Source organism: Pseudomonas sp. YQ_6 (assembly GCF_043103245.1).
Lineage (GTDB): Bacteria > Pseudomonadota > Gammaproteobacteria > Pseudomonadales > Pseudomonadaceae > Aquipseudomonas > Aquipseudomonas alloputida.
In genome coordinates, this window is record NZ_JBICJR010000061.1 from 1 (window position 1) to 57,011 (window position 57,011).

Annotated in this window: 51 protein-coding genes, 2 pseudogenes and 2 riboswitches (1 of these 55 running past the window's edge); of the genes and pseudogenes, 12 read left to right on the plus strand and 41 right to left on the minus strand. The window is 54.5% G+C overall.

Annotated elements, in window-relative coordinates:
- Positions 1-150 precede the first annotated feature (150 nt).
- The 5 genes from ACF8FG_RS20600 to ACF8FG_RS20620 all read right to left on the minus strand — a co-directional run bounded on the left by ACF8FG_RS20600 (position 151) and on the right by ACF8FG_RS20620 (position 7,342).
- The gene (locus tag ACF8FG_RS20600; RefSeq protein WP_392519167.1) at positions 151-1,176 is read right to left on the minus strand and encodes a putative 2-aminoethylphosphonate ABC transporter substrate-binding protein; all 1,026 of its coding nucleotides are present in this window, start codon (positions 1,174-1,176) and stop codon (positions 151-153) included.
- An 18-nt stretch (positions 1,177-1,194) separates the two neighbouring features.
- A complete protein-coding gene (locus ACF8FG_RS20605) occupies positions 1,195-2,919 on the minus strand; it encodes a putative 2-aminoethylphosphonate ABC transporter permease subunit (RefSeq protein ID WP_014592748.1) in 1,725 nt (574 codons plus the stop codon).
- A 1-nt stretch (position 2,920) separates the two neighbouring features.
- Positions 2,921-3,979: a putative 2-aminoethylphosphonate ABC transporter ATP-binding protein gene (locus ACF8FG_RS20610; protein WP_014592749.1), complete on the minus strand. Its 1,059-nt coding sequence runs from the start codon at positions 3,977-3,979 to the stop codon at positions 2,921-2,923.
- Positions 3,980-4,210: 231 nt separating this feature from the next.
- Complete coding sequence (locus ACF8FG_RS20615) at positions 4,211-5,080, minus strand: LysR family transcriptional regulator (RefSeq protein ID WP_019439124.1); 870 nt, start codon at positions 5,078-5,080, stop codon at positions 4,211-4,213.
- A 9-nt stretch (positions 5,081-5,089) separates the two neighbouring features.
- Positions 5,090-7,342, minus strand: coding sequence for a heavy metal translocating P-type ATPase (locus tag ACF8FG_RS20620; RefSeq protein WP_119713198.1), 2,253 nt, complete (start codon positions 7,340-7,342; stop codon positions 5,090-5,092).
- A gap of 83 nt (positions 7,343-7,425) precedes the next feature.
- Here ACF8FG_RS20620 and cadR point away from each other — a divergent pair, with 83 nt between their 5' ends.
- The gene (gene cadR / locus ACF8FG_RS20625) at positions 7,426-7,869 is read left to right on the plus strand and encodes a cadmium resistance transcriptional regulator CadR (protein WP_019439122.1); all 444 of its coding nucleotides are present in this window, start codon (positions 7,426-7,428) and stop codon (positions 7,867-7,869) included.
- Positions 7,870-7,987: 118 nt separating this feature from the next.
- Here the strand turns inward: cadR and ACF8FG_RS20630 are convergent.
- Both ACF8FG_RS20630 and ACF8FG_RS20635 read right to left on the minus strand, forming a co-directional pair.
- Positions 7,988-8,308: pseudogene (locus ACF8FG_RS20630) on the minus strand (thymidylate synthase); the annotation flags it as partial.
- A 415-nt stretch (positions 8,309-8,723) separates the two neighbouring features.
- Positions 8,724-9,365: an HD domain-containing protein gene (locus tag ACF8FG_RS20635; protein WP_286954286.1), complete on the minus strand. Its 642-nt coding sequence runs from the start codon at positions 9,363-9,365 to the stop codon at positions 8,724-8,726.
- A 189-nt stretch (positions 9,366-9,554) separates the two neighbouring features.
- On the opposite strand from ACF8FG_RS20635, the gene ACF8FG_RS20640 reads away from it, so the two are divergent.
- Positions 9,555-10,529, plus strand: coding sequence for a GlxA family transcriptional regulator (locus ACF8FG_RS20640; protein ID WP_286954288.1), 975 nt, complete (start codon positions 9,555-9,557; stop codon positions 10,527-10,529).
- 377 nt (positions 10,530-10,906) lie between these two features.
- Here ACF8FG_RS20640 and ACF8FG_RS20645 read toward each other — a convergent pair whose 3' ends face one another.
- The 6 genes from ACF8FG_RS20645 to ACF8FG_RS20670 form a co-directional block, all read right to left on the minus strand.
- On the minus strand, positions 10,907-12,424 hold the full coding sequence (locus ACF8FG_RS20645) for an amino acid ABC transporter permease/ATP-binding protein (RefSeq protein ID WP_286954289.1): 1,518 nt from the start codon (positions 12,422-12,424) through the stop codon (positions 10,907-10,909).
- Positions 12,425-12,481: 57 nt separating this feature from the next.
- Positions 12,482-13,312 (minus strand): ABC transporter substrate-binding protein, encoded by an 831-nt coding sequence (locus ACF8FG_RS20650; RefSeq protein WP_286954290.1) that lies wholly within the window; start codon positions 13,310-13,312, stop codon positions 12,482-12,484.
- Between the two features lie 646 nt (positions 13,313-13,958).
- The gene (locus tag ACF8FG_RS20655; RefSeq protein WP_312352423.1) at positions 13,959-15,287 is read right to left on the minus strand and encodes an MFS transporter; all 1,329 of its coding nucleotides are present in this window, start codon (positions 15,285-15,287) and stop codon (positions 13,959-13,961) included.
- Between the two features lie 217 nt (positions 15,288-15,504).
- On the minus strand, positions 15,505-16,665 hold the full coding sequence (locus tag ACF8FG_RS20660) for a Xaa-Pro peptidase family protein (RefSeq protein WP_312352422.1): 1,161 nt from the start codon (positions 16,663-16,665) through the stop codon (positions 15,505-15,507).
- 38 nt (positions 16,666-16,703) lie between these two features.
- Entirely contained in the window at positions 16,704-17,933 is a 1,230-nt protein-coding gene (locus ACF8FG_RS20665) for a Zn-dependent hydrolase (protein ID WP_312352421.1), read from the minus strand.
- Entirely contained in the window at positions 17,930-19,114 is a 1,185-nt protein-coding gene (locus ACF8FG_RS20670) for a diaminopropionate ammonia-lyase (RefSeq protein ID WP_312352420.1), read from the minus strand. The genes ACF8FG_RS20665 and ACF8FG_RS20670 overlap by 4 nt, the downstream gene beginning before the upstream one ends.
- A 114-nt stretch (positions 19,115-19,228) precedes the next feature.
- Here ACF8FG_RS20670 and ACF8FG_RS20675 point away from each other — a divergent pair, with 114 nt between their 5' ends.
- The gene (locus tag ACF8FG_RS20675) at positions 19,229-19,702 is read left to right on the plus strand and encodes an Lrp/AsnC family transcriptional regulator (RefSeq protein WP_312352418.1); all 474 of its coding nucleotides are present in this window, start codon (positions 19,229-19,231) and stop codon (positions 19,700-19,702) included.
- A 259-nt stretch (positions 19,703-19,961) separates the two neighbouring features.
- Positions 19,962-21,416, plus strand: a complete 1,455-nt coding sequence (locus tag ACF8FG_RS20680) for a hypothetical protein (protein ID WP_392519169.1) — start codon at positions 19,962-19,964, stop codon at positions 21,414-21,416.
- 155 nt (positions 21,417-21,571) lie between these two features.
- Here the strand turns inward: ACF8FG_RS20680 and ACF8FG_RS20685 are convergent, their stop codons facing one another.
- The 5 genes from ACF8FG_RS20685 to ACF8FG_RS20705 form a co-directional block, all read right to left on the minus strand.
- Entirely contained in the window at positions 21,572-23,080 is a 1,509-nt protein-coding gene (locus tag ACF8FG_RS20685; RefSeq protein ID WP_312352428.1) for an acetyl-CoA hydrolase/transferase family protein, read from the minus strand.
- A gap of 856 nt (positions 23,081-23,936) precedes the next feature.
- The gene (locus ACF8FG_RS20690) at positions 23,937-24,296 is read right to left on the minus strand and encodes a histone-like nucleoid-structuring protein, MvaT/MvaU family (RefSeq protein ID WP_312352427.1); all 360 of its coding nucleotides are present in this window, start codon (positions 24,294-24,296) and stop codon (positions 23,937-23,939) included.
- Between the two features lie 705 nt (positions 24,297-25,001).
- Positions 25,002-26,285 (minus strand): MFS transporter, encoded by a 1,284-nt coding sequence (locus ACF8FG_RS20695; protein WP_181074412.1) that lies wholly within the window; start codon positions 26,283-26,285, stop codon positions 25,002-25,004.
- A gap of 66 nt (positions 26,286-26,351) precedes the next feature.
- A complete protein-coding gene (locus ACF8FG_RS20700; RefSeq protein ID WP_181074413.1) occupies positions 26,352-27,155 on the minus strand; it encodes an endonuclease/exonuclease/phosphatase family protein in 804 nt (267 codons plus the stop codon).
- Between the two features lie 15 nt (positions 27,156-27,170).
- Positions 27,171-27,713 carry a Chromate resistance protein ChrB gene (locus tag ACF8FG_RS20705; RefSeq protein ID WP_312352293.1) on the minus strand — a complete coding sequence of 181 codons (543 nt, stop codon included), beginning with the start codon at positions 27,711-27,713 and terminating at the stop codon, positions 27,171-27,173.
- Between the two features lie 216 nt (positions 27,714-27,929).
- Here ACF8FG_RS20705 and ACF8FG_RS20710 point away from each other — a divergent pair, with 216 nt between their 5' ends.
- Positions 27,930-28,724: a phosphatase PAP2 family protein gene (locus ACF8FG_RS20710; protein WP_181074414.1), complete on the plus strand. Its 795-nt coding sequence runs from the start codon at positions 27,930-27,932 to the stop codon at positions 28,722-28,724.
- A gap of 268 nt (positions 28,725-28,992) precedes the next feature.
- Here ACF8FG_RS20710 and ppa read toward each other — a convergent pair whose 3' ends face one another.
- The 9 genes from ppa to crcB form a co-directional block, all read right to left on the minus strand.
- On the minus strand, positions 28,993-29,523 hold the full coding sequence (gene ppa, locus ACF8FG_RS20715; RefSeq protein WP_181074415.1) for an inorganic diphosphatase: 531 nt from the start codon (positions 29,521-29,523) through the stop codon (positions 28,993-28,995).
- Between the two features lie 353 nt (positions 29,524-29,876).
- On the minus strand, positions 29,877-31,160 hold the full coding sequence (eno, locus tag ACF8FG_RS20720; protein WP_181074416.1) for a phosphopyruvate hydratase: 1,284 nt from the start codon (positions 31,158-31,160) through the stop codon (positions 29,877-29,879).
- Positions 31,161-31,232: 72 nt separating this feature from the next.
- Entirely contained in the window at positions 31,233-31,574 is a 342-nt protein-coding gene (locus ACF8FG_RS20725) for a hypothetical protein (protein WP_181074431.1), read from the minus strand.
- Positions 31,575-31,678: 104 nt separating this feature from the next.
- Positions 31,679-31,945, minus strand: coding sequence for a hypothetical protein (locus ACF8FG_RS20730; RefSeq protein ID WP_181074417.1), 267 nt, complete (start codon positions 31,943-31,945; stop codon positions 31,679-31,681).
- 38 nt (positions 31,946-31,983) lie between these two features.
- Positions 31,984-32,307 carry a DUF190 domain-containing protein gene (locus tag ACF8FG_RS20735; RefSeq protein ID WP_181074418.1) on the minus strand — a complete coding sequence of 108 codons (324 nt, stop codon included), beginning with the start codon at positions 32,305-32,307 and terminating at the stop codon, positions 31,984-31,986.
- Positions 32,308-32,392: 85 nt separating this feature from the next.
- Entirely contained in the window at positions 32,393-32,758 is a 366-nt protein-coding gene (locus tag ACF8FG_RS20740) for a hypothetical protein (protein ID WP_181074419.1), read from the minus strand.
- Complete coding sequence (locus ACF8FG_RS20745; protein ID WP_181074420.1) at positions 32,755-34,101, minus strand: voltage-gated chloride channel family protein; 1,347 nt, start codon at positions 34,099-34,101, stop codon at positions 32,755-32,757. Before ACF8FG_RS20745 ends, ACF8FG_RS20740 begins: the two co-directional genes overlap by 4 nt.
- An 81-nt stretch (positions 34,102-34,182) precedes the next feature.
- Positions 34,183-34,255: riboswitch (Fluoride riboswitch) on the minus strand.
- A 97-nt stretch (positions 34,256-34,352) separates the two neighbouring features.
- The gene (locus tag ACF8FG_RS20750) at positions 34,353-34,706 is read right to left on the minus strand and encodes a DUF190 domain-containing protein (protein WP_181074421.1); all 354 of its coding nucleotides are present in this window, start codon (positions 34,704-34,706) and stop codon (positions 34,353-34,355) included.
- Positions 34,707-34,716: 10 nt separating this feature from the next.
- Positions 34,717-35,100 (minus strand): fluoride efflux transporter CrcB, encoded by a 384-nt coding sequence (gene crcB / locus ACF8FG_RS20755; protein WP_181074422.1) that lies wholly within the window; start codon positions 35,098-35,100, stop codon positions 34,717-34,719.
- Positions 35,101-35,235: 135 nt separating this feature from the next.
- A riboswitch (Fluoride riboswitch) is annotated at positions 35,236-35,296 on the minus strand.
- A 113-nt stretch (positions 35,297-35,409) separates the two neighbouring features.
- Here crcB and ACF8FG_RS20760 point away from each other — a divergent pair.
- Positions 35,410-35,619, plus strand: a complete 210-nt coding sequence (locus ACF8FG_RS20760) for a hypothetical protein (protein WP_181074423.1) — start codon at positions 35,410-35,412, stop codon at positions 35,617-35,619.
- A gap of 166 nt (positions 35,620-35,785) precedes the next feature.
- On the opposite strand, the gene istB is transcribed toward ACF8FG_RS20760, so the two are convergent.
- Both istB and istA read right to left on the minus strand, forming a co-directional pair.
- Positions 35,786-36,535: an IS21-like element helper ATPase IstB gene (gene istB / locus ACF8FG_RS20765; RefSeq protein ID WP_181074424.1), complete on the minus strand. Its 750-nt coding sequence runs from the start codon at positions 36,533-36,535 to the stop codon at positions 35,786-35,788.
- Positions 36,532-38,082, minus strand: coding sequence for an IS21 family transposase (gene istA, locus ACF8FG_RS20770; RefSeq protein WP_286952941.1), 1,551 nt, complete (start codon positions 38,080-38,082; stop codon positions 36,532-36,534). Before istA ends, istB begins: the two co-directional genes overlap by 4 nt.
- Positions 38,083-38,697: 615 nt before the next feature.
- Here istA and ACF8FG_RS20775 point away from each other — a divergent pair.
- On the plus strand, positions 38,698-39,738 hold the full coding sequence (locus tag ACF8FG_RS20775; RefSeq protein ID WP_181074426.1) for a hypothetical protein: 1,041 nt from the start codon (positions 38,698-38,700) through the stop codon (positions 39,736-39,738).
- 49 nt (positions 39,739-39,787) lie between these two features.
- Here ACF8FG_RS20775 and ACF8FG_RS20780 read toward each other — a convergent pair whose 3' ends face one another.
- The gene (locus tag ACF8FG_RS20780; protein ID WP_286952938.1) at positions 39,788-41,530 is read right to left on the minus strand and encodes a hypothetical protein; all 1,743 of its coding nucleotides are present in this window, start codon (positions 41,528-41,530) and stop codon (positions 39,788-39,790) included.
- A 484-nt stretch (positions 41,531-42,014) separates the two neighbouring features.
- Between ACF8FG_RS20780 and ACF8FG_RS20785 the strand changes: the two genes are divergently transcribed.
- The 4 genes from ACF8FG_RS20785 to ACF8FG_RS20800 all read left to right on the plus strand — a co-directional run bounded on the left by ACF8FG_RS20785 (position 42,015) and on the right by ACF8FG_RS20800 (position 45,647).
- A complete protein-coding gene (locus ACF8FG_RS20785; RefSeq protein WP_286952937.1) occupies positions 42,015-42,920 on the plus strand; it encodes a hypothetical protein in 906 nt (301 codons plus the stop codon).
- A 384-nt stretch (positions 42,921-43,304) separates the two neighbouring features.
- Positions 43,305-44,030, plus strand: a complete 726-nt coding sequence (locus ACF8FG_RS20790) for a hypothetical protein (RefSeq protein ID WP_286952936.1) — start codon at positions 43,305-43,307, stop codon at positions 44,028-44,030.
- A gap of 64 nt (positions 44,031-44,094) precedes the next feature.
- The gene (locus ACF8FG_RS20795; RefSeq protein ID WP_286952934.1) at positions 44,095-44,814 is read left to right on the plus strand and encodes a DNA adenine methylase; all 720 of its coding nucleotides are present in this window, start codon (positions 44,095-44,097) and stop codon (positions 44,812-44,814) included.
- Positions 44,814-45,647 carry an 8-oxoguanine DNA glycosylase gene (locus ACF8FG_RS20800; protein WP_312352298.1) on the plus strand — a complete coding sequence of 278 codons (834 nt, stop codon included), beginning with the start codon at positions 44,814-44,816 and terminating at the stop codon, positions 45,645-45,647. The genes ACF8FG_RS20795 and ACF8FG_RS20800 overlap by 1 nt, the downstream gene beginning before the upstream one ends.
- On the opposite strand, the gene ACF8FG_RS20805 is transcribed toward ACF8FG_RS20800, so the two are convergent.
- The 5 genes from ACF8FG_RS20805 to ACF8FG_RS20825 all read right to left on the minus strand — a co-directional run bounded on the left by ACF8FG_RS20805 (position 45,582) and on the right by ACF8FG_RS20825 (position 49,149).
- A complete protein-coding gene (locus ACF8FG_RS20805; protein ID WP_286952930.1) occupies positions 45,582-46,265 on the minus strand; it encodes a nitroreductase family protein in 684 nt (227 codons plus the stop codon). The two genes, ACF8FG_RS20800 and ACF8FG_RS20805, sit on opposite strands and share 66 nt — an antisense overlap.
- Entirely contained in the window at positions 46,243-46,848 is a 606-nt protein-coding gene (locus ACF8FG_RS20810) for a 7-cyano-7-deazaguanine synthase (protein WP_286952929.1), read from the minus strand. Before ACF8FG_RS20810 ends, ACF8FG_RS20805 begins: the two co-directional genes overlap by 23 nt.
- Positions 46,845-48,056 (minus strand): PfkB family carbohydrate kinase, encoded by a 1,212-nt coding sequence (locus ACF8FG_RS20815; RefSeq protein WP_286952927.1) that lies wholly within the window; start codon positions 48,054-48,056, stop codon positions 46,845-46,847. Before ACF8FG_RS20815 ends, ACF8FG_RS20810 begins: the two co-directional genes overlap by 4 nt.
- A 20-nt stretch (positions 48,057-48,076) precedes the next feature.
- Positions 48,077-48,397 carry a hypothetical protein gene (locus ACF8FG_RS20820; protein ID WP_286952925.1) on the minus strand — a complete coding sequence of 107 codons (321 nt, stop codon included), beginning with the start codon at positions 48,395-48,397 and terminating at the stop codon, positions 48,077-48,079.
- Positions 48,398-48,846: 449 nt separating this feature from the next.
- Positions 48,847-49,149, minus strand: a complete 303-nt coding sequence (locus tag ACF8FG_RS20825) for a helix-turn-helix domain-containing protein (RefSeq protein WP_286952923.1) — start codon at positions 49,147-49,149, stop codon at positions 48,847-48,849.
- A gap of 84 nt (positions 49,150-49,233) precedes the next feature.
- Here ACF8FG_RS20825 and ACF8FG_RS20830 point away from each other — a divergent pair, with 84 nt between their 5' ends.
- A complete protein-coding gene (locus ACF8FG_RS20830) occupies positions 49,234-49,662 on the plus strand; it encodes a hypothetical protein (protein WP_286952922.1) in 429 nt (142 codons plus the stop codon).
- 173 nt (positions 49,663-49,835) lie between these two features.
- Here the strand turns inward: ACF8FG_RS20830 and ACF8FG_RS20835 are convergent, their stop codons facing one another.
- The 6 genes and pseudogenes from ACF8FG_RS20835 to ACF8FG_RS20860 all read right to left on the minus strand — a co-directional run.
- Positions 49,836-50,669 (minus strand): thymidylate synthase, encoded by an 834-nt coding sequence (locus tag ACF8FG_RS20835; protein ID WP_286952921.1) that lies wholly within the window; start codon positions 50,667-50,669, stop codon positions 49,836-49,838.
- Positions 50,666-51,172, minus strand: a complete 507-nt coding sequence (locus ACF8FG_RS20840) for a hypothetical protein (RefSeq protein WP_286952920.1) — start codon at positions 51,170-51,172, stop codon at positions 50,666-50,668. The genes ACF8FG_RS20835 and ACF8FG_RS20840 overlap by 4 nt, the downstream gene beginning before the upstream one ends.
- A complete protein-coding gene (locus ACF8FG_RS20845) occupies positions 51,169-53,253 on the minus strand; it encodes a tyrosine-type recombinase/integrase (protein WP_392519173.1) in 2,085 nt (694 codons plus the stop codon). Before ACF8FG_RS20845 ends, ACF8FG_RS20840 begins: the two co-directional genes overlap by 4 nt.
- Positions 53,250-55,601, minus strand: a complete 2,352-nt coding sequence (locus ACF8FG_RS20850) for a site-specific integrase (protein ID WP_286952915.1) — start codon at positions 55,599-55,601, stop codon at positions 53,250-53,252. Before ACF8FG_RS20850 ends, ACF8FG_RS20845 begins: the two co-directional genes overlap by 4 nt.
- Positions 55,598-56,842: a tyrosine-type recombinase/integrase gene (locus ACF8FG_RS20855; protein ID WP_286952913.1), complete on the minus strand. Its 1,245-nt coding sequence runs from the start codon at positions 56,840-56,842 to the stop codon at positions 55,598-55,600. The genes ACF8FG_RS20850 and ACF8FG_RS20855 overlap by 4 nt, the downstream gene beginning before the upstream one ends.
- Positions 56,843-56,941: 99 nt before the next feature.
- Positions 56,942-57,011 (minus strand): annotated as a pseudogene (locus ACF8FG_RS20860) (thymidylate synthase); its annotated part runs 626 nt beyond the window's last position; the annotation flags it as partial.

The window sequence follows — 57,011 nt, forward strand, 5'->3', positions numbered from 1 at the left end:
GGCGGCGGCAACGGTGAACGGCGGGTGGAGATTGGCCAGCAGGACCGGCCCTTTCGCGGGTGAACCCGCTCCTACGACGGGCTGTATTCCACTGTCCCCGTGTAGGAGCGGGTTTACCCGCGAAGAGGCCAGCCCTGCAACAGTGAAGCGTTACTGCTGGGCCACCTTCTCCGACTTGCCGTCATAGCGCTTGCGCCATTCGGCCAGAATCTGGTCGCGGTTTTTCGAGGCCCAGGCAAAGTCGTTCTTGATCAACCGCTGCTCATAATCCGCCGGTAGCTCGGTCTGCGGCTTGGCGATGCCCGGCGCGGCCAGTACGGCGAAGTTTTCCTTGTACAGTTCCATGGCCGCCGGGCTGGCGGAGAAATCGGCCAGGCGCTTGGCTGCATCCGCCTTGGGCGAGCCTTTGATCACTGCGGTTGCCTCGATCTCCCAGCCCAAGCCCTCCTTTGGCAGCAAGATGTCCAGCGGCGCGCCTTGGCGCTTGAGCTGAACGGCCGGGTATTCGAACGAAATACCGATCGGAAACTCGCCCGCCGCCGCCAGCTTGCACGGTTTGGAGCCGGAATGAACGTACTGGCCGATGTTCTGGTGCAGCGCATCCATGTAGGCCCAGCCCTGCGGCTCGCCAAAGGTCTGCAACCAGGCACTGACATCCAGGAAGCCGGTGCCGGACGAGGCCGGGTTGGGCATGACGATCTTGCCTTTGTACTCAGGCTTGGTCAGGTCCTGCCAGCTCACCGGTTTGCTCAGGCCCTGTTTCTCGGCCTCGATGGTGTTGAAGCAAATGGTGGCGGCCCACACGTCCATGCCGACCCAGGCTGGCGGGTTGGCGGCGTCGCGATAATTGCCGGAGATCTTGCCCAGGTCCTTTGGCGCATAGGCTTCGAGCATGCCGTTCTGGTCGAGGATGGCCAGGCTCGATGCCGCCAGCACCCACACAGCGTCGGCTTGCGGGCGCTCTTTCTCCGCCAGCAGCTTGGCGGTGATGATACCGGTGGAATCACGCACCCACTTGATCTCGATATCCGGGTTGGCTTTCTCGAAGGCCTGCTTGTAGGTTTTCAGTTGCTCGGCTTCCAGGGCGGTGTAGACCGTCAGTTGGGTATCGGCGGCCGAAGCCTGCAGGCTGAACACAGCGGAAACGGCAACGGCAAGTGCAAGGTGCTTGTGCATGGGTAGGTTCCTTACAGGTCAGACGGTCGCGGCGCGTTGGCGCCAGGCTTGGGAGCGGCGCAGCAGGCCGCGCGAGGCTGCAGCCAGCAACAGTGAAGCGCCGGCACTGGTCAGCAGGATCAAGGTGGACATGGCGGCGGCACCGCCAACGTTGCCGGCGTCGTCCATGTTCAGCACGGCAACGGCAGCCAGGATGGTGTCGGGGCTGTACAGAAAGATCGCTGCCGACACGGTGGTCATCGCCGATACGAACAGGTAGCGGATGATGTCCAGCAGTGCCGGCAGGCAGATCGGCACGGTCACCCGCACGAAGTGCCTGTACAACGGCGCCTTCAGCGACAGCGCGGCGGCCTCGAACTCGCCGTCGAGTTGGCGCAGGGCAGTGGTCGCGGTCATCTGCGCGGTGGTCAGGTAATGGGCAATGGTGCACACCACCAGCAACCCCATGCCGCCGTACAGCACATGCAGCGGGTTGCCGTTCAGGTTGAAGAAGAATACGTAGCCCAGGCCCAGTACCAGGCCCGGCACGGCCATGGGGATGAAGCTGAGCAGGCGCAGCGCATGGTTGAGCAGACGTTGGCCTTGGGTCTTCTCCATAAGGTAAGCACCGGTGAAGATCACGATGCTGCCGATCAGCGCGGTGCCAATGGCCATGGTCACGCTATTGCGGTAGGCCAGCCAGCCGCCACCGGCAGTGTCTTCGAACATGTAGTGGCGCAGCGACAACGACAGGTTGTAGGGCCAGAAAGTGACCAGCGAGGAGTACACCGCCATACCGATCACCACCAGCAACGCCGCGCACACCAGCAGCACAATGGTCAGGAAGCAGGCATCGCGGCCGCGTGACGGCTTGGGTTCGAACACCTGGGCACGGCCGCCCATGGCCTCGCCCTGGCGTCTACGCAGCCAGGCGTCGACGGTAAAGCTGAACAGGGCCGGCAACAGCAGCACCATGCCGATCAGCGCGCCACGGCCGAACTGTTGCTGGCCCACCACCGCCTTGTAGGCTTCCAGCGCCAGCACTTGATAGTCGCCCCCCACCACGACCGGTACACCGAAGTCTGTGATAGTCAGCGTAAATACCAGGCAAAAAGCCGCGAACACCGCCTGGCGCGAGGCCGGCCAGGTGATGCTGGTGAACGCACGCCACGAGCCTGCCCCCATACTGTGGGCCGCATCGAAGAGGCGAGCATCGGCCAGTGACAGTGCCGACAGCAGAATCATCAGCGCATGCGGGAAGGTATAGATGGCCTCGCCCAGCACGATGCCCCAGAAACCGTAGATATTGTCGCTGAGCAACCCGCGCAGCAGGCCCTGGTTGCCAAACAGGTAGACCAGGGCGATGGCCGGCAGCATCGACGGCGCCAGTAACGGCAGCAGCGAAATCCCCCGCCACAGGCCCTTGACCGGGATCAGCGTGCGTTGCAGGGCATAAGCGAACAGATAGGCCAGTGGTACCACAATGGCCGCGACGGTGAAGGCCACCGACAGACTGTTGCCCAGCAACCAGTGGAAGTTGTCGCTGGCGAACAGCTCACGGGCCGCCAGCAGGCCACCACCCTGGCCCGCTTCACCGCTGAAACCACGCCAGAAGATCGCCAGCAACGGCATCAGCACGGCCAGCACCAACAGGATCAGCAGCAGGCTCTTGCCACCGACGACGAACAGCCGGTCACCCAGGGCGAAGCCAGCACGCGGCGCGGCCTTGGCCTGGCTCAATGGCAGGGACATTGGCGCGGCCATCTCAGGCAAACACCTGCAGGCTCTGCGGCGGCAACGCCACCCAGATGTCCTGCGAACCCAGGCGCGGCATGGCCTCGGGGGCCAGCTCGGCCAGCAGGGCATGGCCTGGCAGGGCCTTGAGTTCAAAGCTCATGCGGCAGCGGTTACCGAGGAAGGTGATTTCGCGGACCATGGCCGGGAACAGGTTTTCTTCGTGCACCACCGGGTTGACCGTGATCGCTTCCGGGCGGCAGAACAGCCGGCCACTGCTGGCCTGGGCTGAACCCGGCGCCAGGCGCATGTTCATGTCGCCGACCTGGGCATGGCTGTCGCTGCTGCGCTGGAACGGCAGCCAGTTGCCCTGGCCGACGAACTCGGCCACGAACGGCGTGGCCGGGTGGTCGTATATTTCCTGCGGGGTGGCGTACTGCTCGACTTGGCCGTTGTTCATCACCGCGATGCGGTCGGCCATCAACATGGCCTCGTCCTGGTTGTGGGTAACCATCAACGTGGTGATGCCCAGTTGGCGCTGCAGCTGACGCAGTTCGGTGCACAAGTGCTCGCGCACCCGGGCGTCCAGCGCCGACATCGGTTCATCGAGCAGCAGCAGCGATGGCGACGGTGCCAGCGCGCGGGCCAGGGCCACACGTTGCTGCTGGCCACCGGAGAGCTGGCCTGGGTACTTCTTCTCGCTACCCGACAGGCCTACCAGTTCGAGCATTTCGGCCACCCGCTGGCGGGCCTGCTCCCGACCACTGCCCGACAGGCCATAGGCGATATTGGCTTCGACGGTAAGGTTGGGAAACAGCGCGTAGGACTGGAACAGGATGCCGTAGTCCCGCGCCTGGGGGGATAGATCGGAGATATCGCGTTCGCCGATGTACAGCGTACCGCGATCCTGGCGCTCCAGGCCGGCAATGCAACGCAGCAGCGTGGTCTTGCCACAGCCGGATGGGCCGAGCAGGCACACCAGTTCGCCCGCAGCGATGTCCAGCGAGACATCGTTGAGCGCCGTAAAGGCACCGAAGCACTTGTGGATGTTGCGCACTTTAATCTGTGCGCCGGGGGTGGTGTGGTTCATGGCATGGCCTCATCGAAGAGATGGGGCCATGCTAGGCAGGCTGTGCGAAGGTTCTGTGGCTTAAAGGCAAAAGCCGATGATAGTGGTATAGGTAGATTTAGTAGTGGCCTGTACCGGCCTCTTCGCGGGTAAACCCGTTCCTACAACGGCATGCATGTTCGCGGAAAATGCAGGCACGCGGGTACGCTGAAATGTAGGAGCGGGTTTACCCGCGAAGAAGCCAGCAGAAATCTAGAACTGCGAACCGGCCACTTCCTGCGCCACCCCCAGGAATGCCGCCGGCAACCTGGCCTGGCGCCGTTCCTTCAGGCAATACAGGTACTCGTGCATCACCGGCGCATTTTCCAGCGCCAGCACCCGGAGTTCGGGATTGTGCGGCACCTCATGGCGGGCAATCACGCTGATGCCGATATTGCGCAGCACCGCTTCGCGGATCGACTCGCGGCTGCCGATTTCCATCATGGCGCTGGCCTTGACCCCGGCCTCCTGCATCATCTGCTCGGTCAGCTTGCGTGTGGTCGAGCCCTTCTCGCGCATCAGCAGGCAATGCCCCGACACCACCTCGATCGACACCGTCTGGCGATGGGCCAGCGGGTGGTTGCGGTGCACCGCCACCACCAAAGGATCAGTACCCAGTATCCGCCGCACCAACCGTGCGTCCTCCACCCATTGCGACGACGCGGCAATGTCCACCCGGTAATCCTCGAGCATTTCCAGCACTTGCTGCGAGTTGCCGATCTCCACCGCCACTTCAACCCGCGGCAAACGTTCGCGATAGATCTTGACCAGGTCGAGAATGTAGTAAGGCGCAGTGGCCGCAATGCGCAGGCTGCCCTGGGCCTGACCACTGTTGCGCAGCTCGAACTCGATGTCGGCTTCCTGCTGCAGCAGCGCCTTGACCATCGGCAGCAGGCGTAAGCCCTCCTCGCTCAACACCAGGCGCCGCCCGCCGCGGTAGAACAGCTCCACGGCGTACTGGCCTTCCAGGCTGCGGATCTGCGTGGTCACCGTGGGCTGGCTGAGGCCAAGCTTCTTCGCCGCCTGGGTAATGCTGCCCAGACGGGCCACCATGTAGAAGGCCTTCAGCTCGGAACTCAGCATGTACGTCCTCTATTTGCGCAAAAGGCGCAAGCCGTTGAACACCACCAGCAAGCTCACGCCCATGTCAGCGAACACCGCCATCCACATCGTGGCCATGCCGGCGAAGGTGATCGCCAGAAATATCGCCTTGATGCCCAACGCCAGCACGATGTTCTGCATAAGGATCGCCGCACTTTGGCGCGACAGCCTGACGAAGGCCGGGATTTTGCGCAAGTCATCATCCATCAGCGCCACATCGGCCGTCTCGATGGCGGTGTCGGTGCCGGCAGCAGCCATGGCAAAACCGATTTCGGCGCGGGCCAGCGCCGGGGCGTCGTTGATGCCGTCACCGACCATGCCCACCCGATGGCCTTGGGCGTACAACGCCTCAATGGTTCTCAGCTTGTCGGCCGGCAACAGGTTGCCCTCGGCGCGGTCGATCCCCACCACGGCGGCAATGGCCTGCGCAGTATGCGGATTGTCACCGGTCAGCATGACAGTCTTGATACCCAGCTGATGCAATTCGGCAATCGCCTGACGGCTGCTGTCCTTGACCGTGTCGGCCACAGCGAACAGTGCCAGTGGCCCGGAGCGGTCAAGCAGCAGGACCACGGTCTTGCCCTGGCGCTCCAGCGCATCCAGTTGGGCCTCCAGCGCTGGTGAACACAGCCCCAGCTCCTCGACCAGGCGATGGTTGCCCAAGTGGTAGACCTCACCGGCGATGACACCACGCACGCCACGCCCGGCCAGCGCAACGAAGTCACTGACCTCGCTCAAGGCCAGGCCTTGCTGCTTGCCGAACTCGGCAATAGCGCGGGACACCGGGTGGTCCGAACGCTCGCCCAGGCTGGCCGCCAAGGCTTGTGCGCGGTCTTCGAACAGCGGCGTCAGCACCTTGGCGTCGGTCTGCACCGGCTTGCCATGGGTGATGGTGCCGGTCTTGTCCAGGGCCAGGAAATCCAGGTGGCGGCCACCCTCCAGATACACGCCACCCTTGATCAGGATGCCTTTGCGCGCAGCGGCGGCCAGGCCACTGACGATGGTCACCGGGGTCGAGATCACTAGCGCGCATGGGCAGGCCACCACCAGCAGCACCAAGGCGCGGTAAATCCAATCGAACCAGGCGCCAGCCATGAACAGCGGTGGTATCAGCGCCACGGCCAGGGCAATGGCGAACACCACCGGGGTGTAGATACGTGAGAAACGGTCGACGAAGCGTTGGGTAGGCGCCCGCGCGCCCTGCGCTTCCTCCACGGCCTTGATGATCCGCGCCAGGGTCGACTGCCCGGCAGCGGCGGTGACGCGAAACTCCAGCGCCCCCGCCTGGTTGATGGTGCCAGCGAACAGCTTGTCGCCCACCCCCTTCTCCACAGGCAGGCTTTCGCCGGTAATCGGCGCCTGATCGACGCTGGATTGCCCGCTGGTCACTTCACCGTCCAGGCCGATACGCTCACCGGGGCGCACCCGCACCAGTGCGCCGACGGCCACCTCACGCACGTCCAGCTCGCGCCACTGGCCATCGGCCTGCTGTACGGTGGCCATGTCCGGGGTCAGTTGCATCAACCCGCCAATGGCATTGCGCGCACGGTCCAGCGAACGCGCTTCGATCAGTTCGGCAACGGTGAACAGCACCATCACCATAGCCGCTTCCGGCCACTGGCCGATCAGTACCGCACCCGTCACAGCGATACTCATCAGCGCATTGATGTTGAGGTTACGGTTTTTCAGGGCAATCCAGCCCTTCTTGTAGGTACCCAGGCCGCAACCGAGGATCGCTGCCAGTGCCAGGCCCGCCACCATCCATTCCGGGGCGAGTGCAGCAAAGTGCACGATTTCGGCGGCGATTGCGGCAACACCCGACAATGCCAGTGGCCACCAGCGGGCCTTGGCCGGTTGTGGCACGCTGACGCTGCCGTCGTCCTGGGCGGCAATCGGCTCGGCCTTCATGCCCAGGCTGTCGATAGCCCGCTCGATATCGGCGGTGCCGTCCAAGGTGTGGCGCACGCCAAGTACGCGGTTGATCAGGTTGAATTCCAGCTGTTCGATACCGGCCAGCTTGCTCAGTTTGTCCTGAATCAGGGTCTGCTCGGTGGGGCAGTCCATGGCATCGATGCGGAAACGACTGAGTTGTGCCTGGGCACTGGCCGTTTCGCTCAGTTGCACCAGCGGCGGCACGGCTTTGGCGCCGCAGCAGGTGTGAGCGTGGGCAGCATGGCCATGGTCGTCATCGCCATGAGCGTGATCGTGCGGATGCTTGTGTTCGTGGCTGACAGGCTGGTTCATGGGGTCATCCTTAAATTGAGCCTGTTGCCAAGTGAACACCCTGTAGCCACTATAGGGTCAAGCCACTTGCTGGAGATTTCGTGATGAAGATCGGAGAACTGGCCAAAGCCACCGACTGCGCGGTGGAAACCATCCGCTACTACGAGCGTGAAAACCTGCTGCCAGAGCCGGCGCGCAGCGAGGGCAACTACCGGCTGTACACCCAGGCCCATGTGGAGCGGCTGACCTTCATCCGCAACTGCCGCACGCTGGACATGACCCTGGACGAAATTCGCAGCCTGCTACGCCTGCGCGACAGCCCCGCCGACGCGTGCGGCAGCGTCAATGCGCTGATCGACGAGCATATCGAGCATGTTCAGGCGCGGATCGATGGCTTGGTGGCATTGCAGGAGCAACTGGTGGAGCTGCGGCGGCGCTGCAACGCGCAGGGGAGTGAATGCGCGATCTTGCAGCAACTGGAGACAAACGGGGCGGTATCGGTGCCGGATACCGAGCATTCGCATGTGGGGAGAAGTCACGGGCATTGAGCCAAAAGCTTCGCGGGTGAACCCGCTCCCACAGGGACCGCGCACGACTTAGGCCTGTGCAGTACCCTGTAGGAGCGGGTTCACCCGCGAAGAGGCCAGTTCAAACAATGAAGATCTATCAGACCGCCATCGGCGCTGTCATCGGCGCATGGTGCTCATAGCCCTCCAGCCAGAAATCACTCGGCTCGATCTTCTCCAGCCACTCCGGCTCGTATTTGCCAGTCTCGGCAAACGACGGCACACGGTCGCTGATGACCAGCTTCGGCGCCTCCAGCGGCTCGCGCTTGAGCTGCTCGTTGAGCATGTCCAGGTGATTTTCATACACATGGGCATCGCCGATGAAGTAGGTGAACCAGCGCGGTGTATAGCCGGTCAGGCGACCGAACAGCGACAGCAGCGCCGCGCCTTCGGTGAGGTTGAACGGCGTGCCCGGCCCAATCCTACCCCCACTTCGATGCACATTACGTCGAGAATCTATACCCACCAAGCGATTGAGTAGTTGTGCATTTTGATTAGTGCACACTACCGCCTACCTGCCACATTTTAGCTGAAAGGAGCGAATGTCAATACGCACGTCGGTCGCTGCTTTCAATGACTCGCGTCCATTCACTATCACCGCAAATGGCTCAATGCGCATCCTCAGATCCATTTCAGAGACTCATACCCAGCCGCTTGGCTATTCGGTTGATCAGCCGCCCGTGCCAGATCGAAGAATCCCTCAAACACATCAGCATGTCGACCCATGTGTCTCTCATCAGTTGGTACCGAGCTGGGAGCATATATAGGTTGAGATTTGGCCGTGTTCCCCACCACCCCATTCCAGAAAAAACAGCCTGGGTACCCAACCTTGCCGTTTAACTTGGCCAGCAGGACGCACGAATGATGCTGCAGAAGTTTTCGCGTTTGAAGCTTGGGTCCTTATCAGCGATCACATCAGCCTTAACGTTCCCAAACGTGGTCTGTGCTTTGTGTGAGATCCCATCGTAGAACGTCTGGATGATAGCCTCTTTAAAATGGTCACCTCGGGGATGCGCTTGAACCACGGAGTCGCGGACATTCGTGTCCAGGTGTTCATGGTGAAAACCCAGAACATCCGTCTCGACGCCGGCAGTTAAAAGTGCGATGAGCGGATGCATGTGCTCAGGAATCCCGGGGGTGGTGTGTAGCGCGATGGCAGTCCACACTCGCTCGACATCGCGCTCATTGATGCCGTGACTTTCAAGGAAGCTGCGCGCCACGTTGGCACCGTCTACCTCAAAACGGCAGCATTCGCTGCTGTGCTCGTGAGCCAAACCCATGTCATGAAACATACATCCCGCGTAGAGGAGTTCTGGATCGTATTTCAGACCGAGCCTTTTTCCGGCAAGAGCCCCGAAATAGAAAACACGACTCGAATGATGGAAGAGAAGTGGCGAGACACTGTCCCTAACCAGCTCAGTAATTTCCCGAGCCATTTTGCTGTCGGGCACCTGAATACCATCAATTGCATTGAACATAGCGAGTCCTAGCTTGTGGAGGTCCAGACAGTTTGGCGAGCACCAGGATCGTCCTCAATTGACTTGGTGCTTCAAAAACTGCCATTTCCAGCTTCCCACGGACTCGGGTGTTGTTCGCTGAATAGCGTCCTGCTATTCCTTGCTCAATCGCTTCGCCTTGTAGGCTCCTCAATGACTTTGAGAGGTACCGTGCCCAACACTACCCGTACGATCGCCATCCTTGCCCTGCCAAACGTTCAGCTATTGGATGTAGCCGGCCCTGTGGACGTTTTTGCCGAAGCCAATCACCGAATCGGATGGCAGGCTTATCGACTTCTTGTCCTCTCCACAGAACCAGGCCCTGTGGTTAGCTCGTCAGGAACACGCTTAGCTCCCGACGGACGCATAGGCGGAGACATTGGGCCCATTGATACGCTGCTCGTCGCGGGCACTCCCTATGCGGCTGCTGAGCAATATCTAAGGCCGGGAATTTTTGAATGGCTGCGAAATCAGGCACACCTCTGTCGTCGTTACGGATCCATTTGCACCGGAGCATTTGCGCTAGCTTCTGCAGGTCTGCTGGATGGACGTCGCGTTACCACTCACTGGGAGGTTGCTGATGAGCTAGCAAAGCGCTTTCCGCTCATTGAAGTAGAGGCTGACGCCATCCAGGTGCATGACGGCAATCTTCGAACCGCGGCTGGTGTGACCGCAGGATTGGATCTTGCTTTATCTCTAGTTGAAGAGGACCTGGGCTCTGCTGTTGCAAAGGAAGTCGCTAGTCATTTGGTAATGTATTTCAAGCGCCCGGGCGGGCAACTGCAATTTAGCCGGCGAGGAGAGTTTTCACCGTTAGGACGGTCCGCCATACAAGCATTGCAGCGATACGTAGCAGCGAATCCCGGAGAGAATCATGAGGTTGAAAACCTAGCGGCCCGGGTTGGGTTGAGTGGACGTCATTTCGCCCGCGTGTTCCGTGAAGAGGTTGGTATTACCCCTAGGGCGTGGGTGGAGCTTGCACGTATTGAAGCGGCACGTGCTCGTCTTGAGCTCGGTGTCGATGCCCCTAAACAGGTTGCTGCCATGTGCGGCTTTGCCAATGCCGATACATTGCGACGCGCATTTCAACGCCATTTCGGCATCTCGCCTGCTGAGTACCGCAAACGACATGGTCGTTCGGCGTGAAGCAGTCACACCGGCTTCGATGTACTGTCCTACGCCCCAGAGCCGAATGCAAAAAAGGCACCCAAGGGTGCCTTCAATTTGAGGAGTAGTCGCAGCGATCCTTTAGCTCCTGGCCTTACGACCTTGGGTTCAGAATCCGACCGGCTCTGCCCGTCGTCCCTACTTCAGAGAAACCAGTATTCTCTGCTGCCACAATTGCGGGGGGGCTTTTACTGGTACCCAGTCCCGACGAATGCGCAGTTGCAGTCCTCGGCTAAAAGGCTATCCGAGGAGGCACGCTTGTTCAATCGCATATGATGAGTTGAGAACGATGCGCTGTGCGAGAGGGGAGGCAGGTATCTGCCATCCCTACCAGAGCCGCCCAGCTACAGCTGATCTCATGCGGCTACCTTCACTGCTTCCATGAATTTCTGAAGGCGGACTGAATCGGTCCCTTTCAGTAGCTCTTTCGGCGGCGCGTCGTAGATGACCTGGCCGCTTTCCATGTAAACCACTCGATCAGAAACGTTGAATGCGAAATTCATCTCGTGGGTGACGATGACCATCGTCATACCTTCCTCGGCCAATTGAGTGATGACCTTCAACACCTCGTTCACCAACTCGGGGTCCAGTGCTGATGTCGGCTCATCAAACAGCATGACCGCGGGCTCCATCGCCAAGGCCCGGGCAATGGCGACGCGCTGTTGCTGCCCGCCGGACAGCTGATGCGGGTACTTGTTTGCGTGTTCGGCTAAGCCGACTTTGGCCAGCATTGCGAGGCTCAACTGCTTGGTGGCCTCGCGGGTGTCGTGATGATGGTACAGGGGAGCCATCATCACATTGTCCAGGACTGTGCGGTGGGCAATGAGGTTGAAGCTCTGGAACACCATCCCGACATGAACGATGCGATGTGGATCCTGTTGAGCCTGTTTCTCACGCGCATTTTCGGTCCCCGCCAGGAACGGTTCACCCTGCAGGAGCACAGCCCCTTTGTTCAGTGCTTCCAGGCCGTTCAGGCAACGAATCAAGGTGGTTTTCCCTGATCCGGATGGGCCGATGATGGAAATGACCTCGCCCCATTTCACTTTGAGCGAAACGCCTTTGATGACTTCATGTGAGCCGTAGGACTTACGTCCCTCCACCAACTCAAGAGCGTATTCGCCTTTCTGCTCCAGCTTCAGCGCTTTGGAAGGAGAAGCAGGTTTGACCGCGGCTTCCGACAGTTTCACTACACCAGGCTGGCGGCGGGTGATGTCCAGCTTCCGCTCAAGCGCTTTAAGCAGGAAACCAAAGACTGTGACAATGAGGACGTAGAAGCAAGCCACCGCTGTCAGCGTTTCGAGAATTAGGAAATTTTGGGTGTACAGGCGTTGGCCGACCAGCAAGATTTCACCAAGGGAGATGACTGAAACCAGCGAGGTCAGCTTAACGATCGTGATGTACTCGTTGATCAGCGTGGGTAAGGCAATCCGGAATGCTTGAGGGACGACAATCAGTCGCTGGATGCCTACGTAACGAACCCCGAGGGCCTTCCCGGCTTCAACCTGTCCACGGGCTACCGAGAGTAAACCGCCACGATGGATCTCTGCGATGTACGCCGCTTCGCTCAGGACCAGAGCGACCAAGCCTGCAATGAAGGGATTGCCCAGGAAGCCACTGGTGCCGGGGAACACCTGGGGAATGTTGAAGATGAATACCAAGAGCACCAGCAGCGGCAAGCTGCGGAAGAACCAGATGTACAGCCCTGAGACACCGCTCACGACTTTGTTCGATGACTGTTTGCCAAGGGCCAGAACGAAGCCCGCGACAATGCCGAGTAGCCATGTGGTGACACTCAGCTCAACGACTGTCCATGTTGCGTTCCAAAACGCAGGCTCGGCAAACAGGCTCAGTATATAAGTCCAATCGAAAGACATAATAAACTCCTGCAGGCGGCGAAGTTTGGCCGCCCTGTATTGTTATGGTCGAGTTATTTACTTGCCTGCATATGCTGCGGCGATGTCGTCCTTGGTTGGTTCTTGCAAGTTGTAGCTTGAAAGCAGTGCCTGGTATTCGCCGCTTTCTTTCAGCCGTTTAAGTTGCTCTTCAAGCGCAGTCGCCAAGGCAGTGTTTCCCTTCGCGACACCCAAACCGATGACAACGGGTTCGATAATGGCTTTAGACGTGATTTCCAGCCGCCCTTTGGTTTGCTTGATTAGCATCTGCGAGACGGCAGCATCTTCAAACTGTACGTCAGCTGCTCGGGAGAGGAGTGCTTGAGCAGCGACTGGTGACGATTCGTACTCTTGGACAGCAATCGCACCTTTGCCGGCTGGGAGGCAATGATCATTCGATAGTTTTGCCAGTGTTGGCACCCAGGCAGCGCCTTTAAGCGACGCTACCCTTTTTCCGCACAAGTCATTCACGGTTTCCGGGCGGAAATCGCTGCCCTTAAGGACCATCAATGACCCACCAGTTTTCAGGTAGGGCACGTAGTCGATCTGCTTTGCGCGTGCCGGGGTGATGTACAGCGCGGATGCAATGACGTCGTATTTTCTGCCTGACAGGCCTATAACCAAGTTGGCGAAGCGTGTGTCATCAATGCGCGGCGTGAGGCCCATCCCTTTGGAAATCTTGGCCATCAGCTCGGCATCGAATCCCGCTGGAACGTTCTTGTCATAGTAATCGAATGGGGCCCAGGTAAGATCCGAGCCGATGGCGAGAACACCCGGTTGGAGGGTTGGGACCTCTTGGGCACTTGCATTGATCGCTACTGCGCCGAGTGCGCTTACCAGCAGAGCATTGAGAACTTTTGAGATTCGCATGATCGTAATCCTGAATGAAAGGGATTGTTAGGTTGCGCTGGTGGGCGCTCCACTACATATTCCTTTTAGGTAAACATTGAAAAGCACGAAGTGCCTCAAAGCGCCAAGCTCGTAATAGTGAAATCCATGGTTAACTCCAAGTGTTGTAGCGGCAGTCATTCAAATAGCTCCTGCAGGCCGTCATTAAAATCGGTCGCGCCGCGAGGCGGCTGAGAGAGCTGGAGTCGAACGGTTTCTGTTATTTTTATATTTGCCCCTGTTATGGGAGTAAAAATGGACATCTTTACGTGCGCTGGCCGAAATCAGATTCCTGAGTTTCTGCTGATTCCGCTGCTTTGTGTCTCCCTGATTCACTCAAGATGATCATTGATTGTCGGATGAGTCTCTGCCCTAGCTGGCTTATTGTCGGCTGAAAACCACCCTTCAAAGATAATATACGCCTACAGAAACCATAAAAGGTCTCTCATATCGAGCCTTCAAAGAGAAAATTTCTCTCCGTGATATGCCAATCATTGAGTTTTTCATAGGGGTGGGACGGCGGAGGCTGGAATGAGGGATGCCGTCAGATGAGAACAATCAACGGCCGACCGGCAAGACAAAGGGGCGCATAAAGCGCCCCTGTGGTGATACCCATAATCTCAACAACTTATGCCAGCGCGCTGGCCTCCTGCAGATTCAACGATCTGGTCTCGGGTGCAAGGAGTACGGCGACTAGTAGCCCGACGAAAGTAATGCCAGCGGCCACCATCATAGTGATCGAGACGCCCAGGGAGCTGAGGGATACCGGGACTAGGTATGTTCCCACAGCCGCGCCAATCCTGGAGAAGGAAGTGCCAATACCGACTGCGAAAGATCGAATTTCTGTCGGGAAGATCTCGTTGGGATAGACAAAGGTCAGCACTTGGGCCCCACCAATGAAAAGGGCATAGCAAGAGAAGAACAGGATGACCAAGTAACCTGAGCTCGACTGGAAACCTGCCAGACCAACCAGAGAAATGCCCGCAAGCAGGAAGCTGTAGATCATCGTGTTTCGACGGCCCAAGGTATTGAGGCACTTCGTAGCAAAGATGCACCCTATGACGAAGAACACAGTGATCACAATCGATCCAATGGAACCTGCATCATTATCTAGCTTCAGAGCCGATAGAACCTTGGGCGCAAAAGCATAGACAGCGAAGACAGGTAGCATTGCGCAGGTCCAAAAGGCCACGACGAAGAACATGCGTTTGCCATACCCTGCGGACAGGATGCTTTTCAGTGGCAGGCGAGCGTTCGTGCTGTCTTCGCCAACGTTGTCGATGGTGAAGTGGCTGCCATAGATTTTTTTGACCAGGACGGTGGCTTCATCTTTTCTTCCCTTACTCAGAAGCCAACGCAGGGACTCGGGAGTACCCAGGCGCATCGAGAACAGAAGTCCGCCAAGAACTGCCCCGCTTGCCAACACCCACCGCCACGCTTCGTCCCCGCCAACGCGGAGGATAACCTCACCGAACAGGTAGGCTGCAGCAGCACCTGCGAACCAGCACGTGGAAAGAGCTGCAAGCCGCGGGCCTCGGTTTTTACGGGGAAGGAATTCAGCCAACATGGCTGTAGCAGCCGGATACTCGATGCCTACACCGATGCCGATCACGATTCGCCAGAAAAACAACATCTCGGCGCTGTTCGCGTAAAATTGGCCAATGGATGCGATAAGGAAGATGATCGGGCTCGCGTAGAACAAGCGTTTACGGCCTAGGATGCTGGTAAGCCAACCGCCGATCAAACCACCAGCGAAAATGCCGATTAGACTCGATGCTGCGATCATGCCCTGCCAGAAATCGCTTAATTGTAAGGCTGCGGTGGCATGTAAGATGATGACTCCGATGATGCTGAGTACATAGCCGTCTACAAAAATCCCGCCTGCAGCACTAACTGTAAGGCGTTGATGGAATTTTTGAATAGGCACATCTTCAATTGAAACAGTAGGCATTGTCATTGTTGTTCCTTTGTTTCTAACGCTTATGGACTGTTAGCACTGGCTCGCACATTGAGTGCGTAGGTGGTGCAGTAAATTCAATTCGCGGTGTGCCGCAACCCACATGTCGTGGATGTGGGCGGGCACGTACTGCTCACCAGCCAGATTCCAGCCCATCCATTGGCTGGAATTAGCAAGGGGGTAGGCCTTGGTGAGGCCTACGGGGGGATCGGGTGTATCAGTTGTTGATGATCACCATCTCGCGTGGAGCGCGGCGGGTCAGAATGACTGGGCCCGAGCTGGTGATATGGATGTTTTCTTCGTGGACCAGCATCTTGCCAGGCGCGTATTCCATGCCCGGTTCGATGGTGATGACCATGCCTTCGCGCAGTACGGTGTCATCAGTTGGCATGTGAGATGGTGGCTCGGTCAGTTGCAGCCCCAAGCCGTGGCCCAGGCGCCCGACGTTGTTGCCGAGCATGCCTGCTGGTTCCAGAACCCCCATCATGGCTTTCCAGAGCTCAGACACTTTTGTGCCTGGGCGAGAGATCGCGAAGGCCGCTTCGGTGGCATCCCAGATCGCTTCGTTCGCACGCAGTGCGGCGTCGTCGACTTTGCCGAAACCGAAGTTGCGGTCGAAGTCGCAGAAGTAGCCGTTGACCGTGGCGCCGACGTCGATGATCAGCACATCGCCGTCTTCGATGACACGGTCGCTTGGGCGCGAGATAATTTGCTCATAGCCACCGCGACCGGAGGCTGCGGCCATGAACGGCAGGGCATGGGCACCGCCTTGGATGATATCCACCGAAAGAGCTTTGCTGATGGCCAGTTCGGTTTGGCCGCAGCGGGCGTGGCTTGGCAGTTTGTCGAAGGCGTCGCTCACGATGGTGCAAGACTGTCGGATGTACTCGACCTCTGCCGCCGATTTGATCGCCCGGACATTCCAGATGCACGGAGAGCCGTCAACCAGGTCAACGCTACCCAGCTTGTCCTTGAGCAGGAAGAGGTCATTCACCGGCATGCGGATAACCGATTCGCGACCCATCTCCATGCCGATGCGCCCGAAGCGACGCGACAACGACAACAGGGTGTCGCTGAGCAGGGTAACGCCGTCATCGGTGGGACGAGGAGCTGGCCAGCTCAGTGTTTTACCGATCCAGGCGCCTTGCAGCAGAGGGGCACCGATTTCTGGTACCACAGCGATGCACTCGCCTTCGGCTGGGATGATGAAGAACCAAGGGCGCGTCGGGCTTTCCCAGAACTGGCTGTCGAAACCACTGAAGTAGCGGAAGTTTGGTGGCGAGGTGACGAGCAAGGCATCGAGTCGATGCTGGCTCATCTCTGCTTGCGCACGGGCTACACGGCTTGCAAATTCTTCACTGGAAAATGCGATGTTCATGACCTATACCTCCAACGGTTTTTATTGTGCTTGGATCACTATTTGGATGTAGCTAGCGTCCACATTGCGTTAGTCAGGATCTGAGCGCCTAAGACGAGGTCTTCGTCTGGAGTGCTTTCTTTCGGGTTGTGGCTAATTCCCTTACTGCTTTGTACGAACACCATGGCTGACGGGCAGACCTTCGCGATCATCTGAGCGTCATGACTTGCTCCGGACACCATGCGCATATGGGAAGCACCAATCTGTTGGGTGGTGTCCTCAAGCAAGTCGCAAAGCTTGGCGTCGAACTGAACGGACAGGGCCTTCGAAAGGCGCTGCAGTTTTACTTCGTACCCAAGGCTTTGCAGTCTTGACGTCTCATTCCAAAGCCAGGCATCAGCTTTTTGAAGCTGGTTATCGTCAGCGTCTCGGAAGTCGATCGTGAACTTGGCTCTACCGGGCACAACGTTGATTGCGTTAGGTTCAAGGGTGAAGGTGCCGATCGTTGCAACGTTTGGCAGCCTCTCGTGGGCTGATAGTTCCTCGATCTTGCAGGCCAGTTGCATTGCCACTACCCCGGCGTCTTTTCGCAAGTACATTGGGGTGGTACCGGCATGGTTCGCACACCCCTCAATCTCAACTTGCCACCACGAGTGGCCCTGGAGTGCCTCGACAATGCCCACGCGGGTTTGAGTAGACTCCAGGACCGGACCTTGCTCGATATGGAGTTCGAGGAAGGATTCCGGGAGAAATTTCCAGGGGTCGACCTCGCCGGCATAGCCGATACGGGCAAGCTCTCCATGGAAGGTCTTGCCGTCGCGAGTGGACACAGCCAAGGCCTCGTCCAACGCGATGTCCTTGGCGATAACGCGAGATCCCAGAAGGTCGGGCGAGAACCTCACTCCTTCCTCGTTACTGAAAACGACGACTGCCAGCGGTTTAGTCGGTTGTAGGCCGGCATCGCTGATTGCCTGCAACAGCTCGACGCCTGCAACCACTCCATAGCAGCCATCCAACAAACCAGCTCGGACCACTGTGTCGATGTGCGAGCCGGTCATGATTGGTGCCGACGCTACCGAACCGCCTACGACGCCGTAAATGTTGCCGATCTTGTCGACATGGACAGTGGCTCCCGCTTCGGAGAGCCAGGTCGCGATCAGGTCGCGCCCCAGCTTGTCTTCGTCCGAGAGGGCAAGGCGAGTACCGCCACCGGCGGGCAGGCCGCCGATTTGACCCAGCTCCTGGAGGCGCCCCAGCAGGCGCTCACCATTTACGATTGGGCTTTTCATGGCAGCGCCTTGGCCTGGGCCAGAAGCTGAGCGTACAGTTCGGGGTCGGTCGCGCCTTCAGTGTTGATCACCAAAGCGACCGAATCTTTGTTCAGTCCCAGGGACTGCTTGGCTTCAGGGTGAGCCAAGGCCACCAGCAGACCACCGAGAGAAGCAGCACCGCTTTCACCGCCCTCGACTACCGGATCCGAAGTGCCTTCGCGTGCCATTGCCGCCATGGCATACAAAGCATCTTCGTCGCTGATGGTCATGAACGCAGTGGCAGTCTCCTGCAGAATGCGCCAGGCGACCATGGATGGCTCATAGCACTCCAACATCGCCATCACAGTCGCTTCACCGTGATCGATCTTCGTGGCCACACCTTTGACCGCACTCTCGTAGATGCAAGCTGCTTTCTCAGGCTCGACGACCACAATTTTCGGCGCCAGGTCGCCGTATACCGACGTCAGGTATGCAGCCAGAGCGGCAGCGAATCCACCCACGCCTGCTTGAAGAAACACGTGGGTCAGGCTGCGACCGCTAGTTTCCACCTGCTGGACGATTTCATCGGCCATCACCAGATAGCCCTGCATAACCCAAGTAGGGATCTCTTCGTAGCCGGGCCAGGAAGTGTCGGAAACAACAATCCAACCGTTCTTCTGAGCGGCTTCGGTTGCGTAGGCAACGGAGTCGTCATAGCTCCCGGCCACACGCTGCACGTCCGCGCCCAGCGACGCGATTGCATTTGCGCGGCTTTCGCTCACGCCCGCATGCACAAAGATGACCGAGCGGCAGCCGGCTACCTTACAAGCTGCAGCAACAGAGCGGCCATGGTTGCCGTCTGTAGCGCAGGTGATGGTGAGCGATTGGGCAACCAATTGAACCTCTGGGCTCAGAATTTCCTGCGGTGCCACCTTACGGCCGAGGCGTTTGCCGGCCTCCTGCAGGATCACGCGGACCACTGCATGAGCACCACCGAGGGCTTTGAAGCTTTTCAGGCTGGAACGGCGGCTTTCATCTTTCACAAAAATTGCGCCGACGCCTTGGTTTTGGGCGAGTTCCTGGAAGCTCAGAAGAGGAGTGACGTCGTAATCGATGCACTCAAGGTGGCTTCGAACTTCTTCCAGATGGGCAGATGTAAATGGCTTCAAGGCTGCTTGAGCTGCTTCAGTCCTGACATGCTCGTTCTTGTTGTATCGCATTTCGGAAACACCTTTTTTGCATGGGGCTTGAAGAGAATATATGCTCGCTCAAGGCATAAAGGGTCTCTGAATCAGCCATCAAAACGATAAAAATTCTCGCCTCAGGTGATTTCTATGACAGTCGAAGCCTCCCAGATAGACGCGTTTGATCGGCACCTTCTTGAGCTTGTCCAGCGGGATAACCAGATGCCCATGCGTGAGCTTGCAGAGCGTGTGAACCTCTCGTTGCCAGCCGTAGCAAGAAGGCTTCAGCGGCTTAGAAAGAGCGGAGTGATAATGGGGGATCGAAGCGTCCTGTCTCCGGATCACGTGGGGATCAACACCACCGTCATCGTGAACGTTTCCGTATTGAGTGAGGTGATCGAGGACCTGGATGCGATCCGCCAGCGGTTCCTTGAATGCCCTCAAGTGCAGCAGTGCTACTACGTTACAGGGGATATCGACTTCATCCTGATCATCGCCGTGAAGGACATGAAAGAGTACGAGAAGCTGACCAGGGAGCTTTTCTTCGAGGGAGGCAACGTAAAGCGCTTCATGACATTCGTTGCCATGGACAGGGTGAAGGTCTCGCTTGATTTGAAGCTCTAAGCTGTGGCGTGGCCGCTGCTATCAGCAGGTGGAGGCGAAGTTTGGTGAATTTACTCTACTGTTCAAAACCTCATCGTTGGTATTGCCGGCATGAAATTGGTTAAGCAAATTCTCAAGCTGACCAGACTGAATATACCCATCAGAAGCGGCTCTTCTGCAGGGGCAGCAAATTTTTCGGTTAACAGAATCTGTTCGGGCTGCTGGCATTGATCACGTGGCAGTGAAGCTGAATTCATATGAAATTAGGGGCGTTTGACTCATGCTGGCAGTTAAGATAAAGCTAACGCATTGGCTTTTAACCTTTTCCTCGAAATTTCCATGGCTTGTGCCAAGTCTACTACGATTTGTCGGCAAGGATTATGGAAGGCAAGAAAGTGAAACGATGCGAAGGATTTATCTCGAGGAGAACCGTACTGTAACTGCAAGCATGTTTGATGGCAAAATTAGCTGGAAAGGGATTAGCTTTATATCAGAGATTAGGCGCGAGGATCTGAGAAGGGTTCATAAGTGGATGAGCGGTCAGTCGCGCGCTGCAGGCAATTACAGTTCGTACCACGAACAGGGAGTAAAGAGTAAGGACTTAGTTGGTGCCGGCTATAATAACCTAGGGTATGTATCTTTCGATCGCCCATCTATGTTTTCTGTTGGTACGATTAGCATTTCTGCTGCGCTTCCTAAAAGTTGCTATATTACTCTTCTTAGATTGAAGAATGGGGCTTGTTATATTTCCCTTTATGTCGACTTCAGCGAGGATGTTAATTCTCGAGTCTTTGATGTTGACGTTAGGCATATTAAGCGATATAGCATTTTCCAATCTTTTAATCCGCTTTCTCCAAAATTTGCACTAATTGAGAGCCATGATAGAAGATCTGTCATTGAAGAGTACTTATATCGAAAGGCAAACGAAGTTGTAGACGAGGCGAATCAAGCAGTCAATACGCTTCTAGATGTCTGGGGTCTAAAATTAAAACTGCATAATTTTTCAACAGTTGCGGATTTCTTTAGGGAGGGTTCAGGGTCGTATTTTTGCGATTCCTCCTCACCGCAAGACGAGGAATCCGACGCTCATGTCATCATTGATCGTAGCAAAGGCCGATTCCTCACTAGCGCCCTGAGTGAAGATCCAACGGAGGAGTATATTGAGAACTATATCCCCAAAGACCTTGGTGTTGACGCGATTTATTTGAAAAGTCAGGTCTCATCGGAGGTGGAACCTTTTGATCGCTACGATTGTAAATCAATTGGAGTAACTGATAGTTATAGTTTCGCACTGATTCTAGTGGCAATATACTCACAGTTCAAGCGCTGCACGCATGAGGTTAGCCCGGTATTTATAAGTTTTAATAAGAAAGTAGAGCGGGACCTGAAAAGATTGCTGGATGCAGAGCTTGAATTGAATATTGTCGAGGAGAGGCTGTCGGCGGTTGAGGATGGTCTGCATTGGTGTGAAGAAAGCTTTAAAAAGTTTATACGCGGCCGTATTTCCGGAATTCGATCCCATGTATCCTCGCTTCGAGGCAGTATAGAAAAGCGTAGAAACTTAAATGATGGAAAGCTACAGGTTAAGAACTTAATCTGGATGAGACGTTATTCTGTTATGGTGTTTATTTTGGTTCTCGTGCAGATTGCTTTGTCGCTGCTAAATGTGGATTGGACTGACGATGGCAGAAGTAAGAATCCAATTTATATTAATTTATTTCATGATGAAAAGTGAATTTAGGGATGGCAAATTGGTTTTTCACTAGAATCATTGATGGACGAAATTTTTCACGGGCTGAGGCATCTGAGATGCAAGGCGTGGCCGCTGTGCTTTAAAGGTTGAGAAACAGATGCGCCGCAAGGTAACGGCGCATCCATTGGTGGAGTCACTTAGGACAATTGCTTGGAGGTCAGCATGTGTCCTTCGTCGCGCAGATTTACATGGAGGTCGAAGCACTCCTCTAGCAGATGCGGCGTTTGCCCGCCTACCAGTTTGCAGGCACGGTCGAAGTACTTTTGCAGCACCGGTCGATAGTCTGGGTGGACACATTTCTGGATGATTAACTGGGCACGTTCTCTTGGTGCCAGACCACGTAGGTCGGCAAGGCCCTGCTCGGTAACCAGGATGTCGACGTCATGCTCAGTGTGATCGACATGCGCAACCATCGGCACCGCGCTGGAAATCTTCCCGTCCTTTGCAATCGATTTAGTGACGAATATCCCCAGGTGAGCGTTGCGAGTGAAGTCACTGGAACCACCCAGGCCATTCATCATGTGGGTGCCTCCGACGTGGGTAGAGTTGACGTTGCCGTAGATATCGAACTCAAGTGCAGTGTTGACGCTAATTGTGCCGAGGCGGCGAATGATTTCGGGATGGTTGGAGATTTCTTGCGGACGTAGCACCAGCTTGTCTTTGTACCTGTCCAGGTTGGCCATGACGTGGTGACACATACGCTCGGACATCGTGAATGAGCAGCCAGAGGCCCCGATAACCTTGCCAGCATCGATCAGTTCGAAGGTGGAGTCCTGTAGCACTTCGGAGTACATGGTCAAACCACTGAAATGTGATTTCTTCAAGCCGCTCATAACAGCGTTGGCGATGGTGCCGACACCAGCCTGAAGTGGCAGTAAGCTCGCGGTGAGGTTTCCCCGCTCTACCTCCATCTCGAAGAAGGCGATCAGGTGGTCGGCGATACTTTCGGTCTCGGCGTCCCCGGGCTGCACGACAGAATATGAGTCTTCCTTGTCCGTAACGATGATCGCGGCAATTCGGGCTGGGTCTACCGGAATGTAGGTAGACCCGATGCGGTCTTGGCTTGTTGAGAGCGGGATAGGCTCGCGGTTCGGGCGCTTGACCGGCAGGTAGATGTCGTGCAGGCCTTCCAATGCGGCAGGATGGGCCAAGTTCAACTCCACGATCACTACATCAGCCTGCTGGACGAAGCTGGCAGAGTTGCCGGTAGAGGTTGTGGGCACGATTCCGCCGGTCTCGGTGATTGCGCAGGCTTCAATGATGGCCACGTTGATCTTGGGTAGGCTACCTGAGCGCAACTCTTCCGCGGTATCGGATAGGTGTTGATCGATATACATCACCTCACCCTTGTTCAGGGCCCTGCGAAGGACGGTGTCAGACTGATAGGGCATGCGTCGGGCCAATAGGCCGCTCTCTGCCATGAGTCCATCCATCTCGTTACCCAAACTGGCACCAGTGATGAGGGTGATCTTCAGCTCTTCATGCCGGGCGCGTTCGGCCAACGCTAATGGCACTAGCTTGGCCTCGCCTGCACGGGTGAACCCGCTCATTCCCACGGTCTGACCATTTCGGACCAGTTTGGCGGCTTCTTCAGCGGTGGTGATTTTCTCGCGCAGATGCGCCAGGCGGATTCGATCTGCATACAGGGACACAAGCGGTTCCTCACTACGATTTTTGGGTGCAGGCTGCCCGTTGGAGTTGCCGAAAAGGCCGCCACGTTCTTACGTGTTCGATGTGGTGTTACAGGGGGAGAGCTAATGCTGATCAGTACTCAGTGCGACGTCGCAGCGACTCGCTCCAATGGGCACCAGCGGATTAGCGGGTCCAGCAGCGGGTAGGCAGTACTTCCCGCAATTGCCCTGAGTTCGGGGATAGGGGACGATTCGGCAGTTGATTCGCCATCTGTTTTTACCAACATCGGACTATCACCGTGCTTTGGCTGGTGAGCTATTTTCTGGCGCGTAAACACCCGGCTTCAAACGGCGTAAAACGTCGAATCCTGCCGAAAACGGACTGAGCGAGACATAAATGTGGTGCGTTTAGACCTTAGTATTAGCCCTTTTTGCGGGTGCAGACCGGACGGTCTGAGTTCGTTGTACCGCAAGCTATCCAAGAGAGGGGCGTCAAACCGAAGACCATTGTTGTCTCCGAATCAAGCTGTTGAGGGGTGTCTGAAGATGGTGTGATTTGAGTGCATTGGCAGAGGGGTGAACAGGCGTAAACCCCCGAAAAACAGGGCGTTGTAAACTAGTTTTTTTCACTGTAAACCACAGTGGTTTACAGTGAAAAAATTAGGTTTACACCGGTACCTTGAAAAGGGCCTTGGATGCTCTGCTGCCAGCATCGTCCTGACGGGCTTTGGCCTGCGAGAGCTCTGTCTACCTTGTCCGCAAGATCTGAGTGTCACCACCACCCCAAGAAAATTTCATCGCGCCCCCAAAATGGAAATTTTCATTTGGGGCGCTGACATTTTATCTCGTGCCAGAAGCCCTCGGTCTCCTATTAGCTAACGAGCCAAGACTCGACTACGTCGGCACCATACTCGTTTTTCCAGGCCTTGAGTGTGCGCTGATTACCACCTTTGGTTTCAACGACCTCATCGCTGTGTGGATTCTTGTAGACTTTCACCACACGCGCTTTCCGAAGACCCTTCGGGGCAATCGGAGCGGAAGCCACCGCTTGCGGATCGAGGATAAGCACCACTTGACGTAGGCCATAGCCGTACTCGTTGAGCAAGGCGCGAAGCTTTGTTTCAAATTCCATTTCCTGCTTCAGGGAGGAATCATTTTTCAGCGCTTCCAGCTCGGCCAGTTGAGCAGCGAGTTGTTGTTCTAGCAGGCGAAATTCAGCAAGACGGGACATAGAATTCTCCAGATGGTATTCAGTGATTTTAGCAATCAAAAAAGAGAGCTTGCCACAGTGACCGGCGCTCAAGATCGCGTCCGCTTAAAATACACCGGCATCATCGGCCTTAATGCAGAAATTCGAAAGGTGGGTTCGCCGGACGCTTAACCATGGGCGCCCCACCGTTAGTCAGTTACCGATCAGTAAGGTGTGAGGCGTGCGAGTCCTTCAGTCCAAGCGTCCCAAGAGTTGACTCCTTTCGCCAAATCGATCATCTGCTCTATGTCTACACCTCGGGCCATAGACTCTGAAACCTGCTGATCGAGCCAATGAGATCTTAAGTTTTTAAGTCGCTTGCGTAGCACCCCAGCGAGATAGGCCCGCCTTCCTTGAAGAGCCCCTTGTAGCGATACGAGCATTTTCGACAGAGCCGGTAGATCGTAATCGGTCTCGGGGTTGAAGTCAGGGCTCTTCATCAAAGTGTCTAGGCCTTGTAGGAAGCGGGCTGCACCATATCGATTCGCCAAGTGCGTAATTGCATGGACTTGACCACCCATTTGCATTCGACTTGACCACCCATTCGCATTCGATCTGACCATCGAGCGGGGTGGTGCTGCATTCGTAGGTTGATAGTAGGGCTTGGCTAAGCCAGATTGAACGAGACAGGGCCGGATCGTGCCGTGTTTTTCCATTCTTATCCGAGCAGCACCTTGACCCCTAACACTAGAAAACGCTGTTCATCCGAGCGAGAAAAAGAGTTCCGAGTGCCATTAGCAATCCTGCAACAGCGAACGCGAATGTTGGGGACGCAGCCGTCCAAAGGATGCCGACCGCCACGCTTGCGATTAGCTTGGCGCTGCCATTGACCGTACCCAGCGCGCCGTAACTGATTGTAAGCGTCTCAGCCTGAACCATGTCGGCGGTTACGGTCGATTCCAGCGTTTCCTGCGCGGCCATGTACACCCCCGCGACGAAGAAAATTATTCCCCAAAATGCTAGGCCTTGGGCATTTGTCCAAAACGCCAGTGCGGCAAGAATTGCTGTCAATGTTCCGAGCATATATCCCAGAACCAGCATTCGCTGCGATCCGAATCTGTCTGCCAGTAATCCTATGGGATAGGAAACGCCCACCTGAACGACGTTACGCCATACGTAGAGGAGTCCTGCTGTCTGAGCGGCTGGAATCACGCCCATCGCAGGCGTCAGCTGCTGCGTCGCGGCGAGGATCAATAGTGAATGGGAAAAGTCGCCAGCGCCGAAGATCCCGACTGCGCCAAGGTATCGCTTGAATCTCATTGGAAGTGCACGCAATGACGCAAAGAACTTCAGCTCGGGATTTCTTGATTGCAGTGGGTCATGGACGAGCACCAGGAAGGCGACCACCGCCAGTGCTCCTGGAATGATACTGAGCCATAGCACAAGACGAAAAGGGCCAGTAGCATCATCCCAAGGCAGTGTCTGAGCCCAGCCCAGTACGGCGACGCCCAATAGCGGGCCAATGACAGCTCCAACAGTGTCCATGGCCCGGTGAAATCCGAACGCTCGGCCTCGGGTTGAAGGCGTAACGGCTTGGATAACAATCGCATCACGCAGTGGGCCGCGCAGCCCCTTACCAAACCAAGAGACCAATCGGCCCACCATGATCAGTGGCCATCCCAGCGCCAAGGCCAGAAACACCTGTCCAAGCGGAGTCAGCCCATACCCAATCATGACCAGCAGCTTACGATGGCCCAGCTTGTCGGCGATGAAGCCTGAGAACATCTTGGTGTAACTTGCCAGCGCGTCTGCGCAACCTTCAATGATACCTAGCGCCGCCGGAGGAACACCAAGCACCGCCATAAAGCCCGGCAGGATCACGGTGGTGGTTTCGTAGCAGAAATCGCCCAGCGCGCTGGTGATTCCTGCTCCCACCACGGTTTTGTTCAGCCAGCCGTCTTTCCCATTCTCTATCGGATGCTCGGTTTGCTGCGGTGCCTCATGATGCGCTTGCTGTGCCCGATTCTGCATGCTTGAACTCCTATAATACGGTGCGTCCAGCCCCATACGCTGAGCGAAAGTCCGGGGGATCATGGGTCAGATCTCAAAGGTGCAGACGATGGGATAGTGATCGGATGCTGTATCCGTTGAAGTCGTGCGGATGACTTCATAAGTGACGGCTTTCTCTGCCAGCGCTCGCGACGTCCAGACGTAATCACAGCGCATGGTCGGGAATTCGGACTGTGTAAATGCTGCGGTCGGGACGGTCGGGACAGTCTGCTGTTTCAACCTGTATCCGATGTCGTGCCAGCCAGCGGCTTCCAGTCCGGCAACAACGCTGTGATCGATGTTTTGCAGATCATCGGCCAGATACCGCGTACGGTGGTGCGCGGCCAGTTCACGGAAATCTAATGGCTGCGGATCGCGAGGCGAGGCGGAATTGAAATCCCCGGCCAGCACGATGTATTTGTCCGGCTGAGCATACAGCGCCAGATACGCCGCTTCGCGCTGCCGGATAATCCGCCCGTTGGGGCTCAAGTGTGCGCTCATCAGGGTCAGCGGCTGGCTCACGCCGGGAATGGAGACGGTGAGCGTGGCCAATGCGTGATGGAAGTGTTCGGCGTCGACTTCGAAGCGAATGGCCTGGATCGGCAGGCGAATGAAAATGGCCACGTTCTGTCCGGTCACCGGGGCCTTGGCCAAGAAACCACGCATCCCTATCTTCGCCTCAAGCTCGAACAGCAGGGCAGCCCCGTTCTGCTCGAAATGCTTGGCCTCCTGCATCAGAAACACGTCGGGTTTCACCGCATTAATCAGCGCGATCTGGTCGGTGGCGCGACGTGAGTCCGTGCCATCTCGCCCCGCAAAAAGCGTGTTGTAGGTAAGAACCGTCAGCTTCATTTCATCTCCTGTCGATCATCGGTTTTCGTCCTGAGCCTCGAATACCCGTTGTGCGTATCCGTCCAGCAGCACCTCACACTCCTGAAGCCGTTTTTCAGCGTCTTGCAGCAACTGCGCGCCGTAAAAATCGAGCTTGCGAATCTTTTCTAACCAGGTCTGGAGCTTCTTCAGATCGACATCGTTTTCTTCCAGCTCCGCATACGTGAAGTGCTCGGCTGCGGTCTCTTTTGCGATCTCTGCCTCGAAGTCATCGCAACGTCCGAGCAGTTCTCGATACTCCTCGTTGCGGTCTGTCTTGAAACGTTCGATGACCTTCTCTTCTTGGGCCCGATCCAGCGCGACGGTTTCAAGAATCAGTGAATCACCTGCCATCTCCGCGATGTCGTTCTCCAGCATCTTCAGACGCCGTACGTGGTCATCGGTCTTGGGAAGCAGGCAAACACCGCCCTGTACATATACGGCGCCCATGCCCTTGAGCTTTCGCCATAGGCCGATGCGCTTTTTGGCAGGCTCGGACGGGACTTTGTAGGTCAGCAGCAACCAGTTCTGAGTTTTCATGGTTCAATCCTAATGTTACGACTGTTACATTTCAATAATTGATTTAGAACTATTATGACGCACGATAGACTATCAAGGCCATGCCCACGAGCGTAACGAGGCAAACGAAGCCAGCGGGCTTGCGGTGTCAGGAAACGCGAAGATTGATTTCACGGAATCTTTACGTGCGCTCACACACAGTCGTTACTAGGCGCGTACATGTCATTTAGGAGAAGAATGAGCACGAACACGAACGCAATATGGTTTTTAGTAGGCGTGGTTCTGATGGTGATTTTCGGGCGGCTCTTGGTTCGGGCAGCGCTTTTGAAAGGGCCCATGCGGGGGCCTTCAAGGGCGAACGTCGGATTTGAAGCAAGACACCTGCTGGTAGCAGCCGTCATTACGGGATGCCTCATCCCCGTGCTGGCCTATCTTGTGCTGAGATGGAGTGGCATAGCCCACGTCGACGCTCGGGTGAACGCGCTGTTCGAACCGTTTCGCACACCTTGGCTGCTTGAGATCTTCGTCCAGGTCACCTCCATGGGCACGATTTTCTCGATGAGTGTGATCGTGGTGATCGTGTCTTCGCTGCTGTGGTCGATGGGCCGATTGGCAATGCTGGTGCCACTATGGAGTTCGTTCCTCGGGGCCGAGGTGACGACCTGGGCAATCAAGTATGGGATCGACCGGGTCAGGCCTGATTTTCTGCAAGGCATTACCGAGTCCAACCCATCATTTCCGAGCGGGCATGCGACTGCCACCACCGTTGTCATAGGGTTCATCGGCTTCATCATTGCCCGCGAACTGCCCACCCGAAGCCTCAGGATCGAGGTCGGATTTTGGTCAGCCATGGTCATCATTGCGGTATGCCTGAGCCGGCTGTTTCTCAGCTTGCATTACCTCAGTGATGTGCTCTGCGGATTCCTGGTTGGGTCGTTCTGGTTGCTAATCGGCGTGGCATCCATTCGACGACAACTTTCTGCCAATGGCGACGCTTATAAGGGGCATCGTTGCCCAGGGAGCATTGAATAACTGGAATCTTCACTCTGCTCGAATCAATCTGAACAAACAAAAATCCCACGAAGGGATAGCGAGCCGCCAGAAATGCATCAAATATGAGGTCTGGACTCCCCCTGCCAATGGCCAGAACATTCCTGGCAAAAACTTGGGATGAATGCATACGCCAAAAATTCTTCTGTCCTCGTGGCTCCGTGGAGATTTGGTGTTCCAAGCTGCTGAGAGGCCCTCACGACTCAAGCGCCTCTCAGTTCGACTCTCGGTCTATAAGCTACCGACGAAGCTATTTGGGGAAATACGCAGCTACCGACTTGCGAATCTCCTCCCGCGCCTCATCAGCGCTTCCCCAACGCCCCATCTTCACCCACTTACCCGGCTCCAACGTTTTGTAGTTTTCGAAGAAATGCTGGATCTGAGCAAGGAGTAGCGCGGGGAGGTCTGAGCACTCTTTCACGTCGCTGTACATAGAACTGAGTTTGTCATGAGGCACTGCGATCACCTTGGCATCCGCTCCCGCTTCGTCCGTCATGTACATCACACCCACCGGCCTGCTGCGAATGACAACACCAGGTGAAACCGGGTAAGGGCAAATCACCAGGACGTCTAGAGGGTCGCCGTCATCGCTCAACGTATTTGGAATGAACCCGTAGTTAGCCGGGTAGAACATCGGCGTGCTGAGGAAGCGATCAACAAAGATCTGGCCACTCGGTTTGTCGACCTCGTACTTGATCGGAGAATGATTTGCAGGAATCTCGATGACCGTGAAAAAGTCATCGGGGATGGCGTTGCCGGCGGGGATGTCCGTGTAGCTCATGCTCATATCTCCAAGCTTGTATGAAAGGCTAAGGCCGCTGACGTTTGCCAACGGATACCCGTGCTTCGATGTTTACGCTGTCCATCCAGCAGGTTTAACGGCTAAGGGCCGAGCAATTTAATGATCGCATTCAGGTCAGACCACGGCTGCGAGAGTCGCGAACTGACGTCATCACAGCCAGGCCTGTGCGCGAATGGTTGATCGCAGAATTTCTCAGGCTGCTGCGCCGCACAGCTTTTACAGATGACGACGCCATCTTGGAGTCTCCATCTCCTGGTCCAAGCTAATAGCTTTTCTGGCGGGGTCATTACGTCGCTCTCGTTACGTAAAGGTTGGTATCAAAAAGGAGGGCATTACCGCACAAACGCATCATGGCCGGCATAAATGGCACGGCCTCCCAGATGCTCTTCTATTCGTAGAAACTGATTGTATTTCTCGACCCGCTCCCCCCGGCACGGAGCGCCGGTCTTGAGATGGCCGGTGCCCATGGCGACAGTCAGATCGGCGATGAAACTGTCCACAGTTTCTCCGCTGCGATGAGAAACCATTGCCCCCCAATTTGCCCCGTAGGCCATTTCAATGGCGGCTTTGGTCTCTGTCAGAGTTCCGATTTGATTGGGTTTAATCAGTACGGCATTGGCGACGTTTTCTGTGATGCCTCGCTGAATCCGTTCGACGTTGGTGACAAACAGGTCGTCTCCAACCAATTCGATCCGGTTACCCAGCGAATCATTCAATAGCTTCCAGCCCGACCAATCGTCTTCCGCGAGTCCATCTTCCAGTACCGCAATCGGGTACTTGTCGACCCATGAGGAATAGAGGCTAATAAGCTCTTGGGCATCGACCTTGCGACCTTCCGAACGCAGATGGTAAAGATCGTTTTCATAAAAACCGCTGGAAGCCGGATCGATAGCGATCTCGATCTGAGCCCCCGGTTTATAACCGGCCCGCTCGATGGCTTGAATGATCAGTTCGACGGCATCTGAGTTTTTCTTGAGGGTCGGTGCGAAACCACCCTCATCTCCGACCGCCGTTGAGTAACCGGCATCCTTAAGCACCGCTTTCAGCTCGTGATAAACCTCAGCGCCCCATTGCAAGGCTTCCCTGAAGCTGGCTGCGCCTGTAGGTGCAATCATGAATTCCTGAAAGTCAGGCCCTTGCCAATTGGCGTGCACACCGCCATTGAGGATATTGAACATCGGCACGGGCATTCTCACGGCTTGGTCGCCGCCGAGGTACTGGAATAGCGGCAGGTTCATGGCAGAAGCAGCTGCCCTGGCAACGGCCAGGCTAACGCCCAGGATGGCGTTTCCTCCGAGCCTGGATTTGTCAGCGGTTCCGTCCAGCTTGATCATTAAATGATCAAGCTGCTCTTGATCAGCTGCATCAAAGCCTCTGAGAGCGGCGAGGATTTCGGTATTTACGTTATGAACGGCCTTGAGCACCCCTTTCCCTGAGTATCGATGGGAATCGTTATCACGCAGTTCTACAGCTTCGTGAGCGCCTGTAGACGCACCGGATGGCACTGATGCCCGGCCCAGCGCTCCGCTCTCCAGGGTGACATCAACCTCAACGGTAGGATTACCGCGTGAATCGAGGATTTCGCGTGCATGAATAGCTTGGATACGGGTGTTCATAGTTCATCTCCAAGGAACGATTCGGGATCGTAATTAGCGACATTAGTAAGTTGGTGGCCTCTGAGGCGGACGTCAGATATCCATCAGTACCCTGAACAACTGGACTGCGGACACCGCGATTGCGGGAACCAGGAAGCCCCCAATAACCAATTCGGGAATCTCGCCCAAGAGGGGCATGAACTGACCTGCCTTACCCATCTGGAAAAGCTCAAGCATTTGATCTGACGCGACCATTACGGAGCAGCAGTAGCCAGCCTGCGCCTTGAGCCTGATCCGCGTTTGCTTTAACTGATTAAAGGTGACCAGCGACACTCCGAGGCTTACGATGAAAAGCGTGGCAAACTCAAAAACTGATCCTGTGAGCAACTTGCCCATGACAAGACCGAATACGATGCAAAGCATCACTGCACCCATGTGGTCTCCCAATTCTTTCAAGTGATTTGAATGAACGGAAATCTGTGAGCCTTCCATTGAAATTTCATCTGTTGGACTGCCCACCGACTCCCTACTCATCACGCTCACTGCCGCTGTGCTCGGAGCGCGTAGCCCGGCACACAGGTGTGAGACAGGTCGGCCTTGCAAGCTTTCTCACTCGGCATACGCAGCGTGACCATGGCGCCTTCGAGCGAGGTCACGATGTACCAACCCTCGCTGGATACCCGTTGGCTGCCCGCCATCCCTGCCAGAAAAAGTGACCCAAAAATCAGCCCCAAGAGGAGCGATCTGTTGTCGCGAGCCCAGCCAGCAGCTTGAGGTTGTGGACGCAAGTTATAAACTCGGTACATGGCGTTTATCCTTTATATTAGCTGCCCAAAACGGTGTTTTAGTTTTCCGCCTGGCCGACTCGACCGTATTCAATGGGCAATTTGAGATAGCTGAGAGAAATCGATTCCTTGGCCAATGCCTCCAGCAATTCGTCGCAACCGGGCTCATCAGTGGATATCGTCACCATGACGGGATGATCGGCACCGCTAAGAAAATGCGCGGTATGCAAATGTCCCAAATGATCCAATCCCTCTGTACCGCTCACCAGCGTTGCGCCCAGCACCCCTTTCCGCTTAGCGAACTCGACCAGCCATTCTCCAAGTGGGAGGTGCTGGTATTGGGTGCTTTGTTCAGTGAAAAACGTCAGTTGAAAGCCGTTCATGGCAGCATCCTCATAAGGTGGTGAAAGCGACCGAGATTTGGGTCGGCCATACAGCCTCATCTACAAGCTGGATCTTCAAGATGAGTCACGACGCGTCACTGAGTGGTAACTCGCACAAGAGGAGAACGGCCCGTACCTTGCGTAATTCGTCAGCGTGATCGCGCAAAAAGGCGCGCAGCTTGTCCTCTGTATCCAGCAGTTCCAGGCACTGGGGATGGCGCATATCGCCAAGCTCCGGGTGATGATGGGAGAGGCGTTGGCCTGGCAGATACCCTGCCGAAATCGGCTTGAGCATGACTTGCTCGATCTTGGCTTTTTGGGCGACTTTAAGAAGGTGTTGGGCCAGCGCGGGCGCACTCAGGTGATGCCAGAAATGTGTAACCCGAGCCCGACTGGCACCGGGAAAATAGAGTTGCAAAGCTGTCAGTCGATCTTGACGATGTTCGATCATTTCTCTTCCCCCACGAGAGTTTCTTTGCGCTCGCTGGTGGACTCGCGTTGAGCATGAAATTGCTTGATGTCGGAGAGGCGGATTTCTTCCGGCAGAGCGCGGTGATGCTTGCTGTGACCAACCCGCTGGGCGTGATAGATACCGGTATGCCCGGACACGAGGTAGCTGGCGATACAGGCAATGGCCGCGAGCGGCGCAATCTCAGGCCCGAACAGCTCCATGGCCATGACAATGGTTGCCAGCGGCGTATTCGCCGCTCCCGCAAACACTGCGACAAAACCGATACCCGCCAACATCGCGAAGGGAAGATGCAACAGGGGAGCTAACGCATTCCCTAACGTGGCGCCGATGTAGAACAGCGGTGTGACCTCGCCGCCTTTGAAACCACTGCCCAGCGACGCAACGGTGAACACCATCTTCCCAAACCAGTCCCAGGGTGCCACCGGCATTTGAAAGGATTGAACAATGCTCGGAATGCCCAGCCCGATGTACTTGTCGACGTCGATGTCAGGGTTACTGCCGAGCGCCCACACCGCGACGGCTATCAGCAGGCCGCCGGCGAAGGGTCTTAATGGGGAATAAGTGATACGCCGTTTAAACCACGCACCGAGCTTATGGGTGGCCGTGGCGAACAGCAGACCAGTGAGGCCGAAGATAATCCCGGCAACTACCACCGCCATGACGCTCCACAGCTGCACCGGAACCACTTCACCGATGACGTAATGCGTATGAACAACGCCCCAGGCTTGCCCCACCTGGTCAGCAACGATTGCCGCAACTACGCAAGGGAAAAGCGCGTCGTAACGCATGCGACCGATGGCTAACACTTCAAGCCCGAACAAAGCCCCCGCGAGTGGGGTGCCGAAGACGGACGCAAAGCCCGCGCTGATGCCGGCCATGAGAATCACGCGGCGGTCTTCACGACGCAGCCGTAAGACGTGCGTCAGTTGATCGGCAAGGGCGCCGCCCATCTGCACCGCTGTACCTTCACGTCCCACCGATGCGCCGAACAGGTGGGAAACAACGGTGCCGATGAGCACCATCGGCACCATGCGCAGAGGGACAATTTTCTTGGGGTCGTGGATCTCGTCGATGATCAGGTTGTTGCCGGCATCGACCGGTTTACCCATCAGGTGATACGCAAGCCCCACTGCGAAGCCAGCAACGGGCAAGAGCCAGATGACCCAAGGGTGGGTTTCCCGCCACTGGGTGGCATGATCCAGAGAAAACAGGAAGAACGCTGAGGCGGAGCCTGCCAACAGAGCAACCAGGCCTGCAAGCGCAAGCCATTTAGCGATGTAAGGCAGTAAATCGAGTTGTTCAGGTCGTCGGAGTTTAGACATTTGGCCAGCCACAAAAAAGTAAGTGGGCCTGACCAAAGAAGGGATTCTGAGCGCGAACGCCTACAGACCTGGTTTGATCAGGTTTCTGTAGGCATCATCAGCTGCTACGGGCGCAGCGGTTGGTTAATGGAGGAATGCCATCTCCAATGCGGCGATCTTAGCTAGCTGTCGCCCAAATGTAAAATAGTGTTGCAGGGGGAGCACGTACTAAAAGAGCCGGTAGTCCCACACGACGGCATCGACTCCCCTCATCACACATCTACAGCAGGCGTAGGTTGATCTGACGCATCTCCTCCACCGACAAAGCCTATCTCAATCGGTGTTTTGATATAGAACAGGCTGATCGGTTCCTGCTCCAGCCTCTGAAAGAGGCGATCAGACTCTTCTTCTGTGATGGCAAGCTGGATCTCTACAGGCTCATCGGCCATCTCGAAAAAATGCGCAGAATGTAGCTTTCCCGTGTGGCCGAACCCCTCGATACCCGTGGAAAGCGTCGCGCCTCGCAAGCCCAGATCCTTCGCTAGATCTACCACCCAATCCCCCAGCATTTTTCCTTGATAGCGACGATTCTGTTGAGTGAAAAAAACGACGAGAAAGCCTTTCATGATCAGCACCTCAGTTGGAGCTTAGAATTTGATAAGTCAGCAGTCCGAGCGCAGTCATGACCAAAGAGCCTATGACATGGACGCTGATCGCTCCCAGCGCCCAGACCATTCGACCCTCCTGAATCAGCGTCAGAGTTTCTGCGGAAAACGTGGAGAACGTGGTAAGGCCACCGCAAAAGCCAGTCATGATCAGCAGACGCCACTCCTGGCTGATTGATGGATTTGAGGCGAAGAACGCCAGCGCGAGACCGATGATGTAGCCGCCGACAAGGTTGGCCAGGACAGTGCCGGGAGGCAGTGTCGGGAAAAGGCCATTCAGACGCATACCCAGCCCCCAACGTATCCACGCTCCTGCCGATGCACCAATGGCTATCGCGAAAAGTGATTTCAGCATGGGCATCAGTCCCGACCAAAGAATTGCGATAGAGACGGAAACTTCAGGCTGTCTGGAAAGCAGGGAAAAGCGTGTGGAGGGATCATTTCCTGTCCTCGATTGGGACAGGGAGCACACCTACGCACCCTGTCCAGGGTTTACGTAGGCATCATCAGCACGGGGCGGTTGGAGGAGGAATGCCATCTCCTGATACGATCCTATAGCACCAGCACTGATGGCATCAAGATCCTTGAGCCAGTCTTCATGCCCACCCATACTCAAGCCAGTCCAGGGCTATCTTCCTCCAAAACTCTCTGCATGAGACACCAGATGAGCATCGGCGAAACAACAAAATTGATCAGTACCCGAAGCAAAGAAAACGCGAACCTACTCCTCCGGGCTGGCTGGACGCTTTTGCTTATAACTGATCGTCAGGAAGAGGGTTACCAGTGGCTGCTCTATCAATTCGGATGGCAGCAAGACGGGGAACCTCCTGAGATCACATTTACCGGCGTTGAAGGTGGCCCTGACCCATTTTGAAACCGCAGAACACTCGAAGTCGCTATCTGAAAGTCGTAGCAAAATAGTCGCATCTGAATGCTATTAAAGACTTTGAAAACAGCCGATTGCATTGCACCTGACCAGCTGTTTGCATTCGAGTTGACCATTTGCATTCGTGTTGACCAGTCTAGGTACGAGCCTGACGCTACTCAGAGCGCCGACGACTTTTCACCCTTCGCATCGATTCTCCTTTTAGCTCAATGACGTGGGCCTTATGAACGATACGGTCAAGAATCGCGTCGGCAATCGTGGGGTCGGAAAACAAGTCGTACCATTTCTCTTTCGGGTACTGGCTTGTGATAAGCAGCGACCCGTTCTGTGACTGTTGATCGATAACATCGAGTAAAAACGGGCCAAGCTGCGCATCGATGCCACCGATGCCCAAGTCGTCGATGATCAGCAACTCCGCACGTATCAACTGCCGACGAAGCTTGGGCATGGAGTGATCTGCGTATGAAAGGGAAATCTCTTCAAAGAGTTTGGTGGCAGTGCGATACAGGGTCGGGCGGCCCAAACGACAGGCCTGATTCCCAAGAGCGCATGCGAGCCAAGTTTTGCCTGTGCCTGTTGCGCCGGTGATGATTACGTTCTGGCGACGCGCCAGCCAATCGCACTCGCCAAGGGTCATGACAGTGTTCCGGTCTAGGCCACGGGAGGCTTTGAATTCGATACTGTCCATCGTTGCCTCGCTCTCACGAAGTTTCGCGCCCTTCAACAGACGTGCGATTTTTCTGCTTTCTCGCTCGCTGTTCTCGGCGTCAACCATTAATCCAAGCCTTGTATCGAATGCTTCCTTCAGCAGCGCCGGGGTTTCGAGCTGCCGCTCGTACGCCACGGCCATCCCGTGAAGGCCAAGGCGCATAAGATTCTGGACGGTGTTGAAGATCGGTTTCATAGAGGCTCATCTCCTTGCGAAGCGTAGTACTCAGCGCCACGGATATTGGCGTGTTCAACCAAGGGGGCGGATCTTTGGAAACTGGGGCGCAGATCAGATTCGTTCCGAATGATCGACCGCAACCGCTCCGAACTCAGGATGTTCAAACCGTTGGCATAGGCGCACGCCGATTCCAGCCGAGATGACGAAATCTCTCCTTTACGGACGTCACGTTTGAGGGCTATTACGGCCTTCAAGCCAGTCGCGAAATCTCTGCGCAAAGCGAGGTTGTCCTTCACGAACCGCAGCGTTTCCTGCCCGATAGCCTCAGCCCACACCAGCAGTGCTTCTGGCTGGGAGTCTTGAAAATGGCTGTGATTGGGCGCCAGGTGTTCGCTCAGAGTGCTAAATCCGCGCTGTTTCTTAAGCTTGTGAGAACTGATGACACGGCGTTGATGAACAATGTCGAGCCAGTCGTCACGCACGCGTAGATCGACGAGGAGATTCGCAAAATGATAGGGCACTGAGTAACTGTGCTCTTCAAACTCTACGTGGTAGTCGCTGCCCACTCGGACTTGATAAACCCATTGGCTGTAGCTGTATCGTTGTTCCGGGAGGGGATTGAGAGCTGGATAATCCAGCTCAAGGAAGCGGGTGGTTCTGCTTTTTGGGTACGTTCGCGTGATTCGATTGTTTAGCTCATCAACCCAGTAACGGATTGTTTCGTTCAACTCATCCAGTGAGAAGAAGGTGCTTGCCCGAAGCCTTGCCAGAACGAATCTCTGTACCAGTTGCACAGCAATTTCACCGAGCGACTTGTCCTTGGGTTTGCGCGGCCTGGCAGGGAAGATTTGAAACCCGTAATGCTCTGAAAGCTCGGCGTAGGCGCGATTTAGAATCACCGTATCCTTCGCGTTTTTGGTGACCGCTGACTTCAGGTTGTCAGGCACAACGAATCGGGGAACGCCGTCGAAAAACTCCAGGGCTAGCACATTGCATCTGAGCCAGTCAGGTGTAGTTTGACTACTTACTGCTGAGGCGAAGATATATCCTGAAGCGCCGAGCGTTGCCACAAATACCTGAGCCTGGGTGAGCACTCCCGTGTCCGGGTTTGTCACAGGCATTGTCCTCCCACAAAAATCCACGAAGCACTTGTCTCCGGGTAGATGGATCTGACGCATGCTCAGTTTTTGCTTGTTCACCCACTCACGATAAAGCCGTGTGAACTGGGCATAGGACACACCATCAGGCTCGACTATCCGGAATTCCTGCCAGAGGAGTTCAAGGGTGACGTCAGGCAGCTTCAGCTGTTCGTGGACAGCCAGCCAAGACGGATAGACCTTTCTTTGGCTAGAGGTTCTGGGCTGGATGTGCAAGCGTTCCGCTAGTCCTTTGTCGTCCAGGTGCCTAAGCTCCTCCCAGCTCTGCCCGCATTGCGCCAACTGATCTCGAATGGCGCGAACCGTGTTGTGCGAAACTTTGACCAACCGAGCGATTGCCCTGTTGGACAGCCTGGGATCATAGGCGAGGCGTAGCACCTCGCGCTGCGTTTCTATTGGCAGCCTCATGTGTTCTCCTCGCGACAGGCGTGTTTGAGCCTCACAAGTCGCGCCGTGTGAAAATTGCAGACAAACGGAAGGTGGTCGGCTTGACGCCGAACGCGAGGGAACACAGAATGGTGGTGCATAGGGCTCAAAACCTAACACCATCAAAAAAGCCTAGGGCTCCACCCCTGGGCTTTTTTGTGCTCCAAATCCACCGGCTAACGCCTAGCCTGGTCTCATTGCGATTCTCCTCAATTGCTTAGTCACACAGCTTGCTGACGAGCACAGCGCTGTGTTGCGATCCAGCATGCAACCTCCCTTGATAGCGCGAAGAACCCCCGACGATTAGGCACTTCGAACAGAGGCACTTCAATTGTGCCTCTTTGTTTAGCCTTCCTAAATGCGTCGTAGGACGTATACCCAAGCTCTCTCCACAGGGCACTGCCTCCCACCATCAGGCCATACCGATCCTTTAGATCAAGCTCTAATTCGGACGCCAGGATTTGGATCTGCATGGGCTCACGCATCGCACTCAATGTCCGGTTTGGTCACAGTTAATAGTAATAAACCGCCACCTTGCGCTCCAGCCGTAAGACTTCTACATTTTTTACGGTACAAAGATCAGCGTAGGATTTCCAAGTGTCTGATTTTAAAAGAATTGTGCAAATTTATTCGGACTTCGCAGATAGCTTGCGCGAGGAAATCCCGGAAAATAGCAATCCTAGGAATAACACTGTAGAGATGCTCGCCCTGCGTTATTGGTTTGAGGGGCTGAAACAACGGACAGGACTCAAAACTGCGTACGCACTTGAGCTTCATTTCGAGAAGGAATCTTTTCGGAGGAATATCAACGGCACGATCCGGCATTACCGAAGCAAGTGGTCGAGGTACGAGCAAAATTTAATCTCGCCCAAGGCCAAGACCTTGAGCAGGGTTGAGATCTTGGCACCGGGATCGACCCGGGAATTGCACCATCCGCTATGGACATTGATGAGGCTGATCATCAAGAAAAAGAAATTTGATTTCGACGACTATTTTAGGACGTTAGCCACTGAGATCCAGCTGGTACTGTTCAGCGATGGAAGCGACAGTTTTTGCAACAGTCAACGACGCGAACCAACCACCCAAATCCTGCTGGAAAAGCTCGAACGCCGAGCGGGCCTTGATTCCCTGTCAGCATTGATCGCGCTATTGGTTGAAGCAGACCATCTGGGTAAACGACCCTTCGCTATAAAAGCAGCAGGTTCGCTGCACAAAGTCATTCTAATACTAGCGATGGAGCTACAGGGGCGAGGCGTTGCCGTCTGCCTGATCGATTGGCTTGCTATGAACGTGCTACCTCTGGGAGCGCCTGCTCACTTGCAGGTATGGATGACTAGCACTGACTACATCCACGCCTCAGCCCACCTAAACACGATGGTTTACCAGCATCCGCAACGGCGTGGCAGAAGCCTGCCTTGGAAGCAACGCACAAAAGCAATGCTCAAACTGCTTGCCGGTGATATGGGGCTGGACGTTATGCATGCCATGCGCCCGCAATTTGCGCTGAGGACAGGTGTAGAAGACATCGCAGCTGATCTTATTGAAGAATTCAAGAAGACGTCCGCGCTCAGGACATGGGGGTGGGAGTGCATTCTCGACGGCACGCCACAGGTAATGCCGCCCACCTCGTTGTTCTAGGCGGTATCGAACGGGTGAGCGTGTGGTCAAGTGCAATGCAAACACGTGGTCACATCGAATGCAAATGCCTGGTCAGTGCAGACGCAATTAGGTGGTCAGGTAAGATGCAATTTCCCACCAAGGTCCGAACACGTTCCTCACCATATTCAGTGAGGGAGCTAGGGCGTATGAAGTCGTTGTAGGCGCGCACAGCAACCTCGTGTGCATCTGCTGGCGAGATTTTTTCGGCGACCTTGGCCGAAGTTTTGAGTAACGCCAACTGCAAGTATGCCAAGTCATTTCCATTCAACCCGGAAAGCGCGGCTTCGACCTCGGCTAGTGGAACACTTAAAGCCTCGGGCAACCCTTCGCCCGCCAATCGCCTAGCTAGACTTGGTCTCAGCGGAACGCCCCAATTCTCCAGGACGGACTCTATGGCGTCCCTAACCTTGGCTTGGAGAGGCAGAAGTTCTTCCTTGATCGCAGGGACAAATCGATACCAGTCGCTTTCTGGGTCATCGGACTCGAATGGAGGGTAGTCATTCTCTTCCGATGCCTTTCTCACCACGTATTTCGCAAATGATTGCGTGTTTACCAGGCGAAGACACTCCGGAAGCAGAATCCAGTCAAAATCTTCATCGGAAAGAGACGACTCGAAGAGCTCACACAGGTCTCTGGCGTATTTGAAAAGTTCCTCGTCGCCTAAAAAGTCCCTGCACGATTGGAGGAATGAGTTTCGCAGTGCGCCTACTGGTAACGTTTTTACAAGGCGCTCACCCAAAACCGCCGCCCAAGGTGCACCACTGCCCCAACCACCGACTTGCGAGGTTCTTCCGGATAGTAAGAAGTCAAAAAAAGGTTCTGATATGCGCGGGAGATCAAGGACGCTCTCCGCAGGCCCGTCTGCAGGCATGGTCTTAGCAAGCGCTTGTACCTCAACCAGATCCTCCCTCGCCAGAGCATTCAACAATCGAATCTCAGGGCGGTTCAGACTGACGACCTTGAGCTCATTTGATAGGCAGTCCAAAAACGCTGGACAGTCATTTTCCAAGGCTACAGCGGACACTGTCTGTTCGAGAAATTCGTGATCGCTGTAACGGCGGCACAATTCGGATAGCGCTAATTTAGCCTGCTCTGTGTCTCGAACAACCATGGCCGCAGAAAAAAGTGCAGACAAGACTGGCGTATCGTTCGCACTGATATCTTTAATCAGATCGCGAAGGGCCAAGACCTGCGGCTCGGATCGGTCTCCGTAGTAGTTGAAAATCCGAGTGCACAGCTCAAGGGAATCTTGAAGCTTCGAAGCCATTTTTCTTAACGCTGCAGCTGCCTCAGATTGGAGAGCTCTGGCCTGTTGCGTGTCATGCCCCTGCTGCAGAGATTGGTACCAGCAGCCAGCGATCAAATATTCCCGCAGTTTTGGCCAGGAGTCCGATGCCAACGCACGCTGCAGAATCTTAGCGAGCCGTTCACTCTGCTCATCTGTTGCTGTGTTTAACGTGAAGCGACCGCTTTTGAAAGCCCACAAGTGGAGCGCTAACCCCCAAGGCGATGCGCACTCCACCTGGGCATCCAAGACGGTGAAGAAATCACTCTGACCATCACAAAAAAGGCAATACGCAAGCTTTTCCCGTCGGTTGATGTCGTCGAGAGTGAGCTTTTGATAGTTATCTGCCGCCTCAGCATAACGGCTGCTGATGAGTAGTCGATCAGCTTCGGCCTCGCTCCCTGTACCCTGCACGGTGGTGCCGGCATTTCTCGCGATGAGGAGTTCTGGAAGCGACAGGAGTGAAGGCAAGGTACGTACAGACATACAGGCTGTGCTCGATATTGGAATCCTCGCCACAGTCTAACGATTTCCTGATGAACCATGGGGAAGCCATCGCCGTGTTGCTTGGTAAGAAACGAATAGGTCGAAAAAGAAGGTAAGGTTTTGGGTCGCGGCGCAAACCCCTCTGTGATTTGATGGCTAGGTGCCGTGTGGCATGACTTTCGGCGGAGGACGAGGACAATGGACCTAAAGGCAAGGCTGGCTGTGAGCGCTGCGGGGGTGTTATGTATGGTTGGATCAGTGTTGTGCGCCCACTCCACAATTAGCTTGATTTCATTCGCATGGGATATGACTGCTGAGTTCGGCTTCCGAGAAACAGCTGGCTACCTGGTGGCCACGGGCGTGGAGAGCGCCTTGTCATTGTTGGTAGTTCCCCTGCTGCTCGTGTTCGGCGCTTTGATCGCAGCTGGAGCCTGGACTGAGGCGGATCGTTAGCGATTAACGTCATAGGTTGGGGGAAAAGGTGATGGATGAAAGGATTTTGCAGCTCGTAGCTGACTCGCAATTCGAGAGGGAACTGTACGAAGCAGCGATGATTAATCTTGAAGACCACCGGAATGGGCTGCGCTTCCATAATTTCGCCTTTGCAATGCGCGAACTAGTGAGCCATACGCTTGCACGACTTGCACCAGATGAAGAAGTTCAGCAGTGCATATGGTGGAAGAAGAAAGCTAGAGGCGTGATCCCCCAAGTGACGCGAGTCGAGAGGTGTGTGTATGCAACTCAAGGCGGCTTATCTAACGACTACGTGACGAAAAATTTAGGGTTAGATTTCCAACAGGTGCACGAAAATCTACGGGATGCTGTGATCCGACTGAGTGAGTACGTCCACATCACGCCCGAAATTTTTAGGTTAGATGACGACGAAATAGAACGCCTGGCGGAGGAAACCGTCGAAGCGGTGGCAAGGCTAATGGCCTGCATTCTGGAATGCAGAGAGGCGGTAGCGGATCGTCTCTCGGAAGAGATCAGTGATGCTGCGGTTGAGCAGGTTGTAGGGGAAAGCCTGGACGCTGTATACGAGCTAGCTACTCATTACTACCTTGAGCGTGTATACGTCGAGTCGCATGAGGTCGTGCGGATTACCTCTGAGGCGGTTCATTTCAAGGTAAGCGGTACGCTCGACGTGACATTGCAATGGGGCTCAAACTCCGATCTCCGGAATGGAGACGGCGCGGAAATGGACGAATCGTTCGATTTCACTTGTGAACTAACATGCGAAACACCTTACCCTGACTCCAACGGTTTAGAGTTCGTCGAAAACTCTGTGATGGTTGACACAGGGCACTGGCACGACCGAGAGGATGAATGGGGCGACGAGCTTCCACCTACCGCGGAAAACAGTTCGCTACCTCCTAACTCTGGCCATTGAGACTTCAGCGAATGTCCGAAGCAAACGAGATTGCGGGCACACCTTGCGCTTTATGAACTGCCCGCTAGCTTGATACATGGCGAATGGCCATGCACAATCAAGGGCAAGCATACAATGAACAGAACCCTCACTGTCTTATCGGCAAGCACGCTGCTCGCCGCGTGCACCACACCGCTACCGAACGTACAGTACCGTGAGTATCCGTGCTCCGAACCTGCCTGCGGGCAGTCAACTGATAGCCTCCTACGGTTTACACTTTCAAAAACAGTAGTCAGATTTTCTAGCAAAAATGACACGCAAGGGGATTTCATTCCCTCCGACGAGAGTGGAATTACCGCAACACCGGGAAGGGTAGAGTGGGAAGAAAACGGGCTCTCTCCCCGAATGTTCGAAATTTTGAGAGATGATCCATGGGGTGAAAAAACCACCCTTACCGCCACGAAGATTGATGGTACCGATAGCTTGCAAAGCGTAGGCGTTGAGGTAAACGATGAGCGCAGCTCGAACATAACCAAGTATGTAGGAATCGCGTCTAACATATTAGGCATTGCGACCATCTTAATTAGCAAAGGAGGAGATAATGAAAACCCTCCTCCAAAGTTTTATTTACGCCTACCAATAGCTCTCGATACGTATCAGTTACTCAAGGGCACCAAAGCGACGAGCGACAGTGGCACCGGGTACCTTGCAGGAGACCAAATCGAGGGCAAGAAGTTTTCATTTGACTATACCGTCGGCCCTGCCCCTTTAGACTCAATAGCTTTGGATACATATTTAAAGAACAACTTAAACAAAAGAAAAAATGAAATATTTTTCCCGGCATGCAGAACAATGACAGTCCGCTTTCCCAATGGGCAGCCCTATGCTGATGTAACAAATCCGCTTCAGGGTCGGGCTTGGACATTTTTGGTATCTGACCCACGATATGTGCAGGTTGCGCAGTTCCCAGCCAAAGGCAAAGTTACCATGAAGCCTGTTTGTGGTGCCGATGTGACATCGGAAGCAGTCGCAGTTTCCAGCACGCTAGATGTAACAAACACGATTTCTGCCCAACTGAAGGTTTTGGCTCAGTCGTGGAAAACCTTGAAAGATGAAAGAGCCAAAAAATAGGCATAAGCAATCTGGATTTGATCCCAAAGCGTAGATCTAGATAGATTGCACGACCGCTCAGCAGATGGGCATTGACATCATCGTCATTTCTGACGATGCTTTGCGCATGAGATATCCCGGCGGAAAAGGCAAGTGCTACCAGCGCTTGATCAATCTGATGCCCCCGCATCAGACGTATATTGAATCCCACCTCGGTGGCGGTTCAGTCATGCGCAACAAGAAAGCTGCACAGCGCAACATCGGTTTGGACTTGGATGCAAAGGTCATCGATCTGTGGCGAGCGGAGTTTCCGGATGCCTGTGAACTCTACCAGCTCGACGCTGTGAGCTTTCTTGAACGCTTCCCGTTCGACGGCCACGAGCTGGTCTACGTGGACCCGCCCTACATGGTGCAGACGCGGCGCCGGGCAAAGGTATATCGCTGTGACTACACCGAGCAGGACCACCTTCGCCTGCTTCGCTGCCTCGCCGTTTTGCCTTGCAAAGTGATGCTTTCAGGCTATGACTGTGATCTCTACAACCGTGAGCTCGACGGATGGCACAAGGTGAGCTTTTCCGCTAAGACCCATGTAGAGGTGCGCGACGAAACGGTCTGGATGAATTACGAACCGCCTAGTTGTTTGCATGACACCCGCTACTTGGGTGAGACGTACCGAGAACGCCAAACCATTCAGCGTCGCCTCTCCAGACTTCGAAATCGTATTGAAAGCATGGACCCTGTTGAGCGACACGAGCTTCTGCAATGGATGCAGGAAAACTACGGCAAAGCCGAGGAGGCCGCCTGATGCAGCTAGGCGCTATTTTTATCGACCAAGCTGTCTTCAATGTCGAGCTGCCGCAAGCCGATCAGGAAGTGATCCCGGGCGTCCCATGGGGTGCTATGGAAGCTTTTCCTACACCTGCCTACTGGGCTTATCAGGTATATGCTCGTAGGCTCACAGGGGACCGAATCAACTATAAGCTTGGGGCAACGCTGAAGGAAGAAGTCGGTGCCTGTTTGCTCGGTGGTCACGGAATCCCCTCGAGCGTGGGCTTGGCAGCGTTCCGCCACGTCAAAGATCATGGGGCATTCGGCGACCAGCCGCCTGACGAAGAAACGCTTCTGAAGTGGCTGAGTGAGCCGATGGAAGTCGACGGTCGCCTGGTGCGTTATCGCTTCGCCAAACAGAAAGCTCGATACCTCTGTGCGGCACTTCATAAGCTGGCTGTTGAACGTCCGCCGGTTGCGACTGGCAAAGCTCTGCGGAACTGGCTTCTGGATATCCCAGGCATCGGATACAAGACCGCATCGTGGGTTGCCCGCAACTGGCTGGACGCCGATGATGTAGCCATCCTGGATATCCACATTCTGCGGGCCGGCCTGCTCGGAAAATTCTTCGAAAGCAACCTGACGGTCGAGCGCCATTATCTAGAACTGGAAGAGCAGTTCATCCGCTTCAGTAAAGGGCTTGGCGTCCGTGCATCGGAGCTTGATGCCTTGATGTGGCTAGAAATGATGTCGTCACCAGCGACCGTCCACAGTATCTTGGGAATGGGACAGCATGGGGAAGAATCACGCCCCCGCAGCCGTACCAAGAAAAGCAAGGCCAACCCCGGCCAACTGTCCCTGATCGGCTAGAGAACTCGCCCAAGGCTCACCGGTGATGCCCAATGGACAGAAGCTTAACCCTTGGGCAACTGCGGTGAGGGCCATAACACCCAGCAACACGCCAGCATCGCGCCACACGAGACTGCATCCATTCTGATATTTGCCCAGCGTCTTGCCAGGCTCCGCCAAGAAGAGAATGCAGGTAGCTTGCTCTTGGGACATTACGGCTTGGCTGTGCTCAAACAGGCCATCGAACTTTAAACGCGCCTTCTTGAGCTCCAACAGCTCATGTGTAATGGGCTGATAAAGCCACCATCGTGAATCACCAGGCCGTTTGAGCACGACATGAATAGGATGGATGGCTCCAGCAGAGGGCGCAGCCCGATGCTCCAAGTCGAACCCCAGGTCTGACGCCCCTACGCCTCGCGTACGGCAGGCATGCCAAAGAAATTGAGCCAGTTCAAGATCATCCAGCACACCAAATCGGCGAACCGTCATGCGAGCGTCTAGCACGTCACTGAACGGCTGAGTCAAGGCCGCCAGCACGCAGACAGGGAGCCGATAAACCTCACCTATATCCCACTGAATAGTTTGGTAGCGCCGAGGCTCTTGCCGCGGCAGAGGATCACCCAAGTCGGTCCAGGTCATACCCAACCTCTTGAAAGACCTCCATGTATTTGTTGCAGCCACGGCAATTACCACAAGCCACCTCAGCTTTGTGGCAGCTGTGTGCCCATGCCAAGAGTTCTCCCGGAATCGCTGACTCTCGAACCAGTTCGGCCGTTGAAAGACCGATTGCCGGAGCCTCGACAATCATCCCTCCCTCCTGCAGCGACAGCAGCTGGCTAATCGCGGCCATGAACTCAGGGGATCCATCTCGATGGAAACCATCCGACTTCACTGTACCCAGCCAAAGGTGGGTAACCCCAAACGATATGGCTTTCATCGCTGCCAGAGTCACCAACAGCTGATTACGGTAGGGCCACCAGTCAGACGCAGGCGCGTGGCTATCCGCCTGGCTGCCCGCCATGTCACCCGACCCCAATTGTCGGCAGTCGATGTTGATGATGTGATGAGGAATGCCCAATTTCAGGCAAATCGTCTTGGACGCCTCGATCTCAGCCTGAGCGGCCAATTGGCCATAGTCCAACGTGAATGCGATATCGGGTCGCTTCCACCACGCCAGCGACAATGAATCCATGCCACCGGAAAGTAAGAGCGCTGTCTTCATAGCTCCACCGCTTCCCAAACTGTTTGGTAAATCGCGCTGACGTAATCATCGTTGAGAATGCAATTGGAGCCTTCCAGCATCTTCTTGTCCTGTTCGGACTCATTTTCTGCGTAGAACACGACTGGCTTGTCCAGCGCTCGGGCATAGCCAATTTCATAGATGGTACCCGAGTCCAGGCCGTCCCCGATTGCAAAGAGAACGTCGCAGTCACGTACACCTTGCAGGTCTTTTTCCACCACATCATCCGCAGAGCCCAAGCCCACGTCATGGTACGGTGAAAAGACTGTCAGCCCCATTGCGATCAGATCACGCCGTGCCTGGCCAACCATCCATAGCTCGGCAAGTGTGAAGAACGGGCCGGCGAGGTAGATCACGGGGCTGTAGCCGCTGCGGTACCGCTCAGAAGGCTGCAGCGGCCGAGGCCGAAACTCTTCAAGCAATGCCCGATCAGGGAAACCACCGTTCTGGCAGTAAAAAGCGGTCGCAACCGAGGCCCGCATTGCTGACTCATGCGCAGGTAACTTCTCCTCCATCCAGGCCAGAGAAAAATGCGCTGCGAAGGTATCACCCGAACCGATTTTCCAAACGTGATCAGTGCGAAACGCGGGGACGCTAGTGATAGAACCTCGATCATAGACCAAGGCACCCAAAGGCCCCATCTTGATTACGAGGACCTCGGCATCTTCATGTTCTGCCAAAGCAGCGGCAAGCTCCTCCACCGGCAATCCAGCCGAATCGGGAAGCAATAGGCGAGCTTCGTAAAGATTCAACACCAAGGCCAGGTGTTTGGCCGTCGAACCATTTGCCTTGAAGGATTCGACACCCTTTGCGTTCTGAGGGTCAAAAACTGCGTATTCGGCGTCGACAACCGCAGTACCATCGACCATGCCGAATCGCAGGACCTTCTCTGCGCCGACACTCAACCTTAAGCTGGTCTGCGCAGACCTTCGAATGTCTGGGGTTGATAGGCCATGGATGTATTCAAATGTCACCCCAACCTCAGAAGGCGAGGCCTGAAGGCTGAAGTTTTCGAACGCGGCCCGGGCCTCCATTACTGCCTGAGTCTCGCTATCGAGAGCTGCGTGAAGTTCGGCCTCGACACCAAACCGCGCGATGGCTGTAGCAGCGCGCCCCGCCGAGCCGTAGATATCATCCCATGCCGGACGCATGCAGCGCTCCCGGTAAACGCCGCCTACGATGGTGATCATATAGCTCTCCTTGCTCTTGATTAAAGCGGGTAGACCCGCACTCGAACCTGGCCGCCGCCAATGCGTACTACCCTAGCCGCGTACATGTGACCATCGCCCATGCAGGCTCGCAGTTGATTGAGTCGAGGGTCAACAATTCCACCAGCGACTTGAGCTTGCCAAAGCGCAACAACCACCTGCTGATTACCAGGCTGCCCAAACGAGATATCTAAAATGTCACCAACACTCAGTTGGGCGACAACTGCAGCCTTGGGGGAGGCGAGCTGAGTTTCGAACATCAGGGTTGAGCAGGAGGGGGCAGGCGTTGAAGGCCCGAGATAGCTACCACCAGAACCGGACATGTGCATTTCCTTTTGCAAGACATAGCGAGTGCGCACAAATACCACGGAAAATGGCCAGTGGCCATAGTGATCCAAGAGAAGGTAGAGGTCGATTATTTCGAGACTGATCTGACTCTACGGTTGATACGCGAGCAAGCAGACATGGCAAGCCACAGCCTAGGCAGCGTCAGCCTTGCAGAGGTTTCGGCAAGAGAATTTTGATACCTTGTTAACCACTTTTTTCACTGTAAACCACAGTGGTTTACAGTGAAAAAAAGTGGTTAACAAGGTAGAGATTCCACCTAAGAAATGACCTCCTTATGCGGCTTCATGCCGTGGGTGAAAATCGGGCAGATATCGAGCACTGGACGGGCGGCTATCGATGAACTCCAGCAGCTGTTTGGACTGGTCACTTTCGCCGTTCAAGCCCGGGAGCCCAGAGGGGAACAGGCGCAGCTTGATCCAGCACCTCACTCATGCGTGGAGGACGACCAAGGTAGATTCATCAGATCGATTTCATTCTGAACTTCCCGCAACAAATCCTCTGCAGAAAGCCCATCCTTTTCGGCATATGTACAGACGAGCAACGTGATCGGATGAATTCCTAAAATAGGGGCCAACGCTTGGAGCCGATCAATGGTAGGGGAATGAATCCCCCGCTCCAATGTGCTGATGTAGGTGCGGCCACTGACATCAGAGAAATCTTCCTGGCTCAGGGAGTTCTTGGTTCGGAACCAGCGAAACACCTTACCAAACGACTTTTTCAGTTCCATTTGCCCAAACCCGCAAAAGAAACGATGAAGCCGTTTTGAACAGTATATCGCTACACAGTATACTGTTCATTTCGAGGTATTCTGATGTTTGTATCCGACAGCAAGGCTGAAATTAAAGGCTTGGCGGCGATTCTAGAGCCGGGCCAGCGAGCATGGCACCTCGTGCTAAAGCCGCAGCTCTCTCCCTGGTTTCACGTGACGGCAGTGAGGTACCTAGAGGGCTTTGAAACCCGTGATGTGTTGTTCATCGACTCTCTACAAGCTCTTACCGCTTGGATGGGAAGTGGGCAGGATGATGTGGGGCTGGAGTCCCTTCAGCTCGTATCACCTGCATGGATGAACGGAAGACAGTGCTGGGAAATGGATGTTCTCGGCGAGGTCGCGCAGGATCCCCTGGAGGGGCGCGTGAGATTCACGCTCAAGGATGGGCGGATGCTCTATTACCCAGACCCCCAATCTTCAAGCGGTAACACATTTTCGAAAATCATATACTGCCAAGCTCCCCAGAGCTGAGCGGATTGGGGCATCAAAGGCAGAGGAAAATGGATCTTTCCTCGTGACCAGCTCAAAGAAGAAACTCATTTGAGCGGGTATCGGACATGAACAGTACTCGGGCATGAGCCCGGTGACGCGATCGAAGCACCTTTAGGGTGCGAACGCCACCAGGCCCGCCCACGAACTTCTGATCAGATTGAAACAGGGGCTGGGATGTGAGGATGCGGATCGTAGCCAACGATTTCGAAGTCCTCAAACTTGTAGTCATAAATGCTGGCTGGCTTGCGCTTCAAAACAAGCTTTGGAAGAGGACGAGGTTCCCGGGTGAGTTGCAACTTAACCTGTTCAATATGGTTTAGGTAGATATGAGCATCACCCATAGTCACCACAACCTCTCCAACACCCAGATCGCACTGCTGAGCAAGCATATGCGTCAGAAAACTTACACCTGCAAGATTGTAAGGATTGCCCAGTAGCAGGTCACTAGACCTGATATACAAGTGTGCAGAAAGCTTATTATTGGCAACGTAGAATTGGTAAAGCAAATGACATGGCGGCAGCGCCATCTTTCCATTACGCGCGTTATCCTGAGGACTCACGGTCTCATCAGGCAAATACTCGACATTCCATCCGTGAAAGAGGATGCGACGGCTATTGGGGTTCGTTTTAAGCGTGTGAACGACATAGTCGATCTGGTTGATGGTCTTGCCATCCTGGGTCGGCCAAGCAGTCCACTGCTTACCATAGATCGGCCCAAGATCGCCGTCTTCAGTAGCCCACTCATCCCAAATGCTGACACCATGCTCTTTGAGCCATTTGGTATTGGTATCGCCGTTCAAGAACCAGATCATCTCGTTGATGATGCTCTTGAAATGCAGTTTTTTCGTAGTGAGGAGAGGGAAACCATCCTCTAAATTATGGCGGAACTGGCGACCAAAAACGCTCAGCGTACCTGTTCCTGTGCGATCGCCTTTCTCGACGCCGTTCTCCAGCACGTCGGCCAGCAAATCGTGGTACATCTTCATTTCGATTCCTCTAAATTCGCGCTGACCATGTGCAGCGCGTCACGCAATTTCTGAATCTCAGTATCCTGCTGAGTGATTTTCAAACGCAGGTCGTCAGCGAGCTGCACGTAGTAGTCTCTGGATTCCCGGACCGTGGCCAATCGCTTCTCAAGCGTGGCCCATGAGCTCTCAGCCTCCTGAAACCGATTGAACCAATAAAGCACTTCTAATCGACTATTTTCAAGGCGTTGCAGGAGAATCGTTTTCGGATCCTGCTTTTTTTCAGCTTTGACTTTTTGTGAAAGCACCTCGATGCGCCGGCTGTCTCTGATGGCTTCGAGGCGTTCCAGGGGCCAACGTCGCTGCCTGATCGTATTGCGATGAATACCAGTGAGACGGCTGAGCTCCGCTGCGGTTGGCTTCAACGCCGAATTGGAGGCAATCTGCATGATTCCCTCAGCCAAAAGCTCAGTATTTTTGTCGAAATCCAACTGGTTCCTAGAGTCAAAAGCTTGGTCAGTCATCCCTCAATTTCCTCGCCCAAATACTCAAGCACCCCTTTCGCTTCATCAATAGCCGCACGAAGCTCTTCCTCAACGATTGAGGAGGAGCCTGAGCTCAATGCCAGCCTATTTTCGAGGTAGATCTCTCGCCACCTGGGAGCGTGAGCTCTGGTCACCACAGCATTTTTGCATCGGTTGGGATTGCACCGGAGCGAGCCTATGCAGGGTAGAGATTCATCATGCTCTTCACGCTGGCTTCCATAGCAGAAACCCTGCCCCACATTGATGATGGCAAGCCGCTTCTTTGCCATCTGGGCAACAATCTCCTCTTTGCTATACCCAGCAGCCATATACCCGTTGAAAATCTTCTTCATACGGGCTTTGTGGTTCAGCGCGTTTGGCCCTGCGTAGCTCCCGTCAGGATCGCAGAAATTGAGGATATACTCCTCATCCGCCAGCCGAGTGGGCGATTTATCTGAGGAACGGCCACCTTTCGAAAGAGTTTCAGCAATCGCCCCGTAACCAGGCGTTACCTTGCTGAACGCCTTGTTCTGTCCAAGCCTTCCGACGAGGTCTCCAAAGTGCTTGAGCTGGTGAGAGATGAAAGGAAGCCCGAGCTCCGCCCTGGCCATCTGGAAAGCCAAGGTGTGCCTCAAGGTGTAGGGACTGAAATCGAGAGCGCTAAACTCCTGCTCAGTCAGAATTTCCTTAAAAAAAAGACTGAACTGGTATGCAATTCCATTTGAAGTCATCGCCTTCGGCGTAGCTCCTGGAGGTACCGTCATCACATTAGAAAACAGGTAAGGATTCTGCCTGATCTGAGCGATGATACATCCAACCCGTATGGCATCGCGTACGATAGGGATGGCAACCCACTTATCGTCAAATAACTTAGCTAGCCCCTGCCGATGCTTAATAACATTACTGATGAGTACCCAGCAATCAGCTTCTTGTTCAAGGCAAGTCTCTACAATCAACTCTGCGAGTTCAGATGGCCGCATCCCGGTGTATTGCGCAACAATGTAGCAGGCACTATAAGCGACAAAATTAATATACTTCCTGAAATCGTCACCTATCTCGAAGCCTGACATCTTCATCAGAGTCATTCTAGTCTTGAAATCGTGAGAGCTCGACTCATTTCGAAGCTCCGGCCAAACCTTATCTAGGACAGAGTCCAGTATAGCTCCCATAGAAAGGGAATCATAGCCGGCCGCTCGAAGACGGGCCGTAAGATAAATCTCCAAATTGTACTTCGAAAGATTTCGACTTCTCCCCAAAAAAAAGTTACTTGCATTTCGACGTTCTAAAGCTAGGCTATCGTGCACGGATTCACCCAGAGTCTCCAAAAAATCTACAACAGCAAATGATGCCTGGCGAGATGCTTTCTCAAAAATAGTATTTGGCAGTATTCTAATAAGCCTGTCAGCCTCCGCAACTTGCTTTTGAACTCTAGCCCACGGAAGCGAAGAGAGCACAACATTCGGTAGAGGCGAATCAAATAGTTGATCTTGGAGAAATTTCGATCTAACCATCGAAAAGAACCTCATCAGCTCTGAACCGAATGCAAGACGATGCTTTTTTGCTGCTTCGCGATACATACAAGAGTCAAAATAAGCAAGACCGTGGTAACCTACCTCGAAAAATTCATCCCCCATGAGTTTTCGAGCTAGCACCGACATAGTTTCGATAAAACCAAGACCAGCCCTGAAGCATGAGACTATCGTGGCCGGCTTAATGTTTTTTTTGGATTGCCCCTGTAACCCTAAAGCTGCGGGAGCTCTCAGGACAACTAAAACAGCCATCTTTACCTCTAGTATCGCGCACTGACTTAGAGACGGAAACGAGTTGAACTCTAATCTCATTCTTGCCCCCCGCACATTTCTAGAAGCATTTGGCTCATCGTCATTGAAATCCCACACCTGCTCTCCAAAGGTAGATCGTTTACTGATGCTCAACGCCATAAGCGCGTTGTACCAAGCGACCATTTTTTTGGGCAGATGTGGCGATGCCACACAAGTCGCATTCTTTTCCGTGAGCATGGCATGAACATGCCCCCGCCACCTTGCGTACTCGACAATCTCTGAGATCGTGGCTTGAATCATAACGACACCCCTTCGACCAAGATGCTAACCTGGAGGTTTTCAGAGTATTTCTCTGCAAGAGCTAATTCTTCGGCTGAAAAATCTGAGGTTTTCGGGTTCAGAATGTTATTAAGTACATCAAGATTTTCAAGAATTACATTTCCATATGGAGTATCTAACACTCGATTGACCTCAATCATTCGTAGATAATCGCGCCGCCTCGCAAATAGCTCTGGTAGGTGTGATGCGGTAATTATGCTATTACTGCATGAGATGCACTTATTGAACAGGGTGCAGGGCTTACCTGGGTCGTAGCCAGGAAGTCTCTTCAAAAACTCAGGCGGATCGAAAACATTTCGACAAATAGCGGTTCCTGTCGAAACAGAAATAGCCTCCTGCTTTGATTGCCGAGTGTTAGCCTCAATCTGTTCGGTTGTCGAGCTCACTGTACGACTATGAATTTCACGAATAGTTTTATTCAAAACTTTGCGTGCCACTGGATTAAAATCCATACGATCCAGATATCTAAGAGTGGTTCTCACTCCCTTGTGCCCTAGAAGAACTTGAATTTCTCGCGGTGAGACTCCCCTTTCTACCAACTCACTAACAAAGCTAGGACGAAAACGAGACGGCGAAAGCTTCAAAGGCTTTCCATCGTCATCACGCAAGAAATTATCAGCTGCAAACTTCTGCAAGGTCCTATGTAACATGCAGCTGCCAGAGCCAGCAATTGAGTCAATTACGCCAAACTTTCGACAGGAAGCCGACTCATATATGAATAGTTTTTTTCGAAATTCCTCAGGCGCTGCCAAGCGTATGTGGCGAGTCAGACATATCACGTCGTCGAATATTTGTTTCACTGCACGCCCTTGGGATGTGGTCAGCCAAGCAATCTCGGCATGAAACAAGTCAAGATGCATTAATTTTTGTCCCTGTGATCTCTCCTTCCAATAAAGCAGGCATGGGCGGTCTGTAAGTTCATGACGCTCGACGAAATCGTCAATTTCAAGCCCAACCAAGGAATCAGCATTCATACCGGTGACTTGGGCTAATCTCGCGATATAAGGTGCTAACATTCTTGCACGTATGATATAGGGTACGCCCCAGTCCTCATAAATCTCAAATATCGGCTTCCCGGAGAGCTTAACGATGGCCATAAACGCTCTCTCATAGGGATCCTCATAATCCACAGAGCCGTACCTAAGGACTTTACAACCAAACTTATTTTCAAAAATCCATCGAGCATTATCCGGAACCAAATAACCACGGCGAGATTTACCATCTTCTTTTAGCGGATCTTCGCCCACACCAGTCGGAACATAAGGTTGGGCTAACCTATTTGTTATGTCGATTTCTTTCAAAATTGCAGCAGAAATTCGTGCACGAACCGATGCGGTATAAGGTCTATAGCCATCTTTTTCACGTTGCGCGTGAAATCCCTGCACATCAATCATGCTCACCAAGCCAAATTCCTGGATCTGCATTACGCGCCTAATCATTTTACGCGTTGAGCCCAACAGACCGTTCGCGGACGCCCCAGTCATCACCCTGTTAATCACTTGCTCGGCGAGATACTCTCTCAGGCGTGGAAGAGAATAGGCGGTCACCATTTCTTTCAGGCTTTCATAACCGCTAAAGCCAGCCGCAGCTAAGCAATCTCGGAAGTATTTGAACGCAGCAACAAAATTAGCCTGCCCCGAGGAGCTAGCTTGACTTATAGATGACACACTAAAGACGTGGAGCAAATTACGGAACGGTTTTCCGGGCTCTGAAGTGACGATATCGCAGAACCGATACACCTCTACAGCACGTAGTGAGGTAAAGGTACGAGTCAATGACTCTTTTTTTTCAATCACAGGCTTACAAGCCTTCCGCTCCTTAACACTCTTATAATTTAAATCTATGACCCCTTGCACACGGAGGTCATTCAAGATTGAGTCAAATGTATTGCCCACCAAGCCAAACTTATTTTTTGCGTAATATATCTCTTTGAGTTGCGGGATTTCACTCAAGAAACCTTTATATTGGATACTTTCCCCTACAATCGGTATTGCGCGCCTCTCATCTGGTGTCATGCCTTCGTACCAGTAGAGCAGCCTACGACGCCATTCACAAGCGCATGGAGGTTGACCGTGGAAGATAATCTTCTCTTCCAACATCCGATCTAGAACTGGTTTGAGTTTCGCGTCCCGCACCCTAAGCGAAGTCTGGTTTACTAGCGTCTGCTCGCTGACGTACCGATAATCCAGCCTAAGTGCAGTTTTTCGACTCAATGGCACACATAGTAAGGCTTCTCGACTTGCTGTCGCCTTGGTAACAAATTCATCAATACGCGCATCTATCTCCGCCCCAAGTTCTCGACTTTTCATTTCGAATCCCCGGCATTGATCTTCAGGCGTGTCTGCTGTGAAAGCTCTAACATCTCACCCGCTTTAGTTTTTGCTTCCGCCCCCGGCCTAATGAGTTTTTGATAGAGATCATAAGGAATCTGTGTGTATATCTCGGACGTTTGTAACTGAGAATGGCCCAGCGTTTTTTGCACCGCGACCAAACGATCCAGATAGTCAGCACCTATGTCTGGCGTTCTTAGCAGCGCGTAAGCGTTGCCGTGCCTCAATTTGTGCGGGGAAATTTGTCGGTCAATCCGCATGCGAACCATGGCCCGCTTAGAAACTCGCTCCAAAAGCTTGGATATCGATCGAGGGGTGTAGACGTTTCCCTTAGCATTAAGGAACGCCGGCGTGGTTTCTGGGCTGGAGAATTGGGCCTTATACATCTTGTAAAGAGGCGATGCATGGTACTTCTTCACCCGTAGCAGGGTGGCCCGACTGACTAATGAATCACGAGGTTTAATCGAATTCGCCGGCCCTTTGCTACCATCGATGCGGATCGGGCAGTAGTCGGCATTTATGGGTGCGGTCACTCCGGTCGTTATGAACAGAGTATCTTGAAATTGAAGCGCATCGTCGATCGCCTTCAGAGTGACACGAGGAACCTCAGAACGACGTATACCGGTGTCGTAGATGAATTGAAGAAGGCATCGTTCTCGCTCACTCTGCGTTGCCAAGATGAGCTCTTTGAGGTCGCTGAGAGAGCACGCCACTACCAAGCTTTTATTCGGACGAGGAGACAGCATTCCTGATGCGTATGGGTTCGTCGCAGACCTGGGCGGTGGAAGATCGTCTAATCCACGGCACAAGAAATTCGTAAAAAACGCCATTAACGAAGAATCTCGATTCCGCACCGTTTTCTTTGAGATCTCCTCAATTTCACGGAGGCGAGCGAAGTACTCTTCGATCACATGGGCTCGAATCTCCAAAAAGGCCGAATCGCGCTCGCAGTCCTTAAACTCTCGCCTTGTTCCAAGGTACTCGTATACGTACCCAAGGTTCCGACCATAGGTCAAGGCTGACTGCTCGGAGATTAATGAGTTTCGGAGCCCATGCGAAAGGAACCCCGATACCAAGGGCAGAAGCCGCTCTTCATCGTCGAAGACAGCCGCACCGGTGAGCTTTACACGGTCTTGAACCGAGGAGATTGGGATGGGGCTTCCCCGGACCGGGGATTCGCAGAGATCTAGGGTTTTTTCCCTGACAGTGATGACTTTCACGGATTCCTCTCTCCTTAGCACCACGCGTACTGTTCACAATGTGCGAATCGTACGTGGGCACAATAAACGAGCTAGGAAGGTATAGCCTGACTACGCAGCCATTGCGTACTGTGCAGTCTTTTCAAAGGGGTATAAAAGCCCCAGGTCGTTGGAGCGGATGTAGAGGGTC

What these genes read in the sequence shown, in the direction of transcription:
- ACF8FG_RS20600 (WP_392519167.1), bottom strand. Translation starts at nt 1,176, where the DNA reads ATGCACAAGCACCTTGCACTTGCCGTTGCCGTTTCCGCTGTGTTCAGC.
- ACF8FG_RS20605 (WP_014592748.1), bottom strand. Translation starts at nt 2,919, where the DNA reads ATGGCCGCGCCAATGTCCCTGCCATTGAGCCAGGCCAAGGCCGCGCCG.
- ACF8FG_RS20610 (WP_014592749.1), bottom strand. Translation starts at nt 3,979, where the DNA reads ATGAACCACACCACCCCCGGCGCACAGATTAAAGTGCGCAACATCCAC.
- ACF8FG_RS20615 (WP_019439124.1), bottom strand. Translation starts at nt 5,080, where the DNA reads ATGCTGAGTTCCGAGCTGAAGGCCTTCTACATGGTGGCCCGTCTGGGC.
- ACF8FG_RS20620 (WP_119713198.1), bottom strand. Translation starts at nt 7,342, where the DNA reads ATGAACCAGCCTGTCAGCCACGAACACAAGCATCCGCACGATCACGCT.
- cadR (WP_019439122.1), top strand. Translation starts at nt 7,426, where the DNA reads ATGAAGATCGGAGAACTGGCCAAAGCCACCGACTGCGCGGTGGAAACC.
- ACF8FG_RS20635 (WP_286954286.1), bottom strand. Translation starts at nt 9,365, where the DNA reads ATGTTCAATGCAATTGATGGTATTCAGGTGCCCGACAGCAAAATGGCT.
- ACF8FG_RS20645 (WP_286954289.1), bottom strand. Translation starts at nt 12,424, where the DNA reads ATGTCTTTCGATTGGACTTATATACTGAGCCTGTTTGCCGAGCCTGCG.
- ACF8FG_RS20650 (WP_286954290.1), bottom strand. Translation starts at nt 13,312, where the DNA reads ATGCGAATCTCAAAAGTTCTCAATGCTCTGCTGGTAAGCGCACTCGGC.
- ACF8FG_RS20655 (WP_312352423.1), bottom strand. Translation starts at nt 15,287, where the DNA reads ATGACAATGCCTACTGTTTCAATTGAAGATGTGCCTATTCAAAAATTC.
- ACF8FG_RS20660 (WP_312352422.1), bottom strand. Translation starts at nt 16,665, where the DNA reads ATGAACATCGCATTTTCCAGTGAAGAATTTGCAAGCCGTGTAGCCCGT.
- ACF8FG_RS20665 (WP_312352421.1), bottom strand. Translation starts at nt 17,933, where the DNA reads ATGAAAAGCCCAATCGTAAATGGTGAGCGCCTGCTGGGGCGCCTCCAG.
- ACF8FG_RS20670 (WP_312352420.1), bottom strand. Translation starts at nt 19,114, where the DNA reads ATGCGATACAACAAGAACGAGCATGTCAGGACTGAAGCAGCTCAAGCA.
- ACF8FG_RS20675 (WP_312352418.1), top strand. Translation starts at nt 19,229, where the DNA reads ATGACAGTCGAAGCCTCCCAGATAGACGCGTTTGATCGGCACCTTCTT.
- ACF8FG_RS20680 (WP_392519169.1), top strand. Translation starts at nt 19,962, where the DNA reads ATGCTGGCAGTTAAGATAAAGCTAACGCATTGGCTTTTAACCTTTTCC.
- ACF8FG_RS20690 (WP_312352427.1), bottom strand. Translation starts at nt 24,296, where the DNA reads ATGTCCCGTCTTGCTGAATTTCGCCTGCTAGAACAACAACTCGCTGCT.
- ACF8FG_RS20695 (WP_181074412.1), bottom strand. Translation starts at nt 26,285, where the DNA reads ATGCAGAATCGGGCACAGCAAGCGCATCATGAGGCACCGCAGCAAACC.
- ACF8FG_RS20700 (WP_181074413.1), bottom strand. Translation starts at nt 27,155, where the DNA reads ATGAAGCTGACGGTTCTTACCTACAACACGCTTTTTGCGGGGCGAGAT.
- ACF8FG_RS20705 (WP_312352293.1), bottom strand. Translation starts at nt 27,713, where the DNA reads ATGAAAACTCAGAACTGGTTGCTGCTGACCTACAAAGTCCCGTCCGAG.
- ACF8FG_RS20710 (WP_181074414.1), top strand. Translation starts at nt 27,930, where the DNA reads ATGAGCACGAACACGAACGCAATATGGTTTTTAGTAGGCGTGGTTCTG.
- ppa (WP_181074415.1), bottom strand. Translation starts at nt 29,523, where the DNA reads ATGAGCTACACGGACATCCCCGCCGGCAACGCCATCCCCGATGACTTT.
- eno (WP_181074416.1), bottom strand. Translation starts at nt 31,160, where the DNA reads ATGAACACCCGTATCCAAGCTATTCATGCACGCGAAATCCTCGATTCA.
- ACF8FG_RS20725 (WP_181074431.1), bottom strand. Translation starts at nt 31,574, where the DNA reads ATGGGTGCAGTGATGCTTTGCATCGTATTCGGTCTTGTCATGGGCAAG.
- ACF8FG_RS20730 (WP_181074417.1), bottom strand. Translation starts at nt 31,945, where the DNA reads ATGTACCGAGTTTATAACTTGCGTCCACAACCTCAAGCTGCTGGCTGG.
- ACF8FG_RS20735 (WP_181074418.1), bottom strand. Translation starts at nt 32,307, where the DNA reads ATGAACGGCTTTCAACTGACGTTTTTCACTGAACAAAGCACCCAATAC.
- ACF8FG_RS20740 (WP_181074419.1), bottom strand. Translation starts at nt 32,758, where the DNA reads ATGATCGAACATCGTCAAGATCGACTGACAGCTTTGCAACTCTATTTT.
- ACF8FG_RS20745 (WP_181074420.1), bottom strand. Translation starts at nt 34,101, where the DNA reads ATGTCTAAACTCCGACGACCTGAACAACTCGATTTACTGCCTTACATC.
- ACF8FG_RS20750 (WP_181074421.1), bottom strand. Translation starts at nt 34,706, where the DNA reads ATGAAAGGCTTTCTCGTCGTTTTTTTCACTCAACAGAATCGTCGCTAT.
- crcB (WP_181074422.1), bottom strand. Translation starts at nt 35,100, where the DNA reads ATGCTGAAATCACTTTTCGCGATAGCCATTGGTGCATCGGCAGGAGCG.
- ACF8FG_RS20760 (WP_181074423.1), top strand. Translation starts at nt 35,410, where the DNA reads ATGAGCATCGGCGAAACAACAAAATTGATCAGTACCCGAAGCAAAGAA.
- istB (WP_181074424.1), bottom strand. Translation starts at nt 36,535, where the DNA reads ATGAAACCGATCTTCAACACCGTCCAGAATCTTATGCGCCTTGGCCTT.
- istA (WP_286952941.1), bottom strand. Translation starts at nt 38,082, where the DNA reads ATGAGGCTGCCAATAGAAACGCAGCGCGAGGTGCTACGCCTCGCCTAT.
- ACF8FG_RS20780 (WP_286952938.1), bottom strand. Translation starts at nt 41,530, where the DNA reads ATGTCTGTACGTACCTTGCCTTCACTCCTGTCGCTTCCAGAACTCCTC.
- ACF8FG_RS20785 (WP_286952937.1), top strand. Translation starts at nt 42,015, where the DNA reads ATGGATGAAAGGATTTTGCAGCTCGTAGCTGACTCGCAATTCGAGAGG.
- ACF8FG_RS20790 (WP_286952936.1), top strand. Translation starts at nt 43,305, where the DNA reads ATGTTCGAAATTTTGAGAGATGATCCATGGGGTGAAAAAACCACCCTT.
- ACF8FG_RS20795 (WP_286952934.1), top strand. Translation starts at nt 44,095, where the DNA reads ATGGGCATTGACATCATCGTCATTTCTGACGATGCTTTGCGCATGAGA.
- ACF8FG_RS20800 (WP_312352298.1), top strand. Translation starts at nt 44,814, where the DNA reads ATGCAGCTAGGCGCTATTTTTATCGACCAAGCTGTCTTCAATGTCGAG.
- ACF8FG_RS20805 (WP_286952930.1), bottom strand. Translation starts at nt 46,265, where the DNA reads ATGACCTGGACCGACTTGGGTGATCCTCTGCCGCGGCAAGAGCCTCGG.
- ACF8FG_RS20810 (WP_286952929.1), bottom strand. Translation starts at nt 46,848, where the DNA reads ATGAAGACAGCGCTCTTACTTTCCGGTGGCATGGATTCATTGTCGCTG.
- ACF8FG_RS20815 (WP_286952927.1), bottom strand. Translation starts at nt 48,056, where the DNA reads ATGATCACCATCGTAGGCGGCGTTTACCGGGAGCGCTGCATGCGTCCG.
- ACF8FG_RS20820 (WP_286952925.1), bottom strand. Translation starts at nt 48,397, where the DNA reads ATGTCCGGTTCTGGTGGTAGCTATCTCGGGCCTTCAACGCCTGCCCCC.
- ACF8FG_RS20825 (WP_286952923.1), bottom strand. Translation starts at nt 49,149, where the DNA reads ATGGAACTGAAAAAGTCGTTTGGTAAGGTGTTTCGCTGGTTCCGAACC.
- ACF8FG_RS20830 (WP_286952922.1), top strand. Translation starts at nt 49,234, where the DNA reads ATGTTTGTATCCGACAGCAAGGCTGAAATTAAAGGCTTGGCGGCGATT.
- ACF8FG_RS20835 (WP_286952921.1), bottom strand. Translation starts at nt 50,669, where the DNA reads ATGAAGATGTACCACGATTTGCTGGCCGACGTGCTGGAGAACGGCGTC.
- ACF8FG_RS20840 (WP_286952920.1), bottom strand. Translation starts at nt 51,172, where the DNA reads ATGACTGACCAAGCTTTTGACTCTAGGAACCAGTTGGATTTCGACAAA.
- ACF8FG_RS20845 (WP_392519173.1), bottom strand. Translation starts at nt 53,253, where the DNA reads ATGATTCAAGCCACGATCTCAGAGATTGTCGAGTACGCAAGGTGGCGG.
- ACF8FG_RS20850 (WP_286952915.1), bottom strand. Translation starts at nt 55,601, where the DNA reads ATGAAAAGTCGAGAACTTGGGGCGGAGATAGATGCGCGTATTGATGAA.